This is a genomic window from Pseudomonas sp. GW822-FHT04C11, from assembly GCF_058800905.1.
Map to the genome: position 1 here is coordinate 113,780 of NZ_JBXAMS010000010.1, position 55,678 is coordinate 169,457.

General features: G+C 59.4%; 55 protein-coding genes (2 of these 55 cut by a window edge). 25 read left to right on the forward strand and 30 right to left on the reverse strand.

What is annotated here, in order from left to right:
- Positions 1-14, reverse strand: partial view of a hypothetical protein gene (locus AC1RJ3_RS17900; protein WP_493079742.1) — the 5' portion only. The gene continues 316 nt to the left of window position 1, outside the view; only the first 14 of its 330 coding nucleotides appear in the window; it begins with the start codon at positions 12-14; its stop codon lies beyond the left edge, outside the window.
- Between the two features lie 595 nt (positions 15-609).
- Here AC1RJ3_RS17900 and AC1RJ3_RS17905 point away from each other — a divergent pair.
- Together AC1RJ3_RS17905 and AC1RJ3_RS17910 are read left to right on the forward strand one after the other, a co-directional pair.
- Entirely contained in the window at positions 610-837 is a 228-nt protein-coding gene (locus AC1RJ3_RS17905; RefSeq protein WP_493079655.1) for a helix-turn-helix transcriptional regulator, read from the forward strand.
- A gap of 282 nt (positions 838-1,119) precedes the next feature.
- Positions 1,120-2,211, forward strand: coding sequence for a YagK/YfjJ domain-containing protein (locus tag AC1RJ3_RS17910; protein ID WP_493079656.1), 1,092 nt, complete (start codon positions 1,120-1,122; stop codon positions 2,209-2,211).
- A gap of 95 nt (positions 2,212-2,306) precedes the next feature.
- On the opposite strand, the gene AC1RJ3_RS17915 is transcribed toward AC1RJ3_RS17910, so the two are convergent.
- From AC1RJ3_RS17915 to exaC, 11 genes are all read right to left on the reverse strand, one after another.
- Positions 2,307-3,041 carry a hypothetical protein gene (locus tag AC1RJ3_RS17915; protein ID WP_493079658.1) on the reverse strand — a complete coding sequence of 245 codons (735 nt, stop codon included), beginning with the start codon at positions 3,039-3,041 and terminating at the stop codon, positions 2,307-2,309.
- Between the two features lie 115 nt (positions 3,042-3,156).
- Positions 3,157-4,371, reverse strand: coding sequence for a tyrosine-type recombinase/integrase (locus AC1RJ3_RS17920; protein ID WP_493079660.1), 1,215 nt, complete (start codon positions 4,369-4,371; stop codon positions 3,157-3,159).
- A gap of 556 nt (positions 4,372-4,927) precedes the next feature.
- The gene (locus AC1RJ3_RS17925) at positions 4,928-5,677 is read right to left on the reverse strand and encodes a S24 family peptidase (protein WP_103317544.1); all 750 of its coding nucleotides are present in this window, start codon (positions 5,675-5,677) and stop codon (positions 4,928-4,930) included.
- A gap of 230 nt (positions 5,678-5,907) precedes the next feature.
- Entirely contained in the window at positions 5,908-6,435 is a 528-nt protein-coding gene (gene ppa, locus AC1RJ3_RS17930; RefSeq protein ID WP_019693833.1) for an inorganic diphosphatase, read from the reverse strand.
- Between the two features lie 122 nt (positions 6,436-6,557).
- A complete protein-coding gene (locus tag AC1RJ3_RS17935; protein ID WP_054594227.1) occupies positions 6,558-7,370 on the reverse strand; it encodes a M90 family metallopeptidase in 813 nt (270 codons plus the stop codon).
- Between the two features lie 6 nt (positions 7,371-7,376).
- Entirely contained in the window at positions 7,377-8,033 is a 657-nt protein-coding gene (locus AC1RJ3_RS17940) for a DedA family protein (protein WP_054594226.1), read from the reverse strand.
- Positions 8,034-8,257: 224 nt separating this feature from the next.
- The gene (locus AC1RJ3_RS17945; protein WP_054594225.1) at positions 8,258-8,719 is read right to left on the reverse strand and encodes a GNAT family N-acetyltransferase; all 462 of its coding nucleotides are present in this window, start codon (positions 8,717-8,719) and stop codon (positions 8,258-8,260) included.
- Between the two features lie 129 nt (positions 8,720-8,848).
- The gene (gene eutC / locus AC1RJ3_RS17950; protein WP_489111731.1) at positions 8,849-9,673 is read right to left on the reverse strand and encodes an ethanolamine ammonia-lyase subunit EutC; all 825 of its coding nucleotides are present in this window, start codon (positions 9,671-9,673) and stop codon (positions 8,849-8,851) included.
- Between the two features lie 11 nt (positions 9,674-9,684).
- Positions 9,685-11,079: an ethanolamine ammonia-lyase subunit EutB gene (locus tag AC1RJ3_RS17955; RefSeq protein WP_054594224.1), complete on the reverse strand. Its 1,395-nt coding sequence runs from the start codon at positions 11,077-11,079 to the stop codon at positions 9,685-9,687.
- A gap of 178 nt (positions 11,080-11,257) precedes the next feature.
- Entirely contained in the window at positions 11,258-12,628 is a 1,371-nt protein-coding gene (gene eat, locus AC1RJ3_RS17960; protein ID WP_054594223.1) for an ethanolamine permease, read from the reverse strand.
- Positions 12,629-12,872: 244 nt separating this feature from the next.
- Positions 12,873-14,393: an acetaldehyde dehydrogenase ExaC gene (gene exaC, locus AC1RJ3_RS17965; RefSeq protein WP_054594222.1), complete on the reverse strand. Its 1,521-nt coding sequence runs from the start codon at positions 14,391-14,393 to the stop codon at positions 12,873-12,875.
- Positions 14,394-14,822: 429 nt separating this feature from the next.
- Between exaC and AC1RJ3_RS17970 the strand changes: the two genes are divergently transcribed.
- The 4 genes from AC1RJ3_RS17970 (at position 14,823) to AC1RJ3_RS17985 (ending at position 19,252) form a co-directional block, all read left to right on the forward strand.
- Positions 14,823-16,739 carry a sigma-54-dependent Fis family transcriptional regulator gene (locus AC1RJ3_RS17970; RefSeq protein WP_103317539.1) on the forward strand — a complete coding sequence of 639 codons (1,917 nt, stop codon included), beginning with the start codon at positions 14,823-14,825 and terminating at the stop codon, positions 16,737-16,739.
- A gap of 257 nt (positions 16,740-16,996) precedes the next feature.
- Entirely contained in the window at positions 16,997-18,346 is a 1,350-nt protein-coding gene (gene mpl / locus AC1RJ3_RS17975; RefSeq protein ID WP_103317538.1) for a UDP-N-acetylmuramate:L-alanyl-gamma-D-glutamyl-meso-diaminopimelate ligase, read from the forward strand.
- Positions 18,343-18,975, forward strand: coding sequence for a flavin prenyltransferase UbiX (gene ubiX, locus AC1RJ3_RS17980; protein WP_019693823.1), 633 nt, complete (start codon positions 18,343-18,345; stop codon positions 18,973-18,975). Before mpl ends, ubiX begins: the two co-directional genes overlap by 4 nt.
- Positions 18,968-19,252, forward strand: a complete 285-nt coding sequence (locus tag AC1RJ3_RS17985; protein ID WP_054594219.1) for a YceK/YidQ family lipoprotein — start codon at positions 18,968-18,970, stop codon at positions 19,250-19,252. The genes ubiX and AC1RJ3_RS17985 overlap by 8 nt, the downstream gene beginning before the upstream one ends.
- Positions 19,253-19,437: 185 nt before the next feature.
- Here the strand turns inward: AC1RJ3_RS17985 and AC1RJ3_RS17990 are convergent, their stop codons facing one another.
- The 3 genes from AC1RJ3_RS17990 to AC1RJ3_RS18000 all read right to left on the reverse strand — a co-directional run bounded on the left by AC1RJ3_RS17990 (position 19,438) and on the right by AC1RJ3_RS18000 (position 22,385).
- Positions 19,438-20,079, reverse strand: a complete 642-nt coding sequence (locus AC1RJ3_RS17990) for an oxidoreductase (RefSeq protein ID WP_054594218.1) — start codon at positions 20,077-20,079, stop codon at positions 19,438-19,440.
- A gap of 28 nt (positions 20,080-20,107) precedes the next feature.
- Positions 20,108-21,826 (reverse strand): C13 family peptidase, encoded by a 1,719-nt coding sequence (locus AC1RJ3_RS17995; RefSeq protein ID WP_347928112.1) that lies wholly within the window; start codon positions 21,824-21,826, stop codon positions 20,108-20,110.
- 103 nt (positions 21,827-21,929) lie between these two features.
- Positions 21,930-22,385, reverse strand: a complete 456-nt coding sequence (locus AC1RJ3_RS18000) for a MaoC family dehydratase (protein ID WP_019693819.1) — start codon at positions 22,383-22,385, stop codon at positions 21,930-21,932.
- Positions 22,386-22,579: 194 nt separating this feature from the next.
- Here AC1RJ3_RS18000 and AC1RJ3_RS18005 point away from each other — a divergent pair, with 194 nt between their 5' ends.
- Genes AC1RJ3_RS18005 through AC1RJ3_RS18015 form a run of 3 tightly spaced genes read left to right on the forward strand, consistent with a single transcriptional unit; the run spans position 22,580 to position 24,259 of the window.
- The gene (locus AC1RJ3_RS18005) at positions 22,580-22,942 is read left to right on the forward strand and encodes a CidA/LrgA family protein (RefSeq protein WP_489111703.1); all 363 of its coding nucleotides are present in this window, start codon (positions 22,580-22,582) and stop codon (positions 22,940-22,942) included.
- Positions 22,942-23,658, forward strand: coding sequence for an LrgB family protein (locus AC1RJ3_RS18010; RefSeq protein ID WP_054594215.1), 717 nt, complete (start codon positions 22,942-22,944; stop codon positions 23,656-23,658). The genes AC1RJ3_RS18005 and AC1RJ3_RS18010 overlap by 1 nt, the downstream gene beginning before the upstream one ends.
- A 10-nt stretch (positions 23,659-23,668) precedes the next feature.
- Entirely contained in the window at positions 23,669-24,259 is a 591-nt protein-coding gene (locus AC1RJ3_RS18015; protein WP_054594214.1) for an LON peptidase substrate-binding domain-containing protein, read from the forward strand.
- A 149-nt stretch (positions 24,260-24,408) separates the two neighbouring features.
- Here the strand turns inward: AC1RJ3_RS18015 and AC1RJ3_RS18020 are convergent, their stop codons facing one another.
- Both AC1RJ3_RS18020 and AC1RJ3_RS18025 read right to left on the reverse strand, forming a co-directional pair.
- Positions 24,409-25,725 carry a bifunctional DedA family/phosphatase PAP2 family protein gene (locus AC1RJ3_RS18020; protein ID WP_103317531.1) on the reverse strand — a complete coding sequence of 439 codons (1,317 nt, stop codon included), beginning with the start codon at positions 25,723-25,725 and terminating at the stop codon, positions 24,409-24,411.
- A gap of 91 nt (positions 25,726-25,816) precedes the next feature.
- A complete protein-coding gene (locus tag AC1RJ3_RS18025; protein ID WP_054598187.1) occupies positions 25,817-26,503 on the reverse strand; it encodes a DNA-3-methyladenine glycosylase in 687 nt (228 codons plus the stop codon).
- A 162-nt stretch (positions 26,504-26,665) separates the two neighbouring features.
- Between AC1RJ3_RS18025 and AC1RJ3_RS18030 the strand changes: the two genes are divergently transcribed.
- The 13 genes from AC1RJ3_RS18030 (at position 26,666) to AC1RJ3_RS18090 (ending at position 39,255) form a co-directional block, all read left to right on the forward strand.
- Positions 26,666-27,937 carry a glutamate-5-semialdehyde dehydrogenase gene (locus tag AC1RJ3_RS18030; protein WP_493079669.1) on the forward strand — a complete coding sequence of 424 codons (1,272 nt, stop codon included), beginning with the start codon at positions 26,666-26,668 and terminating at the stop codon, positions 27,935-27,937.
- Complete coding sequence (gene nadD, locus AC1RJ3_RS18035) at positions 27,906-28,628, forward strand: nicotinate-nucleotide adenylyltransferase (RefSeq protein ID WP_493079671.1); 723 nt, start codon at positions 27,906-27,908, stop codon at positions 28,626-28,628. Before AC1RJ3_RS18030 ends, nadD begins: the two co-directional genes overlap by 32 nt.
- A 73-nt stretch (positions 28,629-28,701) precedes the next feature.
- Positions 28,702-29,196 carry a ribosome silencing factor gene (gene rsfS / locus AC1RJ3_RS18040; protein WP_054594210.1) on the forward strand — a complete coding sequence of 165 codons (495 nt, stop codon included), beginning with the start codon at positions 28,702-28,704 and terminating at the stop codon, positions 29,194-29,196.
- Between the two features lie 9 nt (positions 29,197-29,205).
- Positions 29,206-29,673 carry a 23S rRNA (pseudouridine(1915)-N(3))-methyltransferase RlmH gene (rlmH, locus tag AC1RJ3_RS18045; RefSeq protein ID WP_003185785.1) on the forward strand — a complete coding sequence of 156 codons (468 nt, stop codon included), beginning with the start codon at positions 29,206-29,208 and terminating at the stop codon, positions 29,671-29,673.
- A 12-nt stretch (positions 29,674-29,685) separates the two neighbouring features.
- A complete protein-coding gene (gene mrdA / locus AC1RJ3_RS18050) occupies positions 29,686-31,581 on the forward strand; it encodes a penicillin-binding protein 2 (RefSeq protein ID WP_054594209.1) in 1,896 nt (631 codons plus the stop codon).
- 31 nt (positions 31,582-31,612) lie between these two features.
- Positions 31,613-32,716 (forward strand): rod shape-determining protein RodA, encoded by a 1,104-nt coding sequence (rodA, locus tag AC1RJ3_RS18055; RefSeq protein ID WP_054594208.1) that lies wholly within the window; start codon positions 31,613-31,615, stop codon positions 32,714-32,716.
- Between the two features lie 17 nt (positions 32,717-32,733).
- A complete protein-coding gene (gene mltB, locus AC1RJ3_RS18060; protein WP_054594207.1) occupies positions 32,734-33,744 on the forward strand; it encodes a lytic murein transglycosylase B in 1,011 nt (336 codons plus the stop codon).
- A complete protein-coding gene (locus AC1RJ3_RS18065) occupies positions 33,744-34,754 on the forward strand; it encodes a septal ring lytic transglycosylase RlpA family protein (protein WP_493079674.1) in 1,011 nt (336 codons plus the stop codon). The genes mltB and AC1RJ3_RS18065 overlap by 1 nt, the downstream gene beginning before the upstream one ends.
- 193 nt (positions 34,755-34,947) lie before the next feature.
- On the forward strand, positions 34,948-36,105 hold the full coding sequence (locus AC1RJ3_RS18070) for a D-alanyl-D-alanine carboxypeptidase family protein (RefSeq protein WP_054594205.1): 1,158 nt from the start codon (positions 34,948-34,950) through the stop codon (positions 36,103-36,105).
- An 82-nt stretch (positions 36,106-36,187) separates the two neighbouring features.
- Positions 36,188-36,463 carry a DUF493 domain-containing protein gene (locus tag AC1RJ3_RS18075; RefSeq protein ID WP_003215438.1) on the forward strand — a complete coding sequence of 92 codons (276 nt, stop codon included), beginning with the start codon at positions 36,188-36,190 and terminating at the stop codon, positions 36,461-36,463.
- Positions 36,463-37,110, forward strand: a complete 648-nt coding sequence (gene lipB / locus AC1RJ3_RS18080) for a lipoyl(octanoyl) transferase LipB (protein WP_054594204.1) — start codon at positions 36,463-36,465, stop codon at positions 37,108-37,110. Before AC1RJ3_RS18075 ends, lipB begins: the two co-directional genes overlap by 1 nt.
- Before the next feature lie 31 nt (positions 37,111-37,141).
- Positions 37,142-38,140, forward strand: a complete 999-nt coding sequence (lipA, locus tag AC1RJ3_RS18085) for a lipoyl synthase (RefSeq protein WP_162491279.1) — start codon at positions 37,142-37,144, stop codon at positions 38,138-38,140.
- Positions 38,141-38,307: 167 nt separating this feature from the next.
- Positions 38,308-39,255: a S66 peptidase family protein gene (locus AC1RJ3_RS18090; RefSeq protein ID WP_493079677.1), complete on the forward strand. Its 948-nt coding sequence runs from the start codon at positions 38,308-38,310 to the stop codon at positions 39,253-39,255.
- A 135-nt stretch (positions 39,256-39,390) separates the two neighbouring features.
- Here AC1RJ3_RS18090 and AC1RJ3_RS18095 read toward each other — a convergent pair whose 3' ends face one another.
- The 5 genes from AC1RJ3_RS18095 to leuS form a co-directional block, all read right to left on the reverse strand.
- Positions 39,391-40,713, reverse strand: a complete 1,323-nt coding sequence (locus AC1RJ3_RS18095; RefSeq protein ID WP_347928106.1) for a lytic murein transglycosylase — start codon at positions 40,711-40,713, stop codon at positions 39,391-39,393.
- A 72-nt stretch (positions 40,714-40,785) separates the two neighbouring features.
- The gene (gene arfA, locus AC1RJ3_RS18100) at positions 40,786-40,941 is read right to left on the reverse strand and encodes an alternative ribosome rescue factor ArfA (RefSeq protein WP_019693801.1); all 156 of its coding nucleotides are present in this window, start codon (positions 40,939-40,941) and stop codon (positions 40,786-40,788) included.
- A gap of 286 nt (positions 40,942-41,227) precedes the next feature.
- Positions 41,228-42,265, reverse strand: a complete 1,038-nt coding sequence (holA, locus tag AC1RJ3_RS18105; protein WP_054594200.1) for a DNA polymerase III subunit delta — start codon at positions 42,263-42,265, stop codon at positions 41,228-41,230.
- 39 nt (positions 42,266-42,304) lie between these two features.
- Positions 42,305-42,910, reverse strand: coding sequence for an LPS-assembly lipoprotein LptE (locus AC1RJ3_RS18110; protein WP_054594199.1), 606 nt, complete (start codon positions 42,908-42,910; stop codon positions 42,305-42,307).
- Positions 42,911-42,999: 89 nt separating this feature from the next.
- Entirely contained in the window at positions 43,000-45,606 is a 2,607-nt protein-coding gene (gene leuS, locus AC1RJ3_RS18115) for a leucine--tRNA ligase (protein WP_493079680.1), read from the reverse strand.
- Positions 45,607-45,865: 259 nt separating this feature from the next.
- On the opposite strand from leuS, the gene AC1RJ3_RS18120 reads away from it, so the two are divergent.
- Positions 45,866-46,189, forward strand: a complete 324-nt coding sequence (locus AC1RJ3_RS18120) for a hypothetical protein (protein ID WP_054594197.1) — start codon at positions 45,866-45,868, stop codon at positions 46,187-46,189.
- A gap of 136 nt (positions 46,190-46,325) precedes the next feature.
- Entirely contained in the window at positions 46,326-47,087 is a 762-nt protein-coding gene (locus tag AC1RJ3_RS18125; RefSeq protein ID WP_347928104.1) for a YdcF family protein, read from the forward strand.
- Between the two features lie 54 nt (positions 47,088-47,141).
- Here the strand turns inward: AC1RJ3_RS18125 and lnt are convergent, their stop codons facing one another.
- From lnt to miaB, 5 genes are all read right to left on the reverse strand, one after another.
- Positions 47,142-48,665 (reverse strand): apolipoprotein N-acyltransferase, encoded by a 1,524-nt coding sequence (gene lnt / locus AC1RJ3_RS18130; RefSeq protein WP_347928103.1) that lies wholly within the window; start codon positions 48,663-48,665, stop codon positions 47,142-47,144.
- Positions 48,666-48,673: 8 nt separating this feature from the next.
- The gene (locus AC1RJ3_RS18135; protein WP_019691823.1) at positions 48,674-49,513 is read right to left on the reverse strand and encodes a CorC family transporter; all 840 of its coding nucleotides are present in this window, start codon (positions 49,511-49,513) and stop codon (positions 48,674-48,676) included.
- Between the two features lie 5 nt (positions 49,514-49,518).
- On the reverse strand, positions 49,519-50,013 hold the full coding sequence (gene ybeY / locus AC1RJ3_RS18140) for an rRNA maturation RNase YbeY (protein WP_019691824.1): 495 nt from the start codon (positions 50,011-50,013) through the stop codon (positions 49,519-49,521).
- A complete protein-coding gene (locus tag AC1RJ3_RS18145) occupies positions 50,006-51,025 on the reverse strand; it encodes a PhoH family protein (RefSeq protein ID WP_054594194.1) in 1,020 nt (339 codons plus the stop codon). The genes ybeY and AC1RJ3_RS18145 overlap by 8 nt, the downstream gene beginning before the upstream one ends.
- A gap of 259 nt (positions 51,026-51,284) precedes the next feature.
- Positions 51,285-52,619, reverse strand: a complete 1,335-nt coding sequence (miaB, locus tag AC1RJ3_RS18150) for a tRNA (N6-isopentenyl adenosine(37)-C2)-methylthiotransferase MiaB (RefSeq protein ID WP_054598186.1) — start codon at positions 52,617-52,619, stop codon at positions 51,285-51,287.
- A 135-nt stretch (positions 52,620-52,754) separates the two neighbouring features.
- Here miaB and AC1RJ3_RS18155 point away from each other — a divergent pair, with 135 nt between their 5' ends.
- Positions 52,755-53,084: a DUF1820 family protein gene (locus AC1RJ3_RS18155; protein WP_008052403.1), complete on the forward strand. Its 330-nt coding sequence runs from the start codon at positions 52,755-52,757 to the stop codon at positions 53,082-53,084.
- A 148-nt stretch (positions 53,085-53,232) separates the two neighbouring features.
- Here AC1RJ3_RS18155 and AC1RJ3_RS18160 read toward each other — a convergent pair whose 3' ends face one another.
- The 3 genes from AC1RJ3_RS18160 to thiE form a co-directional block, all read right to left on the reverse strand.
- On the reverse strand, positions 53,233-53,787 hold the full coding sequence (locus AC1RJ3_RS18160) for a tetratricopeptide repeat protein (protein WP_054594193.1): 555 nt from the start codon (positions 53,785-53,787) through the stop codon (positions 53,233-53,235).
- 224 nt (positions 53,788-54,011) lie between these two features.
- On the reverse strand, positions 54,012-55,295 hold the full coding sequence (gene hemL / locus AC1RJ3_RS18165) for a glutamate-1-semialdehyde 2,1-aminomutase (RefSeq protein WP_493079685.1): 1,284 nt from the start codon (positions 55,293-55,295) through the stop codon (positions 54,012-54,014).
- 32 nt (positions 55,296-55,327) lie between these two features.
- Positions 55,328-55,678, reverse strand: the 3' portion of a protein-coding gene (thiE, locus tag AC1RJ3_RS18170) for a thiamine phosphate synthase (RefSeq protein ID WP_054594191.1). It continues 273 nt past the right edge of the window; 351 of the gene's 624 nt are visible here — the last part of the coding sequence; its start codon lies beyond the right edge, outside the window — the gene reads right to left on this strand; the stop codon is at positions 55,328-55,330.

Below are 55,678 nucleotides of genomic sequence, written 5' to 3' on the forward strand. Positions count from 1 at the left end.
CACTGAAATGACATGGTTTTGGATTCCATGGTGGATGTTCAGTGTCGTGATATAGGCGTGAAATGCGTTTCAATGTGGCGTTTGGAGCGAGGCAAGGTGCTCGTGACGTCATGAATGGTCAGTGCTCGCTAGCTAAAACGGGTCGGAGTTAGTTCCTATCGAATACGGGGTTAGTTCCTATGGTGCAGAGTTGGTTCTTTTCGTGCCATTGGAGGCCCTTGACCAAGGGGGTCAGCAAGGATCGCTTCGCCGATGAAAAACTACTTGAACACCCTATGACATGTTCAGGGACCAGCTCATCAGTGCATGCCTTCTGCTTGATCAGCGCCCACCCAAAAGGGGAGACGGTTGTGGAGTCCTGCCAGAAACCAACCTGCGCTTTCCGGCATAGAGGTGGGAGGTGAACTCGACGGCGAAGTTGATGGATTGATTCCGGCAGCTGCTAGGAAATCGTACGGCTCCAATCACTTGGATACCGTGCTCGCCGAATCCAGGCCGGAACAGGCTCTGGAATCGTGGAAAAAAATACTTGTCGCTGTAAGCCTTTTTGTTATGGCGAGCGAGACCTAAAGTCTCACCACTGCTAGACACATAACGAGAAGGCAAGTGATGAGCACACAACCTGTTTTCCACCCGAGGATTTTGCGCCTCAAGCAATTGACCGAGCGTATTGGCCTGGGGCGGTCAACGATCTACGACCGCATGGACGCCCAGTCGCCAAGGTACGACGCTACGTTTCCAAAACCGATCAAGCTGGGGGCTGCGGCCATTGGATGGATTGAGTCCGAGATCACGGCCTGGATTGAACAGCGCATCTCTGCCAAGGAGGTGCGGTAGTTGAAATGCCTCTCCACCGGGGGAAGACTGGAAAATACTCTTGCTGTTTTGTGCTGAATTCGAACATTAACTCCGTATAACTTTTTAATACGTATTTTTATTGCGAGGTCTACTGCTGGTAGTGCTTTGGTCGGGGGCGGCTTGCCTAAATAATTCTGGTTTATATGTTATTAGTATTATTAATGTTAGTAGCCTAGTGGTGAGGGGGTGGTATATATCGAAGTGGAGTGGAGTGGATTGACTTGACTGATGATCAAGTCAATCAGCAGTTGTCATTGGTGATTGAATGTCTGGAAATATGATGAGGTGTTTGTGGAGAGTGGTGACGATGAGCGCCATGCTGCGCTCGAGAGTAAGATTGATATGCATGTAAAAGGAGTAGGTCAAGTAGGTGCCCTGGATGTTGGGTTGATCTGTACGCTGAAGGATGTGTCATTGCTGGTGAAAAAGCTTATAGGCACGGATGAGGATGCTTTTAAGGTTTGTGTTGTGGATGAGTTTGATAATGCATGTCTGGAGAGTAATGCTCCAGGTAAGACACTGCTCAAGCTACTAAAAATTCACATCCCAAACGACAGTCGATTTAATTCGCTTTATAAATTTGAACCGTATATTGAAATGGCAGTGAATCACATTATAGAGTTCGGTCTGTATCAGATCCCTTTGTCACGACGAATCGAAATGCCCGTTAGTGACGCTCGAAAGCTCATGAGGCATTTGAACGGTTGTGTGGATAAGATTCGCCAGGAGGTCAAGTCTGAGAAGTTTCTATCCAAACTCAACAGCTATCAGCGTTCGAGCAATAAAAACCACAAGGAATTAACGGAGTACGTTGATGCGTTGTTTGAGCGCTATTCCAGACTGCTGGTGCTGAGGGTTGATCTTTCCTACCAAAAGCAGTACGCCAAAACTACGCAGGCTGAAGCTAAGCGGGATCGAAAACGGTTGTTCGAAAACACGAGGTCGAACAAATTGTTTGCCGATATGGTGGGCTGTATCTGGAAGCTGGAGCACGGTCCTGAGAAGGGTTTCCACTACCATGTGATGTTTTTCTTTGACGGTTCCAAGGTTCGAGAGGATATAACGAAAGCCAGCCTGATAGGCCGGTATTGGATTGATGTGGTAACGAAAGGTCGAGGCCTGTATTACAACTGCAATGCGGTTAAGTTTGTCTATAAGAGCTGTGGGATCGGCATGGTCGATCATGCTGATGCCCAGCTACGGGAGGGCTTGGGGAACGCGGTGGTTTACCTCACCAAAACGGACCTCTACATGAAGCTTCAAACTGAAGGGCGCGGTATGGGGAAAATGAATCGACCGCCCCCAAAAGATCCGCGAGGGAGGCCAAGAACTGCATTCTCTGCCGGAGAGTGACTACGCGAAAAGCTCTGATTTTCTCTGATAGTGACCAGGATTTTGGCTATAATTGTCAGATCAAGTCGGAGTTTTTAAATCTGATTATATTCTTTCTAGGACCGTTTGCTGTTGAACCAGGCACTGTTAACGAGCGCATCCTTAGGGATCCAGTTTTTTTCTAAAAGGACTCGAATGTTTGAGCTTTTTATGCCGCCAATACGATTGGTGTCAATGAAGTTTCCCAATGGCTCCTCTAATGCTGAAATCGCACTTGCTAGTGTTGGCCAGCCGCCTTCTGGTTTCATCTCATCTAGCAGTCTTGCCGCTTCCTGTTTGACTGGGAGGAAGTTTTTAATTCGGCCTTTGCCGTTCTCGCTGTTTTGTTTAGCGCGGCTGTTAGCTTCTATCTCACTGAGGATGGCTGCTGATTCTTCCATAATTCCACCAAGCATTAGGCTGGCCTCGTTATTAAAAGCCCATGCCCGGTCGCGGTCTTTATTCTCTTCGGCTGCTCTAGCCAGTTCAAGGTATAGGCATGCATATCTCACATGCTGGAGCAGTATGTTGATGTCTTCATCAAGCCCGTTGATTTCCTTATCAGTCTCGTAGACTTCATTGTCCCAATTCTCCATTAGCTTGCCTTGCAGTGCTGGGTCACTTGTGACGGAGCGGATGTCTTCTAACAATTTGAGATACTCTTCGAGCTCAAGTAGCGGTTCGAAGAAATGGTCTCGGAGAATCAAGTGATTTCTAGAGATGGCTGCGCGAGTTGTGGTATTGCCAATACGCTCATTCATCTGTGTTGCGAATTGGGTCGGCGATAATAGTGGTGGTTTAATTTTTTTCATTGCTTACCTCTTAACAATAGTCACTTAAATTGTGTTTGGGCTATATGTTATTTTGTTGGGCTCGTGAAGAATAAAATATCCACCTCTGGCCGATAAGGCGGGAATAGTCGCAAGCTCAACGTCGGGATGCTGTTGTGGGAGAGGTAATGAATTTACTCCAGTCGGTCATCAAGGCCCGCCGTTTATCGAGGAAGTCCGAGCGGGAGTATGCCCCTTCAGTTTGGTCACGTTCATCATGCGCCAGAGCCATTTCACATACTTCGCGTGGATAGTGGGTGCATTCCCCTGCCCAGTCACGAAAGGAAGATCGAAAGCCGTGTCGAGTGATTTGTTTGAATCCCATGCCATGCAGGAGCGTTCGTATGGCGTTTGCATGCATCACCCCCGACTTACCCTGACCTGGGAATAGGAAGGGGCTTCCTTCATCTCGCGGAATATTCTTCACCAGCTTTACGGCTTCCTCGGCCAGCGGGACTACAAATGCCACTCGCATTTTCATACGTTCATCCGGCAGAGACCAAGTGCCGGCTTCCAGATCAAACTCATCCCAACGAGCAAACCTCACCATGTGCGCACGTGCACTGGTCATGATCAGCAGCTGAGCAGCCAACGACGCTGGTGTGTTGTTGGCGCTGAGTTTGGCCATCAGAGCTGGAACGTCCTGCCACCGTAATGCTTCGAAGTGCTCACGCTTCCGAGCTTTCTTCTTTTCAGCACGACTCAACAGGTTGTCCAAGTGTCCGCGCCAGCGAGCAGGGTTCTCACCCTCTCGCAGGTTGCGTGCTTTGGCGGCATCCAGGATCTGTTCAATTTGCCCACGTACCTCGTCGGCAGTTCTCGTCTTGGTTGCCCAGATTGGTTGCAGCACCTTGAGTACTTGGGGAGTACCGATCTCCTCGGCTGACAGCTTGCCGATGTGGTCAAACGCATAAAGCTCCAGCTTCCGCAGCCAGCCTTTACGCCACTTCTCTGACCAAGTGCCGCCGTGAGCTTCACAATACTCTTTCGCGAGTGTCTCGAATTTCAGCTGTTTTGCCTCGCTGGTTCGCTGAGCTTCGCGTTGGGCGGCGCGTTCGATGTCGCGAGCGGCTAGGGGGTCTACACCGTCGCTCAATTGGCTGCGTTTGGCGCTGGCTTCTTGTCTGGCTTTCTTGAGACTCACTTCAGGGAATGAGCCCAAGCCCATTTCCCTGCGACGGCCTGCCAGTTGGAAGCGAAGTAGCCAGGATTTACGCCCGGTGGGTTTGACGACCAAGCGAAGCCCATCACCATCTTCATAGGTGCCAGGTTCGGTCAGGTTTTCGACTTGTTTCGGATTCAGCTTACCCATTTGATTTCCCCTGTCGTCCCTTTTGTCCCCCCACTTGTCCCCCCACCTCATCGTCGGATGAGGTCAGATAGCGTTGAACACCATCGGACAGGGGAGCGCCTGAAATGCCCGTGATAGCTAGGCTATCGGCAGGATACTCGGATGGGATAGGATTATTTTGGGCAATTAAAAAGCCGGCTTGTGGCCGGCTTCTCGGGGACGGGCTTGGTTTATTTTTGGTAAACCGTACCAGCCTTCAAAACGTACACCCGGATCTTGCGTCCGGCTGTGGGACTTGGCGAGAAAGTCATCTGCCTTGTCGGTGCAATCGGACCAGCACAGGGCGGGGCGATGCAAATGTGGGGCGCAGCATACTGATTTTTGTGGGGAATTCCCAGCGTGAAGTGCTATCCAGAGCGTTGTACTGCTTAAAAGGCCTATGAGTTTGAAGGTTGTGTTGCCCGGAAGGGCGCTATCGCGGGCAAGCCTTGCTCCTACGGTTTTATGTCGTTCACGAATTCGCGGTCGGCTCAACACTGTAGGAGCAAGGCTTGCCCGCGATAAGGGCGACTCGGTATCAGTTGAACGGCACCGGTGGCCGCTGTTTGTTCAGCGTGGACCACCAGAACACCCAGCCGAGGATTTCGATGTTTTGTTCTTCGATCTGTTTGGCGCTGAAGATTTCGTCGGGGTAGCCGCTGCTGTTGTGGCTGCGCAGTCGAAGGGCGCCGGAGGGGAGGCGGTGCAGGTATTTGATGCGCAGCATGCCGGCGTGTTCGAGGGCGTAGATCTGGCCGTCGACGACCTGGGTCAGGCTGCGGTCGATGGCCAGGGTCGAGCCGTCTTCGATTTTTTCCGACATGCTGTCGCCGACCATGGGCACACAGATGGCTTGGGCCGGTTCGACCTCCAGGCTCTCGAGGTGGCTTCGCGGCAGGCGGATGAACTCGCCGGGGATTTCGACGACCTCGGTTTCGCTGGCGCCAGCGGTAATAGGGACTTCTTTATACAGCGGGATTTCTACATCGAGCGAATCGATATTCACGGTGTACACGCCGCGTGTTTCTTGTGCGTCGAAAACGTTGCCGGTCTGATCGGCCAGTTGGCCCGGGCCTGGGCGCCTGGGGCCTTCGCCGTTGAGCAGCCACAGGCTGTTGACGCTTAACAGGCGGGCGATTTCGTCCATGCGCGGATAGGGGACGCCGCGGATGTACCAGTTGTTCACGTGCTGGGGCTCGACGTTGCAGAAAGCCGCGAATGCCGTCGGGGTGATGTTCACCTCTTTCAGGAGCGCTTTGAAGCGTGGGCCGCATTTGTGCTTTTTCATGAATACGGAGTTTACGGGCCGGGGTGGCTGGATTAAATAAACAACCGGATCAATCTTCGCGGGAATATTCTGCTGTGGTGAAGGATATTGTTAGTTAATATTAAACATGTCTAAACGTTAGACTTTGTTTCATTAAACGCACTGTTTAAGTTGATGTTTTAACGCTCATAAAAAAACCCCGGATAACCGGGGTTTCTTCAAGAGGTCAGTGGCATTCAGCCAATGCCGTCTCAGCCTTTATAGGCAGCAACCGACTTCATGATCGCGGCGCGAGCGGCATCTGCGCCGTCCCAGCCTTCGATCTTCACCCATTTGCCTTTTTCGAGATCTTTGTAGTTCGCGAAGAAGTGCTCGATCTGCTGAATCAGCAGCGCTGGCAGGTCAGTGTATTCCTTCACGTCGACGTACAGCTGGGACAGCTTGTCGTGTGGAACAGCGATGACTTTAGCGTCGCCGCCGCCGTCGTCGGTCATGTTCAGGATGCCGACTGGACGCGCGCGGATCACCGAGCCTGGAGCAACCGGGTAAGGGGTCACAACCAGCACGTCGAGGGGATCACCGTCGTCAGCCAGGGTGTTCGGGATGTAACCGTAGTTGGCCGGGTAGAACATTGGGGTGGCCATGAAACGGTCAACGAACAGGCAATCGCTGTCTTTGTCGATTTCGTATTTGATCGGCGCGTGGTTGGCCGGAATCTCGATCGCGACGTAGATGTCGTTCGGCAGGTCTTTGCCAGCCGGAATCTTGCTGTAGCTCATTGGGCGGTGCCCCCGTAAGTGGCCAAATGACTTGGCCGGATTGACCAAAAAGTGGCGGCGATTATAGGCATATTCCGTCGCCTGCGCCACGTACCAGAGGTCGTATAGACCCAGGCAGGAAGCTAGTCGTGTGCCTGATAGCCCGGATGGGTGGCTTGCAGTTGCTCGAGCCTGGCCAGCGGGTCCTGGCGGTAAAACAGCTGCAGTTGCTGATAGACCTGTGGATAAGTGGCGTGCAACAGATCCGGGGCGCTGAAGAAGTATTCGCTGGTGACGGCGAAGAACTCGGCCGGGTTTTCCGCCGCGTAAGGGTCGATGGCGGTGTTGGCGTGCGGATGGCGATCCAGTTGGCGATTAAGGTCGTCGTAGGCGTGTTGCATGACTTTCGCCCACTCACTGACGCGCATGTCGCTGTGCAGCGGCGGCAAGCCGTTGGCATTGCCGTTGAGCATGTCGAGTTTGTGCGCCAGTTCGTGGATCACCAGGTTGTAGCCTTCCCAGCCCCCACTGGCCATCACGCCCGGCCAGGCCAGAATGATCGGCCCCTGTTGCCAGGCTTCGCCGCTGTGCTCGCCGTTCCATTCATGCTCGACGCCGCTGGCATCGCGATGGCGCTGCGGGCTGAGGAAGTCGTCGGGGTAGAGCACGATTTCGTGGAAACCCTGATACCAGTTCAAGTCGCCCAGGTGCAGCAATGGCAATTGCGCCTGCGCGGCAAGCAGCAGGCGCTGCTCCTGGTGCAGTTCGACGCCGGGCAGGCAGGTCAGGTGTTTTTCTTGCAGAAAGAGCACAGCGGCTTCGCGCAGCCAGTGGTCTTCGGCCTCGCTGAGGCCGTCGAGGAAACTCAGGTGTTGGCGCACCCGCTGCCAGGTTTCATCGGCAACGGGGTGCTTGGCCAGCGTACGCCGGCGGCGCCAGGCGTTGAGGAACCACATGGACGCTCAGCGCGACGCGGCTTTGGAGCTCGCGTTGGCCAGGCGATTGCGGATCACCCCAATGATCATCGGTACCAGCGACAGCAGGATGATGCCCACTACCAGCAACGACAGGTTCTTCTTGATGAACGGCACGTTACCGAAGAAATAACCCAGGGTCACCAGGCCGCCGACCCAGAGGATGGTGCCGAACACGCTGAAGGCGAAGAAACGCGGGTAAGGCATTTTGCCTACGCCGGCGACGAACGGTGCGAAGGTCCGGATGATTGGCAGGAAGCGCGCCAGGGTCACGGTCTTGCCGCCATGCTTGTCATAGAAGTCATGGGTTTGTTGCAGGTAGTCGCGACGGAAGATCTTTGAATTCGGATTGCTGAACAACTTTTCGCCGGCTGTTCGCCCGACAAGGTAGTTGGTGCTGTCACCGAGAATCGCCGCCAGCATCAACAATCCGCCCAGCAGCACCGGGTCCATGCCGCCACCGGCCGCTACCGCGCCGGCGATGAACAACAACGAGTCGCCCGGCAGGAAAGGCATCACGACCAGGCCGGTTTCGCAGAAAATCACCATGAACAGGATGGCGTAGATCCATGGCCCGTAGTTGGTCACCAGCAAATCGAGGTAGACATCGAGATGCAGGATTAAGTCGATCGGGTTGAAATCCATGGTGGGCACCTGTGGTAACGACCCGACTCAGCAGGCCTGTGCGAATATTTTGGAAAATTGGGCTACAGGGCTGTGGAGTTTTTCTTACAACCCGTGAGGTTCGTGATTATACGGACTGAAAGGTGAAAAGCGTGTCGAGTTTGTAGCGAGGGATTTCCAAGTCGGATCGGTGGTTCCGCGCTGAACTCTCCCTCGCCACAAGAGCCCGCCTCACCACAAATAGCTCAGAGCTCTTCGCTGATCGGCAAAACGTAGTTCTTGAACTCGGTGTCTTCGCGAAAACCGATGGATTCGTAGGTTTTCTGCGCAATTTTGTTGTCGCTGCTGGTCGAGACGCGCATGCGCACAGCCTGGGTTTCCTTGGCCATTTTCTTTGCGGTGCGCATCAGGTTGTCGGCAACCAGCTGGCGGCGGGCATCTTCGGCGACGTAGATGTCGTTGAGGATCCACACGCGCTTGAGCGACAGGGACGAAAAGCTTGGGTACAGCTGACAAAAGCCCAGCAATTTGTTGTCGTCATCATCGGGCAGGGCCAGATAAATCACCGACTCCTTGCGGCGCAGGCGCTTTTCCAGAAAGGCCCGGGACGAATCCGGGTAAGGCAACGAGCCATAAAATTCGCGGTACTTGACGAACAACGGCGTCAGAAGGTCCAGGTGCTCGAGGGTTGCTTGAGTAATCCGCATGCTAGGCCTCAACTTTCAAGTAGATAGGGCGGCAGTTTCCAGTGGATACGACGGCAATCGGTTCACTGCTCGGGCAGCCGTTCGTCGACTCTGCCTGAAAGCGGATCAAAAACGCAATTCCAATACGGGTCAGGCATCCGGCAGACTCAGTAGGAAATTTCCTTTCATATCAGCGTCATCTTTCGACCCAATAGTCTGGACCTGGGCTTCGTCTTTCAGGTTAACCCCCGACAACTGCCGTCGACAGGCCTCGCGCATCAAGTACAGCAAACGGTGTGCCGCCATGCCATAGCTCAAACCTTCAAGGCGGACATTGGAAATACAGTTGCGATAGGCGTCCGTCAGGCCGACCTTTGGATTATAGGTGAAATACAAACCGAGACTGTCTGGCGAGCTGAGTCCAGGGCGTTCGCCGATCAGGATCACGACCATTTTTGCACCCAGCAATTCGCCGATTTCGTCAGCCACGGCGACGCGACCCTGTTCCACCAGAATCACCGGCGACAATGACCAGCCTTCGGCTTGAGTCTGTTCTTCCATGCGCGTCAGAAACGGCAAGGTGTGCCGGTGCACCGCCAGCGCCGACAGGCCGTCGGCCACGACGATCGCCAGATCAACGCCGCCCGGGTTGGCCAACGCGTGTTCGCGCAGTTTTTGCGCGGACTCGTCACTCAACTTGCGACCCAGGTCTGGCCGTTGCAGATAACTGTGGCGATCGCTGGCGGCGCTGTGCAGCAGCAGACTGTCGCGTCCGCGCTCGGCCAGTTGCTGGCTGAGTCCGACATGATCGAAGGGCAGGTGCACGGCATCGCGGGCCTCGGCGTGGGCGTACTGGAAATCCAGTTGCGCGCTGGTCGGCATACTGGTGCCGGTACGACCCAGAGCGATGCGTGCCGGGGTCAGGCGGCGCAGTCCCAGCCAGGGGTTTTGCGGATCGACGGTTGGTTTATCCATCAGCAGATCACTCATCCCAGTTGCGCCATGGCCTGGCGGAAGGCCGGTGGCAGGTTGTTGCCGAAGTGCACCTTGCCGTCACCTTGGGTGAAGATGCCCATATGTGCCAGCCACCGCTCAAACTCGGGTGCCGGTTTCAGGCCCAGGGTCTGGCGCGCGTAGAGCGCGTCGTGGAACGAGGTGGTCTGGTAGTTGAGCATGATGTCGTCGGAACCGGGGATGCCCATGATGAAGTTGATCCCGGCCACGCCGAGCAGCGTCAGCAAGGTGTCCATGTCGTCCTGATCGGCTTCGGCGTGGTTGGTATAGCAGATGTCGCAGCCCATCGGCACCCCGAGCAACTTGCCGCAGAAGTGATCTTCGAGGCCGGCGCGGATGATCTGTTTGCCGTTGTAGAGGTATTCCGGGCCAATGAAACCGACCACGGTGTTTACCAGAAACGGCTTGAAGTGCCGGGCCACGGCGTAGGCGCGGGTTTCGCAGGTTTGTTGGTCGATGCCGTGATGGGCATTGGCCGAGAGCGCGCTGCCCTGGCCGGTTTCGAAGTACATCAGGTTTTGCCCCAGGGTGCCGCGATTGAGGCTCAAGCCTGCTTCATACCCTTCCTGCAGCACACTCAGGCTGATGCCGAAACTGGCGTTGGCCGCTTCGGTGCCGGCGATTGACTGGAACACCAGGTCCAGCGGCACGCCACGGTTGATCGCCTCGATAGAGGTGGTGACGTGGGTCAGCACGCAGGCTTGGGTCGGGATTTCGTAGCGCTGGATGACCGCGTCGAGCATTTCCAGCATCGCGCAGATCGAGGCGATGCTGTCGGTGGCCGGGTTGATGCCGATCATCGCGTCGCCGTTGCCGTAGAGCAGGCCGTCGAGAATGCTCGCGGCGATGCCGGCGGGTTCGTCGGTGGGGTGGTTGGGTTGCAGGCGGGTCGACAGGCGCCCGCGCAGGCCCATGGTGCCGCGAAACCGAGTCACCACGCGGATCTTCTGCGCCACCAGCACCAGGTCCTGCACGCGCATGATCTTCGACACGGCAGCGGCCATTTCCGGGGTCAGGCCAGGGGCCAGCGCCCGCAGGCTCTGCTCGTCGGCCGCATCGCTGAGCAGCCAGTCGCGAAAACCGCCAACGGTCAGGTGGCTGACGGTCTCAAAGGCGCGGGCGTCGTGGGTGTCGATGATCAGCCGGGTGACTTCATCGGATTCGTAGGGGATCAGCACTTCTTGCAGGAAATGCTTGAGCGGGATATCAGCCAAGGTCATTTGCGCGGCGACCCGTTCGCCGTCGTTCAGGGCGGCGACGCCGGCCAGAAAGTCCCCGGAGCGTGCCGGGCTGGCCTTGGCCATGACTTCCTTGAGGCCATCGAAACGGTAAGTCCGGGCGCCGACGGTATGGGCAAATGCAGCCATGAGCGGTGTCCTCTTGAATCTGTAAGTGATGACCCGTAGGAGCAGGGCTCGCCCGCGATCGGATCGCCGCGATATCTCTGTCAGACCGCGGTGAAGCTATCGCGGGCAAGCCTTGCTCCTACGGGTGTTGCATTGTTTCAGGGCGGGCGCCGGGGAAATTGCCCGGCGCCGGTGCGACTCAGATACCCGTAAGCATCGCATCCGCCGGGGCGTCGAAGCGCTGTTTGGCGGTCAATTGGAAGTAGATGAAGCCGGCCACCATGAAACCGAGGAAAATCATCCCGATCAAGGTATTGAACCAGGCCATCGCCACCAGGCAGACCACCGCCAGGAATAGCGCGATGCCTGGCACGATCGGATAACCCGGGGCGCGGAAGGTGCGCTCCAGCAGCGGCTCGGTTTTGCGCAGTTTGAACAGGCTGAGCATGCTGATGATGTACATCACGATAGCGCCGAACACCGACATGGTGATCATCGCGGCGGTCAGGGTCATGCCTTGCAGGTTGACCAGCCCGTCACTGTAGATCGCCGCGATGCCGATTACGCCGCCGGCCAGAATTGCCCGATGCGGGGTCTGGAAGCGCGAGAGCTTGGCCAGGCCGCGAGGCAGGTAGCCGGCGCGAGCGAGGGCGAAGAACTGGCGCGAGTAGCCGAGGATGATCCCGTGGAAGCTCGCCACCAGACCGAACAAACCGATCCACACCAGCATGTGCATCCAGCTGGAGTTGTTGCCGACCACGGCTTTCATGGCCTGAGGCAGTGGATCGTTGATGTTCGCCAGTTGGCGCCAGTCGCCCACACCGCCGGCCATCACCATCACGCCGATGGCCAGGAACACCAGGGTCAGGATGCCGCTGACGTAGGCCCGTGGAATGGTACGTTTCGGGTCCTTGGCTTCTTCGGCAGCCATGGCCGCGCCTTCGATAGCGAGGAAAAACCAGATGGCAAAGGGGATCGCTGCAAAGATGCCGGGGATCGAGGCGACCGTGAACTCATTGGAGCCGGACCAGCCGTTGAGCACGAAATTGCTGAAGCTGAAGCCCGGTGCAACCACGCCCATGAACACCAGCAGCTCGGCTACCGCCAGAACGGTCACCACCAGTTCGAAGGTCGCGGCAATGCTGACGCCGAGGATGTTCAGGCCCATGAACACGAAGTAGGCGCCGACCGCGGCGAGTTTCGGGTCAAGATCCGGGTATTGCACGTTCAGGTAGGCGCCGATGGCCATCGCAATGGCCGGTGGCGCAAAGACGAATTCGATCAGCGTGGCAATCCCGGCGATCAAGCCGCCTTTTTCACCAAAGGCCCGTCGGCTGTAGGCAAAGGGCCCGCCAGCGTGGGGAATCGCGGTGGTGAGTTCGGTGAAACTGAAGATGAAGCAGGTGTACATCGTCGCCACCATCAACGCGGTGACGAGGAACCCCAAGGTGCCTGCGGTGCCCCAGCCGTAACTCCAGCCGAAGTATTCGCCGGAAATCACCAGGCCGACGGCAATGCCCCATAGATGCAAGGTGCCGAGTGTGGGTTTGAGCGTTGTTGAAGAAGTCATAAGTCCTCTCTGTTTTTTATTGTTCGATCTGTTGGACTTTCGGGTGTGGCGGTTTGGGTGGATCGACGCTGTTCACGCAGCGGGTAATCTGTCGAACGGGCACGCAAGGCCCGTGCCAGAGCGGCAGGGCAATGTAGGTTGTGTCAATGAAGGCGCCATCGCTGGCAAGCCATGCTCCTACAGGGGGTGTGATTTGTAGGAGCAAGGCTTACCCGCGATAGCTGTTACGCGATTTCGCGCGGGGTTAGAAGAAACCCAGTGGATTGATGTCGTAGCTCACCAGCAGGTTTTTGGTTTGCTGGTAGTGGTCGAGCATCATTTTGTGGGTTTCACGGCCGACACCGGACTTCTTGTAACCACCGAACGCGGCGTGGGCCGGGTACAGGTGGTAGCAGTTGGTCCAGACGCGTCCGGCCTTGATCGCCCGGCCCATGCGGTAGGCGCGGTTGATGTCGCGGGTCCAGAGACCGGCACCAAGGCCGAACTCGGTGTCGTTGGCAATCGCTAGGGCTTCGGCTTCGTCCTTGAAGGTGGTGATGCTCACCACCGGGCCAAAGATTTCCTCCTGGAACACGCGCATTTTGTTGGTGCCCTTGAGCAGGGTCGGCTGGATGTAATACCCGGTCGCCAGGTTGCCCTCGAGTTTTTCTACCTTGCCGCCGGTCAGCAACTCGGCACCTTCGCCTTTGGCGATTTCCAGGTACGAGAGGATCTTGTCGAATTGTTGCTCGGACGCCTGAGCGCCGACCATGGTGTCGGTGTCCAGCGGGTCGCCACGTTTGATTTGCAGGACCTTCTTCATCACCACTTTCATGAAGTCGTCGTAGATCGACTCTTGCACCAGTGCGCGGGACGGGCAGGTGCAGACTTCACCCTGGTTGAAGAACGCCAGTACCAGGCCTTCGGCGGCTTTTTCGATGAAGGTCGGTTCGGCTTGCATGATGTCGGCGAAGAAGATGTTCGGCGATTTGCCGCCCAGTTCCACAGTGGACGGAATGATGTTTTCGGCAGCGCATTTCATGATGTGCGAGCCGACCGGGGTCGAGCCGGTAAAGGCAATTTTGGCAATGCGTTTGCTGGTGGCCAGGGCTTCACCGGCTTCTTTGCCGAAACCTTGCACGACGTTCAGCACGCCGGGCGGCAGCAGGTCGCCGATCAGTTCCAGCAGGACGGTAATGCCCAGCGGGGTTTGCTCGGCGGGCTTGAGCACCACGCAGTTACCGGCGGCCAGTGCCGGGGCAAGTTTCCAGGCGGCCATCAGGATCGGGAAGTTCCACGGGATGATCTGCCCGACCACGCCCAGCGGTTCGTGAATGTGATAAGCCACGGTGTTGCCGTCGATTTCCGCGGCGCTGCCTTCCTGGGCGCGCAGGCAACCGGCGAAGTAGCGGAAGTGGTCAGCGGCCAGCGGGATGTCGGCGTTGAGGGTTTCACGCACGGCTTTGCCGTTGTCCCAGCTTTCGGTGATTGCCAGGACTTCGAGGTTTTGCTCGATGCGGTCGGCGATTTTCAGCAGCACCAGCGAGCGCGCCTGAGCAGAGGTGCTGCCCCAGGCGTCGGCGGCTGCGTGGGCAGCGTCCAGGGCTTTTTCGATGTCTTCGGCCGTGGAGCGGGGGAATTCGGCAATCGGTTGGCCGTTGACCGGGGAAGTATTGGTGAAGTACTGACCTTTGACAGGCGCGACGAATTCGCCGCCGATGTAGTTGCCGTATTTACTCTTGAACGAAACGATAGCGCCTTCAGTACCTGGGTGAGCGTAACGCATGGTGAGTATCTCCTTGGCTTTTGTGCTTATAAGGGAGTACGCGCAGTAAGCGCTTGAGAAGCGTAGAGCAAAGGTCGGGCCAGTGCTTTGCAGGTCAGGTAAATCAAGGGCTTACGGTTTTTTCGAGGAGGTGGTGGTACAGAGCCTGTGACAGATGCGGTACAGGCCTTGTGACAGTTTGTACCGCTTGTGGCACAGCCTGTGACCGGGCGGTCTTGCCAGCATTGCAAAGCAATCGAGGCAGGAGGATGCTGGGCGCTCTGTGGCGAGGGAGCTTGCTCCCGCTGGGTCGCGAAGCGGCCCCAAAATGTCTGTCGTTGATGATTTTTTGCGAGCGCTACGCACTCGAGCGGGAGCAAGCTCCCTCGCCACAAGGTGGTGACAGTCCTTCATTGGGCCCAGCACAGTGTTCGGAGAGAATAATAAAAAATGCACAGCAACCATTTGAGTCGCCATGCCCAGCAAGTCTTGACCGTGACCCAGGGCAAATCCCATTTGCACGGTCCCGGCAGCGATCCGTCCATCGCCCGTTCCTGGCTGCGTTGTCTTGAGGACTATCACCTCGACCCGGCCCTGACCATGGCGCCGACGGTGCTTGAACACGGTCGTGTGCTGGAGAGTCGCGAGCGCTTGCAGCAAGTGCTGCAGATTGCCGGTGGCGAAATGACCAGCCTGCATCAACAACTTTCCGGTGCCGGCCACGCCGTGCTGTTGACCGACGCCCGCGGGGTGATCCTCAACTGTGTCACCGCGCCTGCCGAACGGAAGATTTTCGAGCGTGCCGGCCTGTGGCTTGGCGCCGACTGGAGTGAAGCCTGCGAAGGCACCAATGGCATCGGCACCTGCCTGGTGGAGCGGCAGTCGCTGACCATTCACCAGGATGAGCATTTTCGGGGGCGTCATACAGGGCTGACCTGTTCGGCGAGCCCGGTGTTCGACCCGCATGGCGAACTGCTCGCGGTGCTCGACGTTTCGTCGGCGCGCCACGATGTCTCGCGTCAGAGCCAGTTTCACACCATGGCGCTGGTCAATCTCTCGGCGAAGATGATCGAGAGCTGCTACTTCCTGCGTTACTTCGACAATCAATGGCTGTTGCGCTTTCACTTGCAGGCCGAGTCGGTCGGGCTGTTCAGCGAAGGGCTGCTGGCGTTCGACGGAGAAGGGCGGATCAGCGCGGTCAATCAGAGCGCGTTGAACCTGCTGGGGCATATTCGTGGCGGGTTGCTGGGTCAACCGGTCGAGGCGTTTTTCGATTGCTCGCTGGACGAACTGCTGGGGCGTGCGAGCGTTAACGCCGCGGCCAGTTGGCCACTGCGCACTCGCGATGGGCGGGTGTTGTTTGCGCTATTGCGCGGCCAGCCGCGTAGCGTACCGACCCCGGTGCTGCAACCGCCGGTCATTGCCGAACGCCCGGTTCTTACGGGTATTTGTCTGGGGGATGAAGGGCTGCAGGCTGATTTTCGCAAAGCCTTGCGGGTCTTCGAACGTGATGTGCCGCTGTTGATCAACGGTGAAACCGGCTCAGGTAAAGAAGCCTTCGCCAAGGCCGTGCACCAGGCCAGTCAGCGCGCCGACAACGCCTTCGTTGCGCTGAACTGTGCAGCGATCCCGGAAAGCCTGATCGAGAGCGAACTGTTCGGCTATCGCGGCGGCAGTTTCACTGGCGCACGCAAAGAGGGCATGCGCGGCAAGTTGCAGCAGGCCGATGGCGGTACGTTGTTCCTCGACGAAATTGGTGACATGCCGCTGGCGCTGCAAACCCGACTATTAAGGGTGCTGGAAGATCGGCAGGTGGTGCCGATCGGTGGCGAGCCGCTGCCGGTCAACGTGCGGATCATCAGTGCCACTCACCGGAATTTGCTCGAACGGGTGCAGGACGGCAGTTTCCGTGAAGATTTGTATTACCGCCTCAATGGTCTGGAAATCGCCTTGCCAGCGTTGCGCGAACGCAGCGACAAGTCGCAGTTGCTGGACTTTTTGCTGGCTGAAGAGTCGGGCGGGGAGGCGGTGCTGATTGACGCTGCGGCGCGACAGGCGCTGCTCGACTACGCCTGGCCGGGTAACGTGCGGCAATTGCGTAACGTGCTGCGGACCCTGGCGGCATTGTGTGATGACGGACGGATCGGGGTTGAGGATTTGCCGGCGATTATTCGCCAGGTCCGACCGGCTCCAGTGTTGGCGCAGGTGGAAGAGGTGTCCGAATATCCGCTGGACGATGCCGAACGCCTGGCGTTGCTCAATGCCCTGGAGCAGCAGCGTTGGCACATGACCCATACCGCTGAACAACTGGGAGTCAGCCGCAACACCCTCTATAGAAAACTGCGCAAGCACGGGATTGCGCGCTAAACCGCATGGGGCACTCTTTTGTGGCGAGGGGGCAAGCCCTAATGCCAGTCAGTTAAGGATGGACGCTTCCCTGTGGCGAGGGAGCTTGTCGGAACGCCGCACCGTCCCGCTGGGGCGCGAAGCGGCCCTAAAAATGGGACTGCTACGCAGCCCAGCGGGAGCAAGCTCCCTCGCCACAGTGGTCGTGGTCATCTCACTAAAGAGTGCGATTTTCCCCACCCTACGCTAACCTGCCTCGATGTTTTACGAGGTTGACTATGCACATTCATATTCTGGGTATTTGCGGCACTTTCATGGGTTCGATGGCGGTTCTGGCCAAAGAGCTGGGCCATCATGTGACGGGCTCCGATGCCAACGTCTACCCGCCGATGAGCACACAGTTGCAGGCGCAGGGCATCGAGCTGACGCAAGGCTATGATCCCGCCCAACTCGATCCGGCTCCGGATCTGGTGGTGATCGGCAATGCGATGTCGCGCGGCAACCCGGCGGTCGAATACGTATTGAACAAAGGCCTGCCGTACGTCTCCGGTCCGCAATGGCTGGCCGATCACGTGCTGCAAGGTCGCTGGGTGCTGGCAGTTGCCGGCACTCACGGCAAGACCACCACCAGCAGCATGCTCGCCTGGGTGCTGGAACACGCCGGCATGAGCCCGGGCTTTTTGATCGGCGGCGTGCCGCAGAACTTCTCGGTATCGGCGCGTCTGGGTGACACGCCATTCTTCGTGATCGAAGCCGATGAATACGACAGCGCCTTTTTCGACAAGCGTTCGAAATTCGTTCACTACCGTCCGCGTACCGCGATCCTCAATAACCTTGAGTTCGATCACGCCGACATCTTCCCCGATCTGCCGGCCATCGAGCGACAGTTCCACCATTTGGTGCGGACCATCCCGAGTGAAGGCCTGGTGATCCACCCGACCACCGAACCTGCGCTGCAGCGCGTGATCGAAATGGGTTGCTGGACCCCGGTGCAAACCACCGGCGCAGGCGGGCAGTGGCAGGTCAAGTTGCTCAGCGAAGACGGCTCGAAGTTTGAAGTGATGTTCGAAGGCGTCGCCCAAGGCGTGGTCGAGTGGGACATGACCGGCCAGCACAACGTTGCCAACGCCTTGGCCACTCTGGCGGCCGCGCGGCATGTAGGCGTGGTTCCGAGTATGGGCATCGCCGCGTTGAGCGCGTTCAAGAGCGTCAAGCGCCGCATGGAGAAAGTCGCAGAAGTTCATGGCGTCACCATCTACGACGACTTCGCTCACCATCCGACGGCCATTGCGACCACCCTTGACGGTCTGCGCAAACGCATCGGCGACGCCCCGTTGATCGCGATCATCGAGCCGCGTTCCAACTCGATGAAGCTTGGCGCGCACCGTGACGGTTTGCCGGAAAGCGTGGTCGATGCCGATCAGGTGATCTGGTACGCACCGGCCAACCTTGGCTGGGACTTGCCCGCCGTTGCTGCGCTGTGCACCGTGCCGTCGATGGTCTGTGACTCGCTGGATGGCATTATCGAGCAGGTGAAGAGCCAGGCTAAACCCGGCACCCACGTGGTGATCATGAGCAACGGCGGCTTCGGCGGCCTGCATGGCAAATTGGCCGAGGCGCTTAAATGAGTAACGGTCCGGATCGCATCACGCTGGCCATGACCGGCGCTTCCGGCGCCCAGTACGGTTTGCGCCTGCTCGATTGCCTGGTGCGCGAAGACCGCGAGGTGCACTTCCTGATCTCCAAGGCGGCGCAACTGGTGATGGCGACCGAGACCGACGTCACGCTGCCGCCGAAACCGCAGATGATGCAGGCCTTCCTCACTGAATACACTGGCGCGGCTGCCGGGCAGATTCGGGTGTATGGCAAGGAAGACTGGATGTCGCCCGTGGCCTCGGGCTCCGGCTCGCCGGCCGCGATGGTGGTGGTGCCATGCTCGACCGGGACCTTGTCGGCGATTGCCACAGGTGCCTGCAACAACCTGATCGAGCGCGCCGCCGACGTGACCTTGAAAGAGCGTCGGCAGTTGATTCTGGTGCCACGCGAGGCGCCGTATTCCAGTATTCACCTGGAAAACATGCTCAAGTTGTCGAACATGGGCGTGACCATTCTGCCGGCCTCGCCGGGTTTCTATCACCAGCCGCAGACCATCGATGATCTGGTGGACTTTGTCGTGGCGCGGATTCTCAATCTGTTGAACATCCCGCAAGACATGCTGCCGCGTTGGGGTGAACACCATTTGAGCAGTGATGAATAAGCTATTGAGTCTTCTGCTCGCCCTGCAATTGGGCGGTTGTGCCACCGCACGCACATTGGACGCGGCCAAGCCTGGCGCACCAGTGGTGTACTCGGGGATGCGCCTTGACCTGTACGCGCTGGACGGCGGTTGCTGCGCCAAGGATCGTTTTGGCGCCGAAGCACCGAGCTACCCCGGTCTCGACCTGCCGGCCAGCGCGCTGCTCGACACGCTGCTGTTGCCGCTGTCGGTGTTGACGGTGTTAGGGGTAGGGTTTCAGGCAACAGGCGGGTTGTAAGGGGGCGCGCGATCCCTGTGGTGAGGGGGCTTGTCGGAACGCCGCACCGTCCCGCTGGGGCGCGAAGCACCCCCAAAACTTGCCGCCGTGACTCTTCAGGCAAATCAAATTGACCGGATTACGACTGCTGCGCAGCCGAGCGGGAGCAAGCTCCCTCGCCACAGGGAACCGCGTAGCATCGAAGGTTACTTACCGAGCTTGCGCAATTCGTCGGACTCGACAATCCGCAAGCCATCCTGTTCTTCCAGCGCCAGGCGCCACATGGCGCGGGCCAGTTGGCAGGCTTCGATGCCGTGGTATTTGCCGGGAATCAGTTTGGACAGCGGGCCTGCCAGTTGTTCGGCGAGTCGCGGTTCAAGGCGATCTCCCAGTAGCAGGGAAGGTCGGCAGATAGTCAGTTGCGGCCAGTTCTGTGCGCGCAATGCGTATTCCATCTCGCCCTTGACCCGGTTGTAGAAAACCGAGGATCTGCGGTCAGCCCCCAGGGCGCTGATCACGATCAAGTGCCGTGCGCCCATTTCCCGTGCACGTTTGGCGAACGCCACCACCAGGTCCAGATCGACTGCGCGAAAGGCTTGTTCGGAGCCGGCCTGTTTGATCGTCGTGCCCAGGCAGCAGTAGGCAATGTCGACGCGGCCACTGAGTTGGGGGAGAAGCACCGCCGGATCGCCAACCGGGTTTTCCAGATGAGGATGTTCCGCCAGTGGTCGGCGTGACGGTGCCAGTACGCGGCTGATGGTCGGTTCGTTGAGCAGCCGATCAAGTAAGTGTTCACCGACCAGGCCGGTGGCTCCAGCGAGCAATACATGCTGAGGCGTCAAGTACATAATGTTTCCCCCTTGATACTGTTTCAGCTTAGTTGCTCTTTGCTTCCTTGCTGGTTAATGCAGCACTTTGCAGTGCCTTGCGTGCTTGTTGCTTGCGCAGTAATTGCCAATGCGCCAACACCCCTTTTGGCGCCCAGATCTGTGGTTCGGAGGCCTCGAAACTGTCTGCCAGTTCACGCTCGGCGACCGTGGCCTTGGCCAGTTTGAATGCCTGCTCCAGATCGTCGGTCTGGTTCAGCGCCTGGACGAACAACGCGTCGCCGAAGTACGTGAAGTCAGCTTCCTCCGAGCAGCCGAACGACACTCGGTCGGCACGCGAGGCGGTCATGATCAGTGTGCGTTCGTCTTTCAGTGCCGGGATGAAACCGCCGGAGTAGCAGGCAGAAATCACGATGATCTTGTCGCGGTTTTTCAGCGGCGCGAGGACGGTGGCCAATTCGTCAGCCGGCAAATCGGCCAGCTCCATGCGCGGTTGGTCGAGCACCAGTTCGTGTTCGTGGGTGCCGTGGCTGGTCAGGTAGATGAACACCAGGTCTTCCGGCCCGCTGCGTTCGGCCAGGGTCAGGGCGGCGCGGCGCAGGTTCTCGCGCGTGGCCATCGGCCGGTCGCCGAGGTGGTCGCGATGGTTGACCAGGCGGATCTGGCCATAGGCGCCGAAGCGGCTGGCGAGCATGTTGCTGACGTAATCGGACTCGCGCAGAAACACGCTCTGCTTGCCGTCGCCGCCCACGGTCAGGGTGTACAACTCGATCGCCGGGGTCGAGGCCGGCACATTGGCCAGCGCGTCTTCGAGCAGGCGCCCTTGCGCCAGTAACCCCAGCTCGAGGGTGTCCGGCAGCAACTTGCCATTGGCATCGCGTACACGCTGGCCATTGATCCAGTCGCCGCTTTGCACGGTGCCATCCGTCAGCACCAGCGTGCCGTGCCCTTGATAGCTGTCGTTATCGAACTCACCGATGTAGAAGCTGCCGTCCGCCAGGTTCAAACGGCCTTGGCCGGTGAAACGCCAATCACTGAATTGGCCGATGTAGTGGCTGTTGTCGGCGCCGATCAATTCGCCTTTGCCGTTCAGCGCGCCTTCCTTGAACTGGCCGACCCACACGTCGCCATCGGCGTTCTCGTAGCGACCTTTGCCGTTCAGCTGATTCTGTTTGAAACCACCGACATAGCTGTCGCCCTCGGCACTGCTGAAGGTGCCGTTGCCTTCCAGCTGGCCGTCGACAAAAGTACCGGTGAACTGGTTGCCGCTGGCATCGCCACGCTGGCCTTCACCGTTGGGTTTGCCGTTGGCGAACTGGCCCTGATACTGGCTGCCGTCTTCAAGTTCGAGACGACCGAGGCCGGAATACTGATCGGCCTTGAACTCGCCACGGTAGGTCATGCCGTCTTCTTTGAGGGTGCCTTCACCATCGCGCCGCCCGAGTTTGAAGCCGCCGGTGTAGCTGCTGCCGTTGGTGGTCAGCGTGCCCTGACCATGGAACAGCCCTTGCTGGAACTCCCCGCGATAAACCTCGCCGTTGCTGCCGTGCCATTCGCCCTGACCGTGCCACTGACCCTTGTCGAACTGGCCGGCGTACCAGCTGCCGTTCGGGTAGTCGATCCGGCCCTGGCCTTGCAGCAACCCATTGACCAGATCACCCCGATAGCGACCGCCATCGGGCAGGCGTGCGTCGGGCGGCAACAGCGATTCGCCGTCACCACACGCGGTGAGCAACAGGGTCAGGGCAAGGGGTGCAAGTGAGCGCATAGCGGGATCCGGGCAATTAGGCGAGGGAGTATGCCGCAGCTATGTGTCTGATATATAGAGACGCGGTGCGAAACAGCAGGAACTGCTTCGCATCCGGCAGGGGTTACACGAACGCCAGCGACAACGGTTCAGCGATGTATGCCGGTTTTTCCTGGCCTTCGATTTCCAGCGTGGCGGTGGCCTTGAGCAGCCATTGGCCGGGTTTCTTTTCGGTGACGTCGCTCAGTTCGACCTTGAGCCGGACTCTGGAGTCGACCTTCACCGGTTGAATGAAACGCACGCTGTCCAGGCCGTAATTGACGACCATCTTCAAGCCTTGCGGCAGGACCAGGATGTCTTCCATCAGCTTCGGGATCAGCGACAGTGACAGGAAGCCGTGGGCGATCGTGCTGCCAAACGGGGTTTGTGCGGCTTTTACCGGGTCAACGTGGATGAACTGATAATCGCCTGTAGCTTCAGCGAACAGGTTGATGCGGTCCTGATCGATCGTGAGCCATTCGGAACGTCCGAGTTCCTTGCCGACATAATCTTTGAGCTCTGCAACGGGAACATAGGGCATTGAGACTCTCCTTGGGTTCATCGGTTTTATAGTTTTTTCAGGTGGGGGGTTGGCCCCGGAACAACCACTTTAGATCATCATGGCGATTAGGTCCGGTCAAGCTTCCATACCTTTGGCGAATACCCATGCATAGCGAGTGCCATGCTTATAATGTCCCGCCCGCTTGTGGGGACGAGTTTTGCTGGAGATGACGGATGTTGCTACGCGGCCTGACCTGGCTGGTGCTGTTTCAATTGCTCGGCACGGCCCTCAACCATTTGATTTTGCCAGTGCTGCCAGGGCCGATTATCGGCCTGCTGTTGCTGCTGGGGTTCCTGGTCATCCGTGGCGAAGTGGCTGAGCCCCTGAGCCTGGCGGCTGGCAGCCTGCTGCGTTATTTGCCCTTGCTGCTGGTGCCGCCAGCGGTGGGCGTGATGGTATACGCCGCCGATATCGCGGCGGATTTCTGGGCCATCGTTGGCGCACTGGTGTTGTCGCTGCTGCTGTCCATGGCGTTCGCCGGAGTCTTGATGCAACGGCTGATCAAGCGCCACGCCGTGCGCTCGGAGAAGTCGTGATGATATTCGACTGGCAGGGTGCGCTGGCGGCAGTGATTCATCACCCGTTGTTCGGTATTGGCGTTACCTTGGGCGCCTATCAACTGGTGTTGGCAGCGTTCGAGAAAACCCGCTGGATCTTCCTGCAGCCCGTGCTGGTATCGATGCTGCTGGTGATCGGCGTGTTGCTCGCGTGTGGGCTGACGTACGCCGAATACCGCAAAAGCACCGAGATCCTCAGCATTCTGCTGGGGCCGGCGACCGTTGCGCTGGCGGTGCCGCTCTACCTGAACCTGCGGCGGATTCGGCAGCTGTTCTGGCCGATATTTACTACGCTGGTGATAGGTGGTGTGGTTGCCACCGGCATGGGCGTGCTGCTGGGTTGGTGGTTTGGCGCCGAGCACATGATCCTGATGACCATGGCGCCTAAATCGGTTACCTCGCCGATTGCCATGCTGGTGGCTGAGCAGATTGGCGGAGTGGCGGCGCTGGCGGCGGTGTTCGTGTTGATCACCGGGGTGATTGGCGCCATTTTCGGTCCGAGCCTGTTGAACCGGCTTGGTGTGCACAGCCCGGAAGCCCGCGGTATGGCGCTGGGTATGACCGCTCACGCGGTCGGGACTGCGGTGGCGATGCAGGAAAGTGAGGAGTGCGGCGCCTTCGCGGCGCTGGCGATGAGTCTGATGGGCGTGGCCACGGCGGTGTTCCTGCCGTTGGCGGTGTCGATGGTGGTGTAAGGAAATGTCTATGAGCTTGCCGCTTTTTCCACTGAATACGGTGCTGTTTCCTGGCTGCATCCTCGACTTGCAGATTTTTGAGGCGCGCTACCTGGACATGATCAGCCGCTGCATGAAGCAGGGGACCGGCTTCGGCGTGGTGTGCATTCTCGACGGCGAAGAAGTCGGCATTGCCCCGCAAGGCTATGCGCTGGTGGGATGCGAAGCGCTGATTACCGATTTCAAGCAGCAGGATAATGGTCTGCTGGGTATTCGGGTGCAGGGCGGGCGGCGCTTCCATGTACTGCGTACCGAGACTCAGCGCGATCAGTTGACCGTCGCCGAGGTCGAGTGGCTGGAGGACGAACCGGAGCAACCGCTACAGGACGAAGACGCCGACCTGGTCGCACTGCTCAAGGCCTTGGCTGAACACCCGATGGTCGAAGCGCTGAACATGGGCACCGACGCGGCCGGGCAGCAGTCACTGGCCAATCAATTGGCGTACCTGCTGCCGTTTTCTGAGGTGGACAAGATCGAACTGCTGCAACTCGACAACCCGCAGCAGCGCCTGGATGCGATTCAGGCGTTGCTGGACGAGTTGCAGGGGGAATTGTTTGCCTAACGCTTGTCAGTCTCTGTACGAAAACTACCTGCGCGTCGACCAGACTGCGTTAAAAACAGGCTCGGAATGCTCATTTAGGGGCCTAAACTCCGCTTCCTCGCCTGTTTTTGCCTTGCCTGATCGCCGCTCGGCGAGTTTTCGTACAGATCCTAGTAGGCATACCGCTGCAATGTATGAGGCAAGTGCCACAGCGCGAAGAACCCGAACAATGCCAGCATTACCGGCAACACCGACCACCAGACCTTGGCCGGCATAGGGCTCAAGGGTGTCTGGCGCTGGGTCACGGCCAGGCTGGCAGCACACACGCACGCCGCCAGCATCGCGCCGGCGGTTATATCGGTTGGCCAGTGTGCACCGAGATAAACCCGCGACAGGGCGATGGCGGCAGGCGGCAAGCAACCGAGCAGCAACCAGGTCAGGCGCATGCGCTGCGGTTGGCCTCGGCCGGCCAGTACCGCGAGGGTCAGGAACAACGCAAACGAACCTGACGCATGACCACTGGGCATGCTGTAGCTGGTCAGTGGGTCGGTCAGTACTTCCGGGCGCATCCGGGCGAACAGGTTCTTGGTTCCGGTGTTCAGCAGCGCGGTGATCAGCAGCGTACAGCCGGCGAAGATCATGTGCCGCCATTGGCGTGTGATCAGTAGCAGGATCGTCAGCGCCGCGCTGATCACAAACATGTTTTTGAAATCGCCGACCTGGGTGAGCATTACCGCGATTTCATCCAGCGCCGGGCTGCGGTGTTCTTGAACCAGCGTCATCAAGCCTTGATCGAAGGCGCTCAGGTGCGGATAGCCTATGAACAGCCCGCCGAGTATCAGCAGGCTGAGGCCGGCAATCAGTGCGGTGGCCTGGCGATGACCGCGCAAGCTGCTGTTGATGCTCAGGCCCACTAATACCGCAATACTGCCGACGACCACTCCGGCTTGAGGCCAGAAACCTTCCGGCAGCGGCAGGCGAATCGCCGCGCCCGTGGCCCAGCCCGGCAGCAGATAGGCCACCGACCAGCCGGCACCCGCCAGCAAGCTGACCGCAAAGAAGCGCGGGAACGGCATGTCGAACATTCCGGCAACCATTGGCAGCATCGGGCGCAAAGGGCCGATAAAGCGCCCGACCAATAAGCTCGCGATGCCATAGCGCTGGAAATAGTTTTCAGCGCCGCTGATCCATTCCGGATGGTGGCGCAGCCCTGGCAAGCGCCGAATGTTCTGGTGGAAGTGCCTGCCCAGGAAGTACGACAGCAGATCGCCGAACAGGCCGCCAAGGAAGCCCAGCAGCAGTGTTTCGCCCAGCGACAACGCGCCGCTGCCGGCCAGTACCGTGATGGCAAACAGCAACACGATGCCGGGCACGATCAGCCCGACAATTGCCAGGCACTCAACGCAGGCCACTATGAATACCGCCACCGCCAGCCATTGCGGATTGACCGTCAACCAGACAGTCAGGCTATCGAGCCATGGGCCCATACGTACAACTCCATCAAATCATCAAATGAACTGAGGGAGCGAGCAAGCTCGCTCCCTCAGTGGGTGTTTTTGCTGCAGGCCGCAGCACCAATCAGGGAAGCAGGAAATAGTCGCGGTTTTCGACCTGGCCGCGTCGCAGGGGGTTCCGGGTGCAGTAGGGTGCGTAAGCGCCGTCGACGAAGCGGTACATCAGGTGTTCGTCGCGGCCATGAGGAATCCCCAGGCGTGTGGTCTGGATGACATGCGGAGGAGGTGCACCGACGTCTTCGACAAACAGTATTTCATGATCGAAGCGCTTGGCATCCCAGGTCGGTACTTTCAGGCCCAGCGCCTTGCACAGCAAGGTCTGACCGGCGCAGAGCTTTTGCGAGGGGCGCGGTCGGCCCTTGGCGTCGGGATTGTTGAGCAGCATCTGCGCAAGGCTCGCCGGGCCGGAGATTTCATCGACCCACGGGTAAGCCGATTTGATCAGCACCGCATTGCCCGGTCCGTGGGCGCTGAAGTTCAGTGAATCGCCGCCACGGGCGTAGTACATATAGATGTGGCCGCCATCCAGAAACAAAGCCTTACGCTTTTCTGTGTAGCCGAGCGAGGCATGGCTGCCTTTTTCTTCGCAGTAATAGGCTTCGGTCTCGATAATCCGCGCCGAAAGCCACAGGTCACCGACCCGATGGCGGATCACTTTACCCAGCAATTCACAGGCAAGCAGCTGAGCATCGCGGTTGAAAAAGCTGTCGGGCAGGGCTTTTGGCAATTTCGCTGTGGTCAAAATAGGCATGGCGACCGAAGTGATCAGGTAAATATGACGGAATGATAACAACTGCGGACTTAATCGAGGCTGAACACTGCCCATTTCGACCATCCGCCCGTCACTGCTGTTAGTAGGAGCGCGCGACAGCTATAATCTGCCGCTTTCCTCTTTGCCAAGACCACAGAGACCATGACTGAGTCCGTTCTTGACTACATGACCCGTTTGGGTCGCGCTGCCCGCGACGCTTCCCGCGTGATCGGCCGTGCCAGTACCGCGCAGAAAAACCGCGCCCTGCTGGCTGCCGCCGACGCTTTGGATAACGCTCGCGCCGAGTTGACTGCCGCCAATGAGCTGGATCTGGCCGCAGGCCGGGCCAATGGGCTTGAGCCGGCCATGCTCGAACGTCTGGCCCTGACCCCCGCACGCATCGACGGCATGATCGTCGGTTTGCGTCAGGTGGCGGCGCTGCCCGATCCGGTTGGCGCGATCCGCGACATGAGTTACCGGCCGTCGGGTATTCAGGTCGGCAAGATGCGCGTGCCCCTGGGTGTGGTCGGGATCATCTATGAGTCGCGGCCAAACGTGACCATCGATGCCGCGAGCCTGTGCTTGAAGTCGGGTAACGCAACCATCCTGCGCGGTGGTTCCGAGGCCATTCATTCCAATCGTGCGATTGCTGCCTGCATTCAGCGCGGTCTGGCTGAAGCCGGCTTGCCGGCGGCCGTGGTGCAAGTGGTCGAAACCACCGACCGTGCTGCCGTTGGTGCGTTGATCACCATGCCCGAGTATGTCGACGTGATCGTGCCGCGCGGCGGCAAGGGCCTGATCGAACGGGTCAGTCGCGACGCTCGCGTGCCAGTGATCAAGCACCTGGACGGTATCTGCCACGTGTATGTCAGTGCCCACGCCGAGTTGCCGAAAGCCCAGCGCATTGCGTTCAACGCCAAGACTTACCGTTACGGCATCTGCGGCGCGATGGAAACTCTGTTGGTCGATCAAGCGGTCGCCAAGCAATTCCTGCCAGCGATGGCTGAACAGTTCCGCGAAAAAGGCGTCGAACTGCGCGGTTGCGAACGCACCCGGGCGATCATCGACGTCGTGGCCGCGACTGAAGAAGACTGGAGCACCGAATACCTGGCGCCGATTCTGTCGATCCTGGTGGTCGACGGCCTGGACCAGGCGATTGAGCACATCAACCGTTACGGCTCGCACCACACCGACTCGATCGTCAGCGAACACCAGGGTGAAACCCGGCGTTTCGTGGCTGAAGTCGACTCGGCCTCAGTGATGATCAACACGCCGACGTGCTTTGCCGATGGCTTTGAATACGGATTGGGTGCCGAGATTGGCATTTCTACTGATAAGCTGCACGCCCGCGGCCCGGTGGGCCTCGAAGGTCTGACCTGCGAGAAGTACATCGTGGTCGGTGATGGCCAGTTGCGCGGCCAGGAGCCGGTCTGACTTGGGCGATTTCGGCCAGAGCGCCGCAGTGACCGCCAGTGAAACCAGCCCCCGGCGTATTGGCGTCCTGGGCGGGACCTTCGATCCGGTGCACATCGGCCATTTGCGCAGTGCACTGGAAGTGGCTGAATCACTGGCTCTCGATGAGTTGCGCCTGACGCCCAGCGCCAGGCCGCCGCATCGGGATACGCCGCAGGTTTCGGCGCAGGACCGTCTGGCGATGGTCGAGCGCGCGGTGGCCGGTATAGCACCGTTGGTAGTGGATGACCGCGAGCTCAAGCGCGACAAGCCGTCCTACACTATCGACACCCTGGAACTGATGCGTGCGGAACTCGCCGCTGATGACCAGTTGTTTCTACTTTTGGGCTGGGACGCATTTTGCGGCCTGCCCACTTGGCACCGCTGGGAAGAGTTGCTCCAGCATTGCCACATCCTGGTGCTGCAACGCCCGGATGCCGACAGCGAACCGCCGGATGCCTTGCGCAACCTGCTGGCAGCGCGCTCGGTGAGCGACCCGCTGGCCCTCAAAGGGGCGAGCGGACAGATTGCATTCGTCTGGCAGACGCCGCTCGCGGTATCCGCCACCCAGATCCGTCAACTGCTGGCCAGCGGTAAGTCGGTACGTTTCCTGGTGCCCGACGCGGTCCTGGCCTATATCGATGCGCACGGACTTTACCGTGCGTCGAACTGAATAGGAGTGCTTTGAGGCACGTGGCAACAACGTGTATTGAAGCGCCCGAACATACGAGCAAAACGAGTTTTATATGACTGACAAAGACGTAACTAAAGTAAAGCGCAAAGGTTCGTTCAAGAGCGCCCCGCTGCCAGTAGCGGCTGAAACCGGCCCGGCACTCGTCGGCGAAGAGCTGGTCAAGGTCGCCGTAGCGGCTCTGGAAGACGTCAAGGCCCAGGACATTCTGGTGATCGACGTTCGTGAAAAGCAGAGCATCACTGACTTCATGATCATCGCTACAGGTACTTCCAACCGTCAGATCGGCGCGATGCTGGATAAGGTCCGCGAGGCGGTCAAGGCCCAAGGCGTCAAGCCGCTGGGTGAAGAAGGCAAGGGCGACAGTGACTGGGTACTGCTGGATATGGACGATGTCATCGTACACATGATGACCGCCTCGGCCCGCCAGTTCTACGACCTGGAGCGTCTGTGGGAAGGTGCCGAGCTGAGCCGTGCCACCGATGGCAAGCACCACAGCCCTGAAGTCGGTCACGAGCATTTCACCAAGCTCAACAAAGACCAGCAATAAGGGTTCGCTGTGCGACTGCGTCTGATCGCCGTCGGTTCACGCATGCCCAAGTGGGTGGAAGAAGGCTGGCATGAATATGCCAAGCGTCTTCCTTCCGAGCTGGCGCTGGAACTGGTGGAAATTCCGCTCAACACCCGTGGCAAGAACGCTGACGTGGCGCGCTTCATTCGCCAGGAAGGCGAAGCCATGCTGGCCAAGGTCGGCCCGAATGAGCGCATCGTCACCCTCGAGGTTCACGGCAAGCCCTGGAGCACCGAGCAATTGGCGGTCGAACTGGACCGCTGGCGGCTGGACTCGCGTACGGTGAACTTCATGGTCGGCGGTCCCGAAGGGCTGGCGCCGGAAGTCTGCGCGCGGGCTGATCAGCGCTGGTCGTTGTCGCCCCTGACCCTGCCGCACCCACTGGTGCGGATCCTGATCGGTGAACAGTTGTATCGCGCTTGGACCGTGCTGTCCGGGCACCCTTACCACAAGTAGTTCAGCGCCCCCATGTCTCAGCCGATCCGCATCAAGGACCACGAGAAAGACGCCCGTCTGGTGCGCGGACGGGTCGTGTTCGGGGCAATTGCGGTGGTCACGCTGATCGGCGTGCTGATTGCGCGGCTGTATTTCCTGCAAGTGATTCAGTACGAGTACCACTCGACGCTGTCGGAAAACAACCGCGTTCACGTTCAGCCGATTCCGCCGACTCGCGGGCTGATCTATGACCGTAATGGCGTGGTGGTGGCCGATAACCGGCCCAGCTTCAGTCTGAGCATGACCCGCGAACGTTCGGGTGACTGGAAGCAAGTGCTCGATGTCATCGTTGAGGTGCTGCAACTGACGCCTGAAGATCGGGCGGTCTTCGAAAAACGCATGAAGCAGGGGCGCCGACCGTTTGAGCCGGTGCCGATCCTGTTCGAGCTGACGGAAGAGCAGATCGCCCGGATCGCGGTGAATCAGTTCCGCCTGCCGGGCGTCGAAGTGGTTGCGCAACTGGTACGTCACTATCCGCAGGGTCCGCATTTTGCGCACTCGGTCGGGTACATGGGGCGGATCAACGAGAAAGAACTGAAGACTCTGGATCCGGTGGCTTACAGCGGCACCCATCAAATTGGCAAAACCGGTATCGAGCGCTTCTACGAGCCAGAATTGCACGGTCAGGTCGGTTACGAAGAAGTCGAGACCAACGCCCGTGGCCGCGTACTGCGGGTGCTCAAGCGTACCGATCCGATCCCCGGCAAGGACATCGTCCTGAGCCTGGACATCAAGTTACAGGAAGCCGCGGAAGCCGCATTGGGTGGGCGCCGTGGTGCGGTAGTGGCGCTGGACCCGAACACTGGCGAAGTGCTGGCAATGGTCAGCCAGCCGAGTTTTGACCCGAACCTGTTCGTGACCGGCATCAGCTTCAAGGCTTACGCCGAGTTGCGTGACTCGATCGACCGGCCACTGTTCAACCGCGTGCTGCGCGGCCTGTACCCGCCGGGTTCGACCATCAAGCCGGCCGTGGCAATTGCCGGGCTGGACTCTGGCGTCGTGACGGCCTCGACCCGGGTTTTCGACCCGGGTTACTACATGCTGCCCAACTACGATCACAAATACCGTAACTGGAACCGCACCGGCGACGGCTATGTGGATCTGGACACGGCGATCATGCGTTCCAACGACACCTACTTCTACGACCTGGCGCACAAGCTGGGGATCGATCGGTTGGCGGCCTATATGGGCAAGTTCGGTATCGGCCAGAAGGTCTCGCTGGACATGTTCGAAGAGTCGCCGGGGCTGATGCCGTCCCGCGAATGGAAACGCGCGACCCGACGTCAGGCGTGGTTCCCGGGTGAAACGCTGATTCTGGGGATCGGCCAGGGCTACATGCAGTCCACCCCGTTGCAGTTGGCCCAGGCCACGGCGCTGGTCGCCAACAAGGGCAAGTGGAACCGTCCGCACCTGGCGAAAACCATCGAAGGCCAAAAGCCGCAGGACCCGAACCCGATGCCGGACATCGTTCTGCGTGATGCGTCGGACTGGACCAAGGTCAACCACGGCATGCAGCAAGTGATGCACGGTGCCCGCGGCACCGCGCGTAAAGCGGCGATCGGCTCGCAATACCGGATTGCCGGCAAGTCGGGTACCGCCCAGGTGGTCGCGATCAAACAGGGCGAGAAGTACGACCGCTCCAAGGTTCAGGAACGCCACCGCGACCATGCCTTGTTCGTCGGCTTTGCGCCGGCCGACAACCCGAAAATCACCGTGGCGGTGATGGTCGAGAACGGTGAGTCCGGCTCCGGTGTCGCGGCGCCAGTGGTGCGGCAAGTCATGGATGCCTGGCTCCTGGGCCAGGACGGCCGACTCAAACCCGAGTACGACAGCCCTATCAGCGCGGAGGCTACGGCCCGTGAAGAGTAATTTTGATCGCATCCTCTCCAGTGAGGATGTGATGCGTCGCCGCGCGACGCTGTTGCAACGCCTGCACATCGATGGCCCGTTGCTGATCCTGCTGCTGATCCTCGCGGCCGGCAGCCTGTTCGTGCTGTATTCGGCGAGTGGCAAGAGCTGGGACCTGCTGGCCAAACAAGCGACGTCGTTCGGGATCGGCCTGGTGTCGATGATCGTCATCGCCCAGTTCGAACCGCGTTTCATGGCGCGTTGGGTGCCGCTGGGCTATGTGCTCGGGGTGATCTTGCTGGTGGTGGTGGACGTGATGGGCCACAACGCCATGGGCGCGACGCGCTGGATCAACATTCCCGGAGTGATTCGCTTCCAGCCCTCGGAATTCATGAAGATCCTGATGCCGGCGACGATTGCCTGGTACCTGTCCAAGCGCACGTTGCCACCGCAACTCAAGCATGTCGGGGTCAGTCTGTTCCTGATCGGCTTGCCGTTCATACTGATTGTGCGTCAGCCAGACCTCGGCACGTCGCTGCTGATCCTTGCGGGCGGTGCTTTCGTGCTGTTCATGGGTGGCCTGCGCTGGCGCTGGATCCTCAGCGTGGTCGCGGCAGCCGTGCCGGTGGCGGTCGCGATGTGGTTCTTCATCATGCATGACTACCAGAAGCAGCGGATCCTGACCTTCCTCGACCCGGAGAGCGATCCGCTCGGCACCGGCTGGAACATCATTCAGTCCAAGGCCGCCATCGGTTCCGGCGGCGTGTTCGGTAAAGGCTGGCTGCTGGGCACCCAGTCGCACCTGGACTTTCTGCCGGAAAGCCACACCGACTTCATCATTGCGGTGATGGGCGAAGAGTTCGGTCTGGTGGGCATTTGCGCCTTGCTGCTGATTTACCTGCTGTTGATTGGCCGTGGGCTGGTGATTACCGCCCAGGCGCAGACATTGTTCGGCAAATTGCTCGCCGGCAGCCTGACCATGACGTTTTTTGTTTACGTTTTCGTCAACATCGGTATGGTCAGTGGCCTGTTGCCGGTGGTGGGGGTGCCGTTGCCGTTCATTAGCTACGGCGGAACTTCGCTGGTGACGCTGCTGTCAGCGTTTGGGGTTTTGATGTCGATCCATACCCATCGTAAGTGGATCGCACAGGTTTGAATAAGGTGAAGATTTCAATGCAAGTAATGCGTGGCTGGGCGACTCGATACGCTCCGTGGGTCGGCCTGGTAAGCATCCTTGGTGCAGCGCAGGAAGCGCTGGCCGGCGATTATGAAGGCTCGCCCCAAGTGGCCGAATTCGTCGGTGAAATGACCCGCGACTATGGTTTTGCCGGTGAACAGCTGATGGGCGTGTTCCGCGAGGCCGAGCGCAAGCAATCGATTCTCGACGCGATCTCCCGACCGGCCGAGCGGGTCAAGCAATGGAAGGAATATCGCCCGATGTTCCTGACCGACGCGCGGATCGCCCGGGGCGTGGATTTCTGGCGCCAGCACGAAGCGGCGCTGGCTCGCGCCGAGCGGGAATACGGCGTTCCAGCGCAGGTGATCGTCTCGATCATCGGCGTTGAAACCTTTTTCGGCCGAAATACCGGTAATTATCGGGTGATCGACGCGTTGTCGACCCTCAGTTTCGACTACCCTCCACGTGCAGAATTCTTTCGCAAGGAATTGCGTGAGTTCCTGCTGCTGGCACGTGAAGAGCAGGTCGATCCGTTGACGCTCAAAGGCTCGTACGCCGGCGCCATGGGCTTGCCGCAGTTCATGCCGAGCAGCTTTCGCGCCTACGCGGTGGATTTCGACGGTGATGGCCACATTAATATCTGGACCAATCCGGACGATGCCATCGGCAGCGTTGCCAGCTATTTCAAGCGTCACGGCTGGGAGGCAGGCGAACCGGTGGTCAGCCGGGCCGATGTGCGCGGCGATCAGGTCGACGACGGCTTGACCACCGGCATCGAGCCGACGAAAACCGTCGGGGAGTTGCGGGCGTTGGGCTGGTCGAGTCATGATGCGCTGCGCGATGATATGCCAGTCACGGCTTTCAGGCTTGAAGGTGACAATGGCCCTGAATACTGGATGGGCCTGAAGAATTTTTACGCGATTACGCGTTATAACCGCAGCGTGATGTACGCCATGGCTGTACATCAGTTGTCTGAAATGCTGGTCCAAGCACGGGGCGTCAAGTAATGCTGGCATCGCCAATCCGCAAACCCCTGAAGCTGGTGGCTTTCGCCGCGTTGTCGTTGCTCGTGGTCAGCTGTTCGACCAGTCGTGCACCGCAACAGAAATACACGACCGCGGTACGCGCGACACCAGGTCTGGATATCAACCGTGCCCACAAAGACGGTGCGCCGTGGTGGGATGTGGATATTTCACGGATCCCCGACGCTACGCCGACCCTGCACACCGGCCCGTACAAGGCCAACCCGTATACCGTGCTGGGCAAGACCTACTTTCCGCTGGCCGAATCCAAGCGTTATGTCGCTTCGGGCACGGCGTCCTGGTACGGCACCAAGTTTCACGGGCAGAACACCGCCAACGGCGAAGTGTATGACCTGTACGGCATGAGTGCCGCGCACAAGACCCTGCCATTGCCCAGCTATGTTCGGGTCACCAACCTGGACAACAACAAGAGCGTGATCCTGCGGGTCAATGACCGTGGGCCGTTCTATTCGGATCGCATCATCGACTTGTCCTACGCCGCGGCCAAGAAACTCGGGTATGCCGAGATTGGCACTGCGCGAGTCAAGGTTGAAGGCATCGACCCGCAAGAGTGGTGGGCGGCAAAAGGCCGACCTGCGCCGTTGATGCTCAACGAGCCGCAAGTCGCGCAAAATAGCGCACCGGTGATTACCACGTCGGCCGGCACCGTCGAGCAATGGACGCCACCGCCGCAGCAACATGCCGCGGCCGTTGTGCCGGTGCAGCTCGATGCAAAAAAAAACGCTTCTGTACCAGCCTCTGGCCAGTATCTGCAGGTGGGCGCGTTCGCCAACCCGGACGCTGCAGAACTCCTGAGATCGAAGTTGAGCGGGATGGTGAGCGCTCCGGTGTTCATCAGCTCGATCGTGCGCAACCAACAGACACTGCATCGGGTTCGCCTGGGGCCAATCGGCTCGCAGGGTGAAATCACGCAAGTGCAAAACAGCGTGCGCCTGGCCAATCTCGGTTCGCCGAGCCTGGTGACGGCCGAATAAGCAATTCCTGATTCAAGGTTCACTTGCGGTTTGGGGGGTGAACCTGAGTTGTTGGCTCGTTGAACAATAAAAGCCCGGCAAGGGTTAGAGAGTGAACAACTGAACACGCGATAACCCGCAGGCTCCGTGCCTTGCAGGTTGTCTGATTAGTTTTGCCCGTAGGGCAGTTTCCATTAGCGATTTCGAGAGACGGATGAACATCACCACCTTTGCCAAACGCCTGTGCCTGCTAGTCCCGCTGCTCCTCTCACCCGCCGCTTTTGCGGTCGAGATGATGCCGTCGCCACCACAACTGGCGGCTAAATCCTATGTGCTCATGGACGCCAGCAGCGGCAACGTGCTGGTCGAGAACAACGGTGACCAGCGTCTGCCGCCAGCCAGCCTGACCAAGCTGATGACAGCGTACATTGCGACCCTGGAAATCCGTCGCGGCCAGATCGGTGAAAACGATCCGGTGACCGTCAGTGAGAACGCCTGGCGCACCGGCGGTTCGCGGATGTTCATCAAGGTCGGCTCGCAGGTCACGGTCAGCGACCTGCTGCACGGCATCATCATCCAGTCGGGCAACGACGCCAGCGTCGCGCTCTCCGAGCACATCGCCGGCAGCGAAGACGCGTTCGCCGACCTCATGAACAAGACCGTTGCCGACCTGGGCATGAACAACAGTCACTTCATGAACCCGACCGGTCTGCCAAACCCTGAGCACTATTCCACCGCTCACGACATGGCCATTCTGGCGCGTGCGATCATCCACGAAGACCCGGCTCACTATGCGATCTACTCGCAGAAAGAGTTCTTCTGGAACGGCATCAAGCAACCCAACCGCAACCTGCTGCTGTGGCGTGACAAGACCGTTGACGGTCTGAAAACCGGTCACACCGAAGAAGCCGGCTACTGCATGGTGTCCTCGGCGGTACGTGATGGCATGCGCCTGATCGCCGTGGTGTTCGGCACCAACAGCGAAAGCGCTCGCGCTGCTGAAACCCAGAAGCTGTTGACCTACGGTTTCCGCTTCTTCGAAACCCAGACCTTCTATCAGAAAGGCGCCGAGCTGGCTCAGGCTCCAGTCTGGAAGGGCACCACCAACCAGGTCAAAGCCGGCCTGGCTGAAGACCTGACCATGACCTTGCCAAAAGGCCAGCTGAAAAAGCTCGCTGCCAGCATGACCATGAACCCGCAACTGGTCGCGCCGATCGCCAAGGGCGACGTGATTGGTAAAGTCGAAGTGAAACTGGACGACAAGGTCGTGCACAGCGCTGATCTGATCGCGCTGGACGCGGTCGACCAAGGTGGTATCTTCCGCCGCATGTGGGATAGCATCCGTCTATTCTTCTACGGCTTGTTCAACTGATAGTGTGCACCTGCATGGCCACGCGCTGATCCGGCGCGGGCCATGCCGTCGCCACGGCTTACGCTTACGAGGCCGTTACGCCATGACCGATACCGAAGTAAAGGCACCCAAGATCGAATTCCCCAACGTTGACTACCCGGTTAAGGTGATCAGCGATACCGGTGTGGGCAACAAAGACAAGATCATCGAAATCGTCAAGAAGCACGCGACGATCAATCATGACCGTGTGGACGAACGCCAAAGCACCAATGGCAAGTACACGACGATTCAGTTACACATCGTCGCGACCGACCAGGACCAGCTGTACAACATCAACAGTGAACTGCGGGCCACCGGCTTCGTGCACATGGTGCTGTGATGTCCGAACCGCTGGGCTTTCGCGAGCTCGGCCAGCTGGCTTACGAGCCGGTCTGGCATGCCATGCAACGGTTTACCAACGAGCGCGGTAGCGACCGCGCCGACGAGATCTGGCTGGTCGAGCACCCACCGGTTTTTACCCAGGGGCAGGCCGGCAAGGCTGAGCATCTGCTGCTTCCCGGCGATATTCCGGTGGTGCAGGTCGATCGTGGCGGTCAAGTGACTTACCACGGCCCGGGTCAGTTGGTGGCGTATCTGCTGCTGGATGTGCGCAAGCTGGGTTTCGGCGTGCGCGACCTGGTCAGCCGGATGGAACAGTGCCTGATCGAGCTGCTGGCCAGCTACGGCGTCACCGCCGTGGCCAAGGCCGATGCACCGGGCGTCTACGTCAACGGTGCAAAAATTGCTTCTCTGGGTCTGCGGATCCGCCACGGTTGCTCCTTTCATGGCCTGGCCTTGAACGTGGATATGGACCTGGAGCCGTTTCGCCGGATTAACCCCTGTGGATACGCCGGGCTGGCCATGACCCAGCTGCGCGATCACACCGGGCCGATTGAATTTGCCGAGGTAAGTGCCCGGCTGCGTGCGCAGCTCGTCAAACACCTCGACTATGCTGAGCAGACGACCCTAACGGGCGGAATCGACTGATATGACTACTGCGCAAGACGCTGTGCAAACCATGATCCCGACGCTGGATGTTACCGAGCGCCCGGCCCCGCGAGCCAAAGTGGAAGCTGGCGTAAAGCTGCGCGGCGCCGAAAAGGTTGCGCGTATCCCGGTGAAGATCATTCCAACCACCGAATTGCCGAAAAAGCCTGACTGGATTCGCGTGCGCATCCCGGTTTCCCCGGAAGTCGACCGCATCAAGGCCCTGCTGCGCAAACACAAGTTGCACAGCGTCTGCGAAGAAGCTTCCTGCCCGAACCTCGGCGAATGCTTCTCCGGTGGCACCGCAACTTTCATGATCATGGGCGACATCTGCACCCGTCGCTGCCCGTTCTGCGACGTTGGCCACGGTCGTCCGAAGCCACTGGACGTCAACGAACCGGAAAGCCTGGCCATCGCCATCGCCGACCTGAAACTGAAGTACGTGGTGATCACCTCGGTAGACCGTGATGACCTGCGTGACGGCGGTGCCCAGCACTTCGCCGACTGCATCCGCGAAATCCGCAAGCTGTCGCCGAACGTGCAGCTCGAGACCCTCGTTCCGGACTACCGTGGCCGGATGGACGTGGCGCTGGCAATTACCGCCGCCGAGCCGCCTGATGTGTTCAACCACAACCTGGAAACCGTACCGCGCCTGTACAAGGCTGCACGTCCGGGTTCGGACTATCAGTGGTCGCTGACCCTGCTGCAGAAGTTCAAGCAGATGATGCCGCACATTCCGACCAAATCCGGCCTGATGCTGGGTTTGGGCGAGACCGATGAGGAAGTCATCGAAGTCATGAAGCGCATGCGCGAACACGATATCGACATGCTGACTCTGGGCCAGTACCTGCAACCGTCCCGTAGCCACTTGCCGGTGCAGCGTTTCGTGCACCCAGACACCTTCGCCTGGTTCGCCGAGGAAGGTTACAAGATGGGCTTCAAGAACGTCGCCTCCGGCCCGCTGGTACGTTCCTCGTATCACGCCGACGAGCAGGCGAAACTGGTCAAGGCCGAGTTGATGTCGTCCTGATCTGAAATGCCCGCAAGGCTCACGTCTTGCGGGCATTTTTTTAAAAGCTACTCGGTACCACGTCACACCCGGTTTTTTCCTGCGCCCTGCGGGACAGCTGAACCTCTTCTGTTTATCCCCGTTCCTGACTACTGTGTGCTGAAGCATTCACACAGGGAGAATCACGGATGACCACTCGCTCGACCCCCGTTATTTCCGAGCACGCCCCGGTTCCGGCATTACCTGCCGAGGGGCTGATCGGTGTCATTGCGCCGGCAGGCCCGGCGGCACTGGATACCGAAACGGCTTTTCAATGGATGCGTGCACGCGGGTATTCGCTGCGGATTTTTCCGGGTGTCCTGGAGAAAGACGGCTACCTCGCCGGCAGTGACGACGTTCGCCTGAAGGATCTGCATGAGGCGTTTGGCGATCCGGCCATTGATGCGATTCTCTGCCTGCGTGGCGGCTACGGCAGCCCGCGCCTGCTGGACCGGATCGACTTCGAGTTGCTGCGGCGCAATGCCAAGCCGTTTGTCGGCTATAGCGACATTACGGCGCTGCACCTGGCCATCAGCCGTTATGCGGGGTTCGTGACCTTTCACGGTCCGATGCTCAACGCCGATCTGCTGGGGAACAAGCTCCAGCCGACCGAGTCTTCGTTGCTCAGCCTGCTCAGAGGCCAGTTGAACGCTGGAAGTCTGTTGGCGCACCCGGTGGCGTACCCTTTGACTACGATCGAGCCAGGCATCGCTCATGGGCGTTTGCTGGGCGGTAATCTGTCGATGATTGCCGCGACCCTGGGCACGCCTTTCGAAATCGATGCCGACGGGATCATTCTGTTCATCGAAGACGTCAACGAGCCGATATATCGCATCGACCGGTTGCTGACCCATCTGCGCCTGGCCGGCAAGCTGAGCACGCTGCGCGGGGTGCTGGTGGGGGATGTGGCCGGCGTGGACAGCGATGCATTGGCGAAGTTGCTCAAGCAAACCTTCGAGCCATTGCGGATTCCGGTGCTTGCCGGTTGGCGCAGCGGCCATTGCGACCCGAACCTGACGCTGCCCATGGGCGCGTTGGTGAGGCTGGATGCGGGGAGCAAGGCGTTGTGGCTGGAGCAGGATGTGGTGATCAAGTAACAGTCTGACCCGTGGCGAGGGAGCTTGCTCCCGCTCGGCTGCGTAGCAGTCGTCTAACCGACGAACGCATGCGATTTGGAGGCGCTTCGCACCTCCGCGGGAGCAAGCTCCCTCGCCACAGATTGAGGCCAAGCCTCAGCGGTTACGCAAACCTTCCAGCAACTTGTGCGTCGGGTAACCATCTGCCGGCCAGCCAAACGACTGCTGGGCGCTGCGAATGGCCTTGCGGGTGTTGGCGCCGATGATGCCGTCGGCGTTCCCCGCATCGTAGTTACTGGCGCTCAGCAAATTCTGCAGTTCGATGCGCTCTGAACGACTCAGGGGCAGGTCATCCTTCGGCCATTCGCCGTTGATCAGGCCCGCTCCATTAAAGCGTTCAGACAACAGGTTCACCGCCAATGCGTAGGACGACGAATTGTTGTACTTGAGGACTGCGCGGAAGTTATCGAGGATCAGGAACGCCGGGCCACGATAACCGGCGGGCAGCAGCAGGGCGGCTGACAGGTGTTCGGAACCGGGTGGAACGACGCCGCCGTTGGGCAGTTTGATGCCCATTTGCATCCACTCGGAGACGCTTTTGCGAATCGCACCGTCAGCCAGCGAATAGTCGAAACCACTCGCCAGTTGCACTTCGAAGCCCCAAGGCTGACCTTTCTGCCAGCCGGAGCTTTGCAGGTAATGGGCAGTGGAGGCCAGTGCATCGGTCGGGCTGCCCCAGATATCACGGTGACCGGTACCGTCAAAATCGACCGCGTGGGTGAGGTAGGTGGTCGGGATGAACTGGGTCTGGCCCATGGCGCCAGCCCAGGAACCGAGCATCTTCTCGGGCGTGATATCACCCTGTTGCAGAATTTGTAGAGCGGCCAGCAATTGGGCGTGAGCAAAGCCCGGACGCCGGCCTTCGTAGGCCAGGGTCGCCAGCGAGCGGATCACCGATTTGTCGCCCTGGAAACTGCCGAAGTTGCTTTCCATGCCCCAGACGGCCACGAGCGCCTGGCGATCAACACCATAACGCTGCTCGATGGTGCTCAAGGTCTCGGCGTACTGGCTGAGTAATGCCTGGCCTTTACGCACGCGCGCGGCGGAGAGCGCACCGTCGAGGTATTCCCACACCGGGCGGGTGAACTCCGGTTGGCTGCGGTCGGCACGGATCACGCTCATGTCCAGCGTGATGCCGGCAAAGGCGCGGTCGAACACATCCGGACGGATACCGGCGGCGAGGGCATCCTGGCGAAAACCGGCTTCCCATTCCTCGAAGGTCTGGGTCGGCTGGATGTCGAGATTGTCGCCAGTCGGCACTACCGGAGGAATGATGGCCGGAGTAGTCGCAACGGGGGCGGTTTGGAGCGGTTGCGCGTCGGCAGCGGTGGGTTTTTCCGCGCAGGCGACAAGCAATACAAGGCTGGAGGCAGCAATCAGTTGGCGCAGGTGCCAACGACGGGAAAGACAAAGGGGCATGCACAGGTCCAGATAATACGAATCAGGTGCAGACCTTATCATGCCGAGAGGGAGCGAGGTGATGTTGAAACTTCATGCCGCCAGAAAGTAAGAAGCCTCCCAGCTTTTAGACTGGAAGGCTTCGCGGCGGTAGCTGCCTTTGCCCTTGCCGGGTTGTTCCTGACGGCTGCGGAACAGGGGCTGGGCGACAATGGATTTGGCCTTGTTGGGCCGCTTGTGTTTGCTCATGGGCGGTGCTCTCGTTGAGTGGTTTTCGCGGGGCAAATCATCGGCCGAAGTTGGGATTCTGTCTAGTCCCTGCGATGCGTAGGACCATTCAGCTCTGTTTGGAGTGAACTCGGTTAGTGTGGCGAGGGGGCTTGCCCCCGTTCGGCAGCGAAGCAGCCGTGATTGCTGGGCACGCGGTGTGTGTCTGTGGATATGCGGTTTGCAGATTTCAGGGCCGCGTCGCCCGAACGCGGACCGACCCAGCGGGGGCAAGCCCCCTCACCACAGGGTATGTTCGCGGCAGGGTTTACTCGGCAGGCAATGCCAGGCGCTGGCCGGCCATCAACAACGCCAAGCGGCTCAGGCTCATCCACGGCGAACCGGCGGCCTGGCCTTTTATTTGTGCGTCGATCCGCTGGGCATCGAGCAGCAGTTGCGCCCAGCGTTGCGCCGAATGGCGTTGCAGGGCTTTACTCATCAGGGGTTTGCGCTTGTCCCAGACGGGCGGTCGGGCCTGGCTGAAGGCTTTGTCCAGCGGCACACCCTGGCTGTATTGCAGCGACAGGTTGGCCAATAGCCGAAGCTCTCGGGCCAGCGCCCAAAGAATCACCGGTGGTTCGACGCCTTCGCCGCGCAAACCTTCAAGCATGCGTAGCGCATGCGCCGCTTCGCCATTAAGAATGGCATCGGTCAACCCGAAAACATCGAAGCGCGCGCTGTCGGCAACTGCCGCTTGCACCGTTTCGAGCGTGATCTGGCCACCTTCGGCCATCAGCTTGAGCTTTTCGATTTCCTGGGCGGCCGCCAGCAGGTTGCCTTCGACCCTTGCTGCGATCAGCTCGACAGCGTCCTGGCTGGCAGCAAGCCCAGCCTGGGACAAACGCTGACGAATCCATTGCGGCAACTGGTTGGCATCCACCGGCCAGATCTGCACGAACTGGGTCTGCGGGCCTTCGACCAGCGCCTTGCCCCACTTGGTTTTTTGCGCGCTGGCGTCGAGTTTTGGCAGGCTGATCAGCAGCAAGGTATCTTCGGCCGGACGCGAGCAATACTCCATCAGCGCTGCTGCACCTTTGTCGCCCGGTTTGCCGGACGGCAAGCGCAACTCCAGCAGGCGCTTTTCGGCGAACAACGACATGCTGGCGCCGGCTTGCAGCAGCGTACCCCAGTCGAAACTGGCGTCTGCGCTGAATACCTGGCGTTCGTCAAAACCTTGCTGGCGGGCAGCAGAGCGGATGGCGTCGGCAGCTTCCTGACACAACAGTGGGTCATCGCCACTGATGATGTAAACGGGCGCAAGGGCGCCTTGCAGGTGTTTGCCGAGCTGGGCGGGGGCTAGTTTCATAAGACAGGGCGAACGGGGCGCCAGAGCGCCCCGTACGACTTACTCGGTCGGTACTTGCATAGGTGACTGACGCGGAGTGTTCGCTTCAGCTTTACGGGCTGCTTCCAGCGCGTCGGCTTCCGCTTTGGCACGGTCATCGGCAGTCTGTTGCAACTGATCAAGCTGAGCCGGGGTAAGCTGTTGCAGGCGCAGCATCATGCGTTGCACCATGTCGCGACGCATTTCCTTGCGCACCTCGGCGGCTTCCTGGTCGGAGCCAGTGATGTTGTTGCCGTCGTGGATGAAGACCTTCTGCACTTGCAGTTTGTCGTCGAGCAGGGACAGCTTGTTGTGGCCCACGATTTGATAGTTCAGCACGTTGGTCAGCTCATACTCGGCCGAATGGCCGCCGCCGGAGTAGCTGAGGCTGCGCTGGCTTTCCTGTTCGTCGGTGAATACCAACTTGTAAGGTGCGCCGGCATAGACTTTGACGCCACTGCTTTCAAGCACCTGGCGCATCAGCGTCACGGTTTCGCCATATGAGTTGCGTGCGCTCAGGTCGAGTTCCCTGATCGCCAGTTCGGCGGTGCCGGTACCGCGCAGTTGGAAGCCGCAGGCGCTCAGCAAAACAGCGAGCCCCATCACCAGCAGATTGCGTTTGATCATCTTGTTGCTCCCCTTGAAACCATGTGGGCCGAGCGTGCGACCCGAAAGGTTCTGTTCGGCGCCAGGTATGGACCTTGCGCCTGATCCAATTAGCTAGCGACGATATTGACCAGTTTTCCGGGCACTACGATCACTTTACGAATAGTCAGGCCGTCGACAAAGCGCAGCACGTTTTCATTGGTCCGTGCGGCGGCTTCGACTTCTTCGCGGCTGGCACTGGCCGGCATTTCGATCTGGCCGCGCAGCTTGCCGTTGACCTGAATCACCAGTTGCAGGCTGTCTTGAACCAGCGCGCTGTCGTCCAGAACCGGCCAACCGGCATCGATCACCGGATCGGCGTGACCCAGTCGATGCCACAGCTCATGGCTGATGTGCGGGGTGATCGGGGCCAGGAGCAGGGTCACGGTTTCCAGGCCTTCGTGAATCAGCGCGCGGTCCTGTTCGGTGCCTTGCGCGGCTTTTTCCAGCACGTTCATCAGCGTCATCACTTGGGCGATGGCGGTGTTGAATTTGTGGTTCTGGCCCACGTCGTGGCTGGCCTGCTTGATAGCCTGGTGGATTGAACGGCGAATGGCTTTCTGCTCGTCGTTCAAGGTGGCGACGTCCAGTTTGCCCGGCAGGCCCTGGGTGACGTGCGCTTGAGCGAGACGCCAGACGCGCTTGAGGAAGCGGTGCGAACCTTCTACGCCGGAGTCGGACCATTCCGCGCTCATGTCCGGTGGCGAGGCGAACATCATGAACAGGCGGCAAGTGTCTGCGCCGAACTGATCGATCATCGACTGTGGATCGACGCCGTTGTTCTTCGACTTGGCCATCTTCTCGGTCCCGCCGATTTCCACCGGCAGGCCGTCTGCGATCAACTTGGCGCTAATGACCTTGGCCTTGCTGTCGCGCTCGAGTACCACGTCCGCCGGGTTGAACCAGGTGTAAGCACCGTTGGCTTCGCGACGATAATAAGTCTCGGCGATCACCATGCCCTGGGTCAGCAGGTTCTTGAACGGCTCGTTGGAGCTCACCAGGCCTTCGTCGCGCATCAGCTTGTGGAAGAAGCGCGCATAGAGCAGGTGCAGGATCGCGTGTTCGATACCGCCGATGTATTGATCCACTGGCAACCAATGGTCGGCCGCGGATTTTTCCACCAGGCCGCCTTCATAGTGCGGAGAGGCGTAACGGGCGTAGTACCACGAGGACTCGACGAAGGTGTCCATGGTGTCGGTTTCACGCTTGGCAGGTGCGCCGCATTTCGGGCACGTGCATTCGTAAAACTCGGGCATGCGCGCCAATGGCGAACCAGCGCCATCGGGTACGACGTCTTCCGGCAGCACGACAGGCAGTTGGTCTTCCGGCACCGGCACGTCACCGCAGGTATTGCAGTGGATGATCGGAATCGGGCAGCCCCAGTAACGCTGGCGACTGATGCCCCAGTCGCGCAGACGGAACTGAGTGCGCGAGGCACCGAGGCTTTTCTTGATCAGGGCTACTTCGATGGCGTCGAACGCGCCCGCGAAATCCAGGCCATCGAACTCGCCGGAGTTGATCAGCGTGCCGTGTTCGCCGTAGGCGTCTTGCCATGGTGTCGGGTTGCTATCACCGGAACTGGTGCGCACGACTGATTTAACCGGCAGGTTGTACTTGTGGGCGAATTCGAAATCGCGCTCGTCGTGGGCCGGAACCGCCATTACCGCGCCGTCGCCGTAGTGCATCAGCACATAGTTGGCGACCCATACCGGCAATTTTTCGCCGGTCAGCGGGTGCTCGACGAACAGGCCGGTCGGCAGGCCTTTTTTCTCCTGGGTGGCAACGTCGGCTTCGGCCACGCTGCCGCCTTTGCATTGCGCGATGAACGCTTGCAGCTCAGGGTTGTTCTTCGCCGCCAGGGTCGCCAGGTGATGTTCGGCAGCCACGGCAACGTAGGTCGCGCCCATCAGGGTGTCCGGACGGGTGGTGAAGACTTTCAGTGCGCCCGTTTCGCCGATCGAGTCGACGTTGTACGGGAACTGCACTTCCATGCCGCGGGATTTGCCAATCCAGTTGCGCTGCATGGTTTTGACTTGCTCAGGCCAGCCCGGCAGGTCGTCGAGACTCTCCAGCAGTTCATCCGCGTAAGCGGTGATTTTGAAGTAGTACATCGGGATTTCGCGTTTTTCGATCAGCGCGCCGGAGCGCCAGCCGCGACCGTCGATCACCTGTTCGTTGGCCAGAACGGTCTGGTCGACCGGGTCCCAGTTCACGGTGCCGTTTTTACGGTAGATCACGCCTTTTTCGAACAGGCGAGTGAACAGCCATTGTTCCCAACGGTAGTAATCCGGCTTGCAGGTGGTGACTTCGCGCGACCAGTCCACCGCCAGGCCCAGGCTGCGCAGCTGGGATTTCATGTAGGCGATGTTTTCGTAGGTCCACTTGGCGGGCGCTACGTTGTTCTTCATTGCGGCGTTTTCCGCCGGCATGCCAAAAGCGTCCCAACCCATGGGTTGCAGGACGTTTTTGCCTTGCATGCGCTGATAGCGGGAGATCACGTCGCCAATGGTGTAGTTGCGCACGTGCCCCATGTGTAGCTTGCCGCTGGGGTAAGGGAACATCGACAGGCAGTAGAAAGTCTCCTTGCCTGGCTGTTCACTGACTTCAAAGGACTTTTGCTCGTCCCAGAACGACTGGGCGGCGGCTTCGATTTCACGGGGCTGGTATTGTTCGTGCATGGCTACTTTTGAACTGAATAGGGGTGGCCTAATCCTCTTCAATGCAACGCTGGACGCTGATGACGCCAAAAGTGGCGTTTTCGATGCCCAGTCGAGCTGGAAGTGGAGTTACAGGAAGCGCCGTAGCATACATGACCGCACTCTACCGAGGGAAACCTTGATTACACGCGTAGGGCCGTTGGTCGCGGCACCTGAACGGTTTTCTCAGCGAAGCTAAGCTCTAGATGGGGAGTGAGTCTTATCTTCAATGAGGTGAGGGATGGTTGAGTCACAACGAAAAGTAACTAAACCGGAGCTGTACGAAAAGCTGATAGAGCGCCTGGGGCTGGCCCTGGATGCCGCAAGGACAGCTGGCCGGTTACGCGATGAGCGTCCGGTGGAGCTGGAACTTCGCGGGTTGAGCCGCGCAGAGTTCGAACTGATCATGGCTTATCTGGATCGTAGTGAACATGAGGCGCAAGGATGCTTGTCATCAGAAGCAGTGAAGCCTAAGGACGTTCCCCGTTCGGCGAAAATTATCTGGTTGCAAGACAAGCTCTCTCGCAGAGACGCGGTAAAGGTCCGGTCCCTGCTGGTCAAGTAAGCGATCAGGCAAATGTTCGTTGCCCCAAGCGGGCGCATGAAGTCGCCCGAGATGGCTTTTTGAAGGAAAGGCCTTCCATCTTAGTTGTCGCTTTGTTTCAACCCACTTAGGCTTCGGGCATCTCAGGAGATGCCCGATGCCTTTTCGTTATTTCGTTAAACAACTGCTTCTGCCACCCGGTATTTTTTTGCTGTTGCTTGCGCTTGCCTGGTGGTTGCGCCGCTCAAGACCACGCCTTGCAGGGCTGTGTTTTGCCTTGGGCGCCGGTGGGTTCTGGTTGATGAGCTTGCCGGTCGTTGTGCAGTGGAGCGCGAAGGCCCTTGAGCGTGAAGCACCGCTGGCCCGCAGCGAATGGGCGACTCTGGCCGAGCGCGCGGATGTGATCGTGGTGCTGGGGGCGGGGCGCGAACGCGGTGACCTGGCCTGGGGTTCCGATCAGCCAACGGGTGTGGCGCTGGAGCGTGAGCGTTATGCGGCGCGGCTGGCCAAGGCGTCGGGTTTGCCGGTGTTGACCAGCGGTGGTTTGCATTACGGCACGCCACCGACTGAAGCGAAGTTGATGGCCGATTCGTTACAGGATGATTTTGGGGTCACGGTTCGTTGGCAGGAAGGGCGCAGCCGCACCACCTGGGAAAACGCTCAATTCACTGCCGAACTGCTGGAGCCTGTGGGGTTGAAGCGGGTCGTGGTGGTGACGCAAGCCTGGCATATGCCGCGCAGCGTCTGGAGTTTCGAGCAGGCGGGATTTACCGTGGTGCCGGCTCCGGTGGGCTTTTTAGGCACCGATAATGGCGAGCCGTTGGGTGGCTGGATGCCGACGTTCAAGTCGATCTGGCGATCGGGGCAGCTGTTGAATGAGGCCGTGGGGCAGATCGGCTATTCGATTTTTTATCGCTGATATTGATCGTTCCCACCTCTGTGGCAAGGGAGCAAGCTCCCTCGCCACAAGCGCTTAAACCGTCTTGGCGATCCGGCTGGCCAGCAATGCCCAGCCAAACAGCAGTACACAAAGGATAAGCAGCGGCCACGAGCGCCATTGCAGGTAAGGCGTCAGGTTGTGCATCGGCACCACGTCACCGTAGAGAATGCCGCGTTCGAATTGCGGGATTTGCACGGTGATTTTGCCGAAGGGATCAATCAATCCGGTGACGCCGTTGTTGGTCGCGCGAATCATCCAGCGCCCGGCTTCCAGCGCTCGCATTTGCGCCATCTGCAAGTGTTGCAGCGGGCCGATGGAGGTGCCGAACCAGGTGTCGTTGCTGATGGTCAGCAGCAAATCGCTGCGCGCCGAAAGGCTGGCGGCAAATTCCGGGTAGACCACTTCGTAACAGATGAACGGTGCAATCTGATAACCCTTGGCTTGCAACAACGGCTGATCAGCCGGGCCGCGGGCGAAATCCGACATCGGCAGATCGAAGAACGCAATCAGGCCGCGCAGTAACTCTTGCAGCGGCACGTATTCGCCAAACGGCACCAGTTTCTGCTTGAGGTAAGTGCCATCGCCTTGGCCAACCACCGTGATGCCATTGTAGAAGCGTTTCTCGTGATGCACTTCCTGGCGGATCGGCACGCCGGTAATCAGTGCCGAGTTACGTTCGGCGGCGAAGCTGCCCATCATGTTCAGGTAGCCCTCGGCAGACTCCTTGAGCACCGGGACCGCGGTTTCCGGCCAGATCAGCAGGTCGACACGTTTGGAGGTGAAGCTCATGTCGCGGTACAGCGCCAGTTGCGCGTTGAGCTGCGCCGGGTCCCACTTCATGCTTTGTTCGATGTTGCCCTGAATCGCCGCGACGCTCAGCGGATTGCCCGAAGGGCTGGTCCAGGCGTGGCCTTTGAGCGACAGGCCGATGACCCAAGGCGCAGCCAGCAACAGCAGGCCGGCGACGATAAAGCCTTTGTGTCCGGCCTTGATCAGGCGTGGCAGGTTGTACGCAAGCGCGGCGGTCAGGGCCAGGCTGAAGGAAATCAGCCACATACCACCCAATGGCGCCAATCCGGCGAGCGGACCGTCGAGTTGGCTGTAACCGGAATAAAGCCATGGAAAACCGGTGAGGAACCAGCCGCGAAACGCTTCCTGGCCCACCCACAACGCCGCGAATGCCAAGGCGTCGGCCAATGGCGCTTCGTTACGGCGCAACCAGCGCGCCCAGATCCAGGCGGGCAGGGCGAAGAACCAGGCAATCGCGGCGGTGAACGCCAGCATCAGCAATCCGGCGAGCAGCATCGAAGCGCCACCAAAGTTATGGATGCTGTAGTAGATCCAACTGGTGCCGGCGCCAAACAGGCCGAAACCGAAACACCAGCCGCGACCCAGCGCCTGACGAGGTGTCAGTTCACGCAAGCCCGCATAGAAAAATCCGACCGCCAGCAATGCCAGCGGCCAGATATCGAATGGCGCCAAGGCCAGAGTGGTGAGTGCACCGGCCGCCACGGCCAGCAGGTTACCGGGCCAGCCGGGGCGGGTGATCCAACGCATGTCAGTCCTTAGCGGGCTATAGGGGTCAAGCGCAGCAAGTGAATGCGACGGCTGTCGGCGTTCAGGATGCGGAAGCGATAGGCGCCGATTTCAGTGATTTCGTTGCGTTTTGGCAAGTGCCCGAACGCGCTCATCACCAGGCCGCCAACGGTATCGAATTCGTCGTCGGAGAATTCGCTGTCGAAGAACTCGTTGAAGTTCTCGATCGGTGTCAGGGCCTTGATCAGGAAATCGCCGCTTGGCAGTGGCTTGATGTAGCTGTCTTCTTCAACGTCGTGCTCGTCTTCGATGTCGCCGACGATTTGCTCGAGCACGTCTTCGATGGTCACCAGGCCCGCTACGCCGCCGTATTCGTCGATGACGATGGCCATGTGGTTATGGTTGGCGCGGAACTCGCGCAGCAACACGTTCAGACGCTTGGACTCGGGCACGAAAGTGGCCGGACGCAGCAAATCCTTGATGTTGAAGCTGTCGCCGTTCTCTTTGAGGATCAGCGGCAGCAGATCCTTGGCCAGCAACACGCCCATGACGTCGTCGTGGCTCTCGCCGATTACCGGGTAACGCGAGTGCGCGGACTCAACCACGGCCGGGAGGAATTCACGGGGTGTCTGGGTCGCCTTGATGCTGACCATCTGCGAGCGCGGGACCATGATGTCGCGTACTTGCAGGTCAGCGACCTGGATGGCGCCCTCGACGATGGCCAGCGCTTCGCTGTCCAGCAATTTGTTCTGATGGGCATCACGCAGAAGCTCCAGCAGCTCCTGACGGTTTTTCGGCTCGTGGGCAAAAGCCTGGGTGAGCTTACCCAGCCAGGACTTTTGCCCGTTGCTCGATCGATCTTCGCTCATAGCGATTACTCTGAATCCTTTGTTGTAACGATAGGGGATGTTTCGGTTTCGTCGTCCGCATAGGGGTCAGGATGACCCAATTCTGCAAGCAACGTTCGTTCCAGTGCTTCCATTTCTTCGGCTTCGTCATCATCTATATGGTCGTAACCAAGCAGATGCAAGCAGCCGTGAATGACCAGATGCGCCCAGTGGGCCTTCAACTCCTTGCCTTGCTCGGCAGCCTCGCGCTCGACCACGGCCACGCAGATCACCAGATCGCCCAGCAACGGGATGTCCAGCAATTCGTCGGGCACATCGGCAGGGAACGACAACACATTGGTTGCGTAATCCTTTTGACGCCAGGTGTAGTTCAGCTCGCGGCCTTCTTCCTCGTCGACCAGGCGAATGGTCAATTCCGAGTCGGCGGTGCGCTGACGCAGGGCCAGTTCGCACCATTGGCGGAACTCGGCTTCGCTTGGAGCGGGCGCTTCGGTCGCCAGTTGCAGATCAAGCTCAAGCATCGTGGCGATTGCCCTTTTCAGCGGAAAGCGTTGCAGGTTCGTCAATCAGGCGATTTTCGAAACGCTCATAGGCTTCGACAATGCGCTGCACCAGCGGGTGGCGCACGACGTCTTTGGGTTTGAAGTGGGTAAAGCTGATGCCCGGTACTTCCTTGAGCACGTCGATCACATGAATCAGCCCGGACTTGGTGCCTTTCGGCAGGTCGATCTGGGTGATGTCACCGGTGATGACCGCGGTCGAGCCAAAACCGATCCGCGTCAGGAACATCTTCATCTGTTCGACGGTGGTGTTCTGGCTTTCGTCGAGGATGATGAAGCTGTTGTTCAGCGTGCGGCCTCGCATGTACGCCAGCGGCGCAACTTCGATCACCTGGCGTTCGATCAGCTTGGCGACGTGTTCAAAGCCGAGCATTTCGTACAGCGCGTCATACAGCGGGCGCAAGTACGGGTCGATTTTTTGTGCCAGGTCGCCGGGCAGGAAGCCGAGTTTCTCGCCGGCCTCGACCGCTGGACGTACCAGCAGGATGCGGCGGATCTGCTCGCGCTCCAGCGCATCGACTGCGCAGGCAACGGCCAGATAGGTCTTGCCGGTACCGGCGGGGCCGATGCCGAAGTTGATATCGTTGCCCAGGATTTCCTTCACGTAGCGCAGCTGATTCAAGCCGCGAGGGCGAATCATGCCTTTTTTGGTGCGCAGGGCGACTGAGGGTTCGGCGGGCGAATGGTTGTCCATTTCTTCCACGGCCGATTCCTGCAGGAACAGGTGAACCATGTCTGGCGACAGCTCGCTACTCTTGGTTTCACGGTAGAGGCGGCGCAGCAGGTTTTCCGCGGAGATGGTGTGCTTGGGCTCGCCGATCAATTCGAACTGATTGCCGCGATTGCGGATCACGATCGCCAGGCGCTGTTCGATCAAGCGCAAATGCTCGTCGAATTGCCCGCACAGATTGGCGAAGCGATGAGCCTCAAAGGGCTCGAGGATGAAGCGATGTGGTTCTATGGGTGCGTTCAAGGTTGTTTTTAGCCGCCCTGGGGCAATGGAGATAAATCAAGGATAACGCCAGAGGCCTGGGTACGAAAGCTCTTAAACAGACCAACATCAAACACCCATTCCATTCCTGTGGCGAGGGAGCTTGCTCCCGCTGGAGTGCGAAGCGCTCCCACCCCGGTCACTACGGTTTTTCAGAAGGTACCGAAGCGACTGGTTTGCGGCTGCTTCGCAACCGAGCGGGAGCAAGCTCCCTCGCCACAGGAGCCCGCACTAGCCGGAACTAGCCTTGTTGAATCAACGAGCCACGTAGCGAGTGCGGCTGTGCGGCGTCGATGTGCACGTCGGCGAACTGGCCGATCAAGGTCGGATTGTCGCAGCGGAAGTTTACGATTCGATTATTTTCGGTCCGGCCTTGCAGTTCGCCCGGGTCTTTTTTCGAGTAATCGGTCACCAGGATCCGCTGGGTTGAACCGACCATTTGTCGGCTGATCTCGAAACCTTGCTGGTTGAGGCGATGTTGCAGGGCGTTCAGGCGCTCTTTTTTCAGCTCTTCCGGGGTTTCGTCGGCCAGGTCGGCAGCCGGGGTGCCCGGGCGCTGGCTGTAGACGAACGAGTAGGAGAAGTCGAAACCGACGTCTTCAATCAGCTTCATGGTCTGTTCGAAGTCTTTTTCGGTCTCGCCGGGGAAGCCGACGATAAAGTCCGAACTGATGCAAATGCCCGGTACGGCGGCGCGCAGCTTGCGCAGTTTCGACTTGTACTCGAGTGCGGTGTGGTTGCGCTTCATCGCTGCAAGAATCCGGTCCGAACCCGACTGCACCGGCAAATGCAGGTGTTTGACCAGTTCCGGTACATCGGCGTGGGCCTGGATCAGGCTGTCGGAGAACTCCAGCGGGTGTGACGTGGTGTAGCGAATACGGTCGATGCCATCGACAGCCGCCACCACGCGGATCAGCTCGGCCAGATCGGCCAGGCGCCCATCATGGGTCAGGCCACGGTAGCCGTTGACGTTCTGCCCCAGCAGGGTGACTTCACGCACGCCGTTCTCGGCCAGGTGAATGATCTCGGCGATCACGTCGTCGAACGGCCGGCTGACTTCTTCACCGCGGGTATAGGGCACTACGCAGAAAGTGCAGTACTTGCTGCAACCTTCCATCACCGACACATAGGCGCTTGGGCCATCGATGCGCGGTTCTGGCAGGTGGTCGAATTTTTCGATTTCCGGGAACGAGACGTCGACTTGCGGCAGTTTGGTCAGGCGCGCGGCGTCGATCATTTCCGGCAGACGGTGCAAAGTCTGCGGGCCGAAGACCACGTCGACATAGGGTGCGCGGTCGCGGATTGCCGCGCCTTCCTGGCTGGCCACGCAACCGCCGACGGCGATGACCATTTCCGGGTTGGCGAGCTTCAGTTCGCGCCAGCGGCCAAGCTGGGAGTACACCCGGTCCTGGGCGCGCTCGCGAATCGAGCAGGTGTTGAGCAGGATGACGTCTGCGTCTTCGGCGCGCGCCGTCACTTCCAGGGCCTGATGTTCGCCCAGCAGATCGACCATGCGCGAGCTGTCGTACTCGTTCATCTGGCAACCGTGGGTTTCGATGTAAAGCTTCTTGGCCATGGACGGGTTCATCACGTGATTCAAAGAACCGCGCATTATAGGGAACAAGTCCCCAGGTTCCTACCGTCGTGCGTCCAGCGGCTATGCTATAGTTCGCGCCCTCATTTTTATCCCTCGATGTGTTGTTCGCCCACCATGACCAAACGTGAAGCTCCAATCTACAAGGTGATTTTCCTCAACCAGGGCCAGGTGTTCGAAATGTACGCCAAGCAGATCTATCAAAGTGATCTGTGGGGCTTTCTGGAAGTGGAAGAGTTCGTCTTTGGCGAGCGCACGCAAGTGGTCGTCGATCCGAGCGAAGAGAAGCTCAAGGCTCAGTTCGAGGGCGTGGTGCGCAGTTTTGTGCCGATGCATTCGATTGTGCGCATCGACGAAGTCGAGCGTATGGGCACCCCGAAAATCAGCGAAGCCCGTGGCGCGGTCGGCAATGTCATGCCGTTTCCGATGCCGATGCCTGAGAAGTAAGCGGCTGCCCCCTGTGGCGAGGGAGCTTGCTCCCGCTGGGGCGCGAAGCGGCCCTGAATTATATCTGTCACACCGCGTTAGCTGACTTTACGACCGCTGCGCAGTCGAGCGGGAGCAAGCTCCCTCGCCACAGTAGCCCGCGCTGGATTCAGGGTAATGGCGAGAAAGGCGTACGCCCGTCGGCGCTTTGCAGTTCCATCAGGTATTTACGGAAAATTTGCCCCAGCACCTGGGTCGCAACTTCCAGTTCACTGCGTTGCATGTGCTCGGCGACTTCGTCGGCGGTGTCCAGCGCATCTTCCGCGCCGTTGACCGCGGCCATTTTCAGCACGATATATGCCTGAACGTTATTGGCCGGCACGCCTTCGCCATGGAAGAACATGATGCCGAGTTTGAATTGCGCCTGAGCGTGGCCTTGCAGCGAAGCTTTTTCGAAGTAGCTCAGGGCTTGATTGAGGTCGCGCGGCACGCGTTTGCCGTCGTAGTAGAACTCGCCCAACTCGTATTGCGCTTCCGCATCCCCGGCGTCCGACGCTTTCTGGCAGGCGGCGAGCGCCTCCTTCAGGTCTTCAGGCTGGGTATTGAGGGTGCAACGACCCATCGCTGGGATCAACAACGAGTTGCCGCCTGCTTGTGCATGCGCGAGCAGGGGCTGAAGGAGCAACAGGCAGCCCAGTGCAAGGGCGCGGCCGGTGCGGTTCATGGGAATCGACTTACCTCTGAAGGGCGCGCGGACCCGTCGAGGGATCCAATAAGCGCGCATTATGAAATAAGCAGGACCCACCTTACAAAGTCTTTACTCGTTTTTCTGCCGCGCGGGGAATATATCTGCCGCTTTTGGGGGAATTATCAGTATCGCGTAAGAAATAAGCTAGGCAGGTAGGATAAAGCTGACGCCGACAATCGTCGACGTCAGCGTCTATTGCATTACTTCAATGCAGCGAATGCACGTTCAGCAGCGTCCAGCGTCAGCTTCAGCTCGGCGTCGCCGTGAGCGATCGAGGTGAAACCGGCTTCGAAGGCGCTCGGTGCCAGGTACACGCCACCTTCAAGCATCAGGTGGAAGAAGCGCTTGAACAGGTTGGCATCGCTGGCCATCACGTCATCGAAGGTCACGATGTCGTCGGCGCCGCTGAAGTACAGGCCAAACATGCCACCGGCCTGGGTGGTCACGAACGGGATGCCAGCGGCGTCGGCGCGCTGTTGCAGGCCATCGAGCAGGCGACTGGTGTACTCGCTGAGTTCGGCGTGGAAGCCCGGGCGGCTGATCAGGCGCAGGGTGGTCAGGCCGGCGGCCATGGCCAACGGGTTACCCGACAGCGTGCCCGCCTGGTAAACCGGACCCAGTGGCGCGATGTGCGACATGATTTCGCGTTTGCCGCCGAAGCAGCCGACCGGCATGCCGCCACCGATAATCTTGCCGAAGGTGCTCAGGTCCGGGGTTACGCCGTAATACGCCTGGGCCCCACCCAGTGCCACGCGGAAACCGGTCATCACTTCGTCGAAGATCAGCACCACGCCGTGTTTGTCACACAGGGTGCGCAGGCCTTCGAGGAAACCTGGCGCTGGCGGCACGCAGTTCATGTTGCCCGCCACTGGCTCGACGATGATGCACGCCACTTCCTGGCCAACTTCGGCGAGCATTTTTTCAACGGCGTCGATGTCGTTGAATGGCAGCGTCAGGGTGTGCTTGGCGAAGGCCGCAGGAACCCCGGCAGAGCTTGGCACGCCTTGGGTCAGCAGGCCGGAGCCGGCTTTCACCAACAGGCTGTCGGAGTGACCGTGGTAGCAACCTTCGAACTTGATGATGCTGTCGCGGCCGGTGAAACCACGGGCCAGGCGAATGGCGCTCATGGTCGCCTCGGTGCCGGAGCTGACCATGCGCACCATTTCCATCGACGGCACGATCGAGCAGACCAGGTCGGCCATCTCGGTTTCCATCGCGGTCGGGGCGCCGTAGGACAGACCGTGTTCAAGTTGCTTGCGCACTGCGTCGAGCACGTCCGGGTGGCTGTGGCCGAGAATCATCGGGCCCCAGGAGCCGACGTAATCGACATAACGCTTGTTGTCTTCGTCCGTCACGTAGGCGCCTTCGGCGTGCTTGAAGAACAGCGGCGTGCCGCCGACGCTCTTGAAGGCACGCACAGGCGAGTTCACGCCGCCGGGAATGTGTTTCTGGGCATTGGCAAACAGGGTTTCGGAACGAGACATGATTGGGCTCTCAAAAATCGGTAATTGAATACTTAAGCTTTGAACAAGTCGTTGAAGGCGCGGGCACGGCGCGTCACTTCTTGAGTGTCTTCGGCACCAAACAGCCCGTGAACCACGGCCAGCAGATCAACCCCGTGGGCCACCAGCGGGGCGGCGTTGTCGAGGGTGATGCCGCCGATCGCGCAGATCGGCAGGTGCAGTTTGCTGCGGGCCTGATCGAGCAGTTCGAGACTGCAGGTCGGCGCGCCGGGCTTGGTGTTGGAGTTGAAGAAGCGGCCGAAGGCGACGTAACTGGCGCCTTCCTTTGCCGCTTGTTCGGCGAGCTCGAGTTGCGCATGACAGGTCGAACCGATGATCGCCTGGCGACCCAGCAGCGAGCGGGC

What these genes read in the sequence shown, in the direction of transcription:
- AC1RJ3_RS17905 (WP_493079655.1), top strand. Translation starts at nt 610, where the DNA reads ATGAGCACACAACCTGTTTTCCACCCGAGGATTTTGCGCCTCAAGCAA.
- AC1RJ3_RS17915 (WP_493079658.1), bottom strand. Translation starts at nt 3,041, where the DNA reads ATGAAAAAAATTAAACCACCACTATTATCGCCGACCCAATTCGCAACA.
- AC1RJ3_RS17920 (WP_493079660.1), bottom strand. Translation starts at nt 4,371, where the DNA reads ATGGGTAAGCTGAATCCGAAACAAGTCGAAAACCTGACCGAACCTGGC.
- AC1RJ3_RS17925 (WP_103317544.1), bottom strand. Translation starts at nt 5,677, where the DNA reads ATGAAAAAGCACAAATGCGGCCCACGCTTCAAAGCGCTCCTGAAAGAG.
- ppa (WP_019693833.1), bottom strand. Translation starts at nt 6,435, where the DNA reads ATGAGCTACAGCAAGATTCCGGCTGGCAAAGACCTGCCGAACGACATC.
- AC1RJ3_RS17935 (WP_054594227.1), bottom strand. Translation starts at nt 7,370, where the DNA reads ATGTGGTTCCTCAACGCCTGGCGCCGCCGGCGTACGCTGGCCAAGCAC.
- AC1RJ3_RS17940 (WP_054594226.1), bottom strand. Translation starts at nt 8,033, where the DNA reads ATGGATTTCAACCCGATCGACTTAATCCTGCATCTCGATGTCTACCTC.
- AC1RJ3_RS17945 (WP_054594225.1), bottom strand. Translation starts at nt 8,719, where the DNA reads ATGCGGATTACTCAAGCAACCCTCGAGCACCTGGACCTTCTGACGCCG.
- eutC (WP_489111731.1), bottom strand. Translation starts at nt 9,673, where the DNA reads ATGGATAAACCAACCGTCGATCCGCAAAACCCCTGGCTGGGACTGCGC.
- AC1RJ3_RS17955 (WP_054594224.1), bottom strand. Translation starts at nt 11,079, where the DNA reads ATGGCTGCATTTGCCCATACCGTCGGCGCCCGGACTTACCGTTTCGAT.
- eat (WP_054594223.1), bottom strand. Translation starts at nt 12,628, where the DNA reads ATGACTTCTTCAACAACGCTCAAACCCACACTCGGCACCTTGCATCTA.
- exaC (WP_054594222.1), bottom strand. Translation starts at nt 14,393, where the DNA reads ATGCGTTACGCTCACCCAGGTACTGAAGGCGCTATCGTTTCGTTCAAG.
- AC1RJ3_RS17970 (WP_103317539.1), top strand. Translation starts at nt 14,823, where the DNA reads ATGCACAGCAACCATTTGAGTCGCCATGCCCAGCAAGTCTTGACCGTG.
- mpl (WP_103317538.1), top strand. Translation starts at nt 16,997, where the DNA reads ATGCACATTCATATTCTGGGTATTTGCGGCACTTTCATGGGTTCGATG.
- ubiX (WP_019693823.1), top strand. Translation starts at nt 18,343, where the DNA reads ATGAGTAACGGTCCGGATCGCATCACGCTGGCCATGACCGGCGCTTCC.
- AC1RJ3_RS17985 (WP_054594219.1), top strand. Translation starts at nt 18,968, where the DNA reads ATGAATAAGCTATTGAGTCTTCTGCTCGCCCTGCAATTGGGCGGTTGT.
- AC1RJ3_RS17990 (WP_054594218.1), bottom strand. Translation starts at nt 20,079, where the DNA reads ATGTACTTGACGCCTCAGCATGTATTGCTCGCTGGAGCCACCGGCCTG.
- AC1RJ3_RS17995 (WP_347928112.1), bottom strand. Translation starts at nt 21,826, where the DNA reads ATGCGCTCACTTGCACCCCTTGCCCTGACCCTGTTGCTCACCGCGTGT.
- AC1RJ3_RS18000 (WP_019693819.1), bottom strand. Translation starts at nt 22,385, where the DNA reads ATGCCCTATGTTCCCGTTGCAGAGCTCAAAGATTATGTCGGCAAGGAA.
- AC1RJ3_RS18005 (WP_489111703.1), top strand. Translation starts at nt 22,580, where the DNA reads ATGTTGCTACGCGGCCTGACCTGGCTGGTGCTGTTTCAATTGCTCGGC.
- AC1RJ3_RS18010 (WP_054594215.1), top strand. Translation starts at nt 22,942, where the DNA reads ATGATATTCGACTGGCAGGGTGCGCTGGCGGCAGTGATTCATCACCCG.
- AC1RJ3_RS18015 (WP_054594214.1), top strand. Translation starts at nt 23,669, where the DNA reads ATGAGCTTGCCGCTTTTTCCACTGAATACGGTGCTGTTTCCTGGCTGC.
- AC1RJ3_RS18020 (WP_103317531.1), bottom strand. Translation starts at nt 25,725, where the DNA reads ATGGGCCCATGGCTCGATAGCCTGACTGTCTGGTTGACGGTCAATCCG.
- AC1RJ3_RS18025 (WP_054598187.1), bottom strand. Translation starts at nt 26,503, where the DNA reads ATGCCTATTTTGACCACAGCGAAATTGCCAAAAGCCCTGCCCGACAGC.
- AC1RJ3_RS18030 (WP_493079669.1), top strand. Translation starts at nt 26,666, where the DNA reads ATGACTGAGTCCGTTCTTGACTACATGACCCGTTTGGGTCGCGCTGCC.
- nadD (WP_493079671.1), top strand. Translation starts at nt 27,906, where the DNA reads ATGGCCAGTTGCGCGGCCAGGAGCCGGTCTGACTTGGGCGATTTCGGC.
- rsfS (WP_054594210.1), top strand. Translation starts at nt 28,702, where the DNA reads ATGACTGACAAAGACGTAACTAAAGTAAAGCGCAAAGGTTCGTTCAAG.
- mrdA (WP_054594209.1), top strand. Translation starts at nt 29,686, where the DNA reads ATGTCTCAGCCGATCCGCATCAAGGACCACGAGAAAGACGCCCGTCTG.
- rodA (WP_054594208.1), top strand. Translation starts at nt 31,613, where the DNA reads ATGCGTCGCCGCGCGACGCTGTTGCAACGCCTGCACATCGATGGCCCG.
- mltB (WP_054594207.1), top strand. Translation starts at nt 32,734, where the DNA reads ATGCAAGTAATGCGTGGCTGGGCGACTCGATACGCTCCGTGGGTCGGC.
- AC1RJ3_RS18065 (WP_493079674.1), top strand. Translation starts at nt 33,744, where the DNA reads ATGCTGGCATCGCCAATCCGCAAACCCCTGAAGCTGGTGGCTTTCGCC.
- AC1RJ3_RS18070 (WP_054594205.1), top strand. Translation starts at nt 34,948, where the DNA reads ATGAACATCACCACCTTTGCCAAACGCCTGTGCCTGCTAGTCCCGCTG.
- AC1RJ3_RS18075 (WP_003215438.1), top strand. Translation starts at nt 36,188, where the DNA reads ATGACCGATACCGAAGTAAAGGCACCCAAGATCGAATTCCCCAACGTT.
- lipB (WP_054594204.1), top strand. Translation starts at nt 36,463, where the DNA reads ATGTCCGAACCGCTGGGCTTTCGCGAGCTCGGCCAGCTGGCTTACGAG.
- lipA (WP_162491279.1), top strand. Translation starts at nt 37,142, where the DNA reads ATGATCCCGACGCTGGATGTTACCGAGCGCCCGGCCCCGCGAGCCAAA.
- AC1RJ3_RS18090 (WP_493079677.1), top strand. Translation starts at nt 38,308, where the DNA reads ATGACCACTCGCTCGACCCCCGTTATTTCCGAGCACGCCCCGGTTCCG.
- AC1RJ3_RS18095 (WP_347928106.1), bottom strand. Translation starts at nt 40,713, where the DNA reads ATGCCCCTTTGTCTTTCCCGTCGTTGGCACCTGCGCCAACTGATTGCT.
- arfA (WP_019693801.1), bottom strand. Translation starts at nt 40,941, where the DNA reads ATGAGCAAACACAAGCGGCCCAACAAGGCCAAATCCATTGTCGCCCAG.
- holA (WP_054594200.1), bottom strand. Translation starts at nt 42,265, where the DNA reads ATGAAACTAGCCCCCGCCCAGCTCGGCAAACACCTGCAAGGCGCCCTT.
- AC1RJ3_RS18110 (WP_054594199.1), bottom strand. Translation starts at nt 42,910, where the DNA reads ATGATCAAACGCAATCTGCTGGTGATGGGGCTCGCTGTTTTGCTGAGC.
- leuS (WP_493079680.1), bottom strand. Translation starts at nt 45,606, where the DNA reads ATGCACGAACAATACCAGCCCCGTGAAATCGAAGCCGCCGCCCAGTCG.
- AC1RJ3_RS18120 (WP_054594197.1), top strand. Translation starts at nt 45,866, where the DNA reads ATGGTTGAGTCACAACGAAAAGTAACTAAACCGGAGCTGTACGAAAAG.
- AC1RJ3_RS18125 (WP_347928104.1), top strand. Translation starts at nt 46,326, where the DNA reads ATGCCTTTTCGTTATTTCGTTAAACAACTGCTTCTGCCACCCGGTATT.
- lnt (WP_347928103.1), bottom strand. Translation starts at nt 48,665, where the DNA reads ATGCGTTGGATCACCCGCCCCGGCTGGCCCGGTAACCTGCTGGCCGTG.
- AC1RJ3_RS18135 (WP_019691823.1), bottom strand. Translation starts at nt 49,513, where the DNA reads ATGAGCGAAGATCGATCGAGCAACGGGCAAAAGTCCTGGCTGGGTAAG.
- ybeY (WP_019691824.1), bottom strand. Translation starts at nt 50,013, where the DNA reads ATGCTTGAGCTTGATCTGCAACTGGCGACCGAAGCGCCCGCTCCAAGC.
- miaB (WP_054598186.1), bottom strand. Translation starts at nt 52,619, where the DNA reads ATGGCCAAGAAGCTTTACATCGAAACCCACGGTTGCCAGATGAACGAG.
- AC1RJ3_RS18155 (WP_008052403.1), top strand. Translation starts at nt 52,755, where the DNA reads ATGACCAAACGTGAAGCTCCAATCTACAAGGTGATTTTCCTCAACCAG.
- AC1RJ3_RS18160 (WP_054594193.1), bottom strand. Translation starts at nt 53,787, where the DNA reads ATGAACCGCACCGGCCGCGCCCTTGCACTGGGCTGCCTGTTGCTCCTT.
- hemL (WP_493079685.1), bottom strand. Translation starts at nt 55,295, where the DNA reads ATGTCTCGTTCCGAAACCCTGTTTGCCAATGCCCAGAAACACATTCCC.